General features: G+C 56.2%; 49 protein-coding genes and 1 pseudogene (1 of these 50 only partly in view). 19 read left to right on the top strand and 31 right to left on the bottom strand.

Annotated elements, in window-relative coordinates; translation table 11 throughout:
- Window positions 1-64: 64 nt before the first annotated feature.
- Together JK621_RS25585 and JK621_RS11960 are read right to left on the bottom strand one after the other, a co-directional pair.
- Window positions 65-209 (bottom strand): annotated as a pseudogene (locus JK621_RS25585) (site-specific integrase); the annotation flags it as partial.
- Between the two features lie 16 nt (window positions 210-225).
- Window positions 226-939 (bottom strand): B3/B4 domain-containing protein, encoded by a 714-nt coding sequence (locus tag JK621_RS11960; RefSeq protein WP_212559990.1) that lies wholly within the window; start codon window positions 937-939, stop codon window positions 226-228.
- Between the two features lie 43 nt (window positions 940-982).
- Between JK621_RS11960 and JK621_RS11955 the strand changes: the two genes are divergently transcribed.
- On the top strand, window positions 983-1,585 hold the full coding sequence (locus JK621_RS11955) for a helix-turn-helix domain-containing protein (protein ID WP_212559989.1): 603 nt from the start codon (window positions 983-985) through the stop codon (window positions 1,583-1,585).
- A 126-nt stretch (window positions 1,586-1,711) separates the two neighbouring features.
- On the opposite strand, the gene chrA is transcribed toward JK621_RS11955, so the two are convergent.
- Window positions 1,712-2,917 carry a chromate efflux transporter gene (gene chrA, locus JK621_RS11950; RefSeq protein ID WP_212559988.1) on the bottom strand — a complete coding sequence of 402 codons (1,206 nt, stop codon included), beginning with the start codon at window positions 2,915-2,917 and terminating at the stop codon, window positions 1,712-1,714.
- A gap of 242 nt (window positions 2,918-3,159) precedes the next feature.
- On the opposite strand from chrA, the gene JK621_RS11945 reads away from it, so the two are divergent.
- Window positions 3,160-4,401 (top strand): alginate lyase family protein, encoded by a 1,242-nt coding sequence (locus JK621_RS11945; protein WP_212559987.1) that lies wholly within the window; start codon window positions 3,160-3,162, stop codon window positions 4,399-4,401.
- Between the two features lie 8 nt (window positions 4,402-4,409).
- Here JK621_RS11945 and nifJ read toward each other — a convergent pair whose 3' ends face one another.
- The gene (gene nifJ / locus JK621_RS11940) at window positions 4,410-7,943 is read right to left on the bottom strand and encodes a pyruvate:ferredoxin (flavodoxin) oxidoreductase (RefSeq protein WP_212559986.1); all 3,534 of its coding nucleotides are present in this window, start codon (window positions 7,941-7,943) and stop codon (window positions 4,410-4,412) included.
- 248 nt (window positions 7,944-8,191) lie between these two features.
- Here nifJ and JK621_RS11935 point away from each other — a divergent pair, with 248 nt between their 5' ends.
- A complete protein-coding gene (locus JK621_RS11935) occupies window positions 8,192-8,524 on the top strand; it encodes an SMR family transporter (protein ID WP_212559985.1) in 333 nt (110 codons plus the stop codon).
- Between the two features lie 549 nt (window positions 8,525-9,073).
- Window positions 9,074-9,334: a DUF333 domain-containing protein gene (locus JK621_RS11930; protein WP_126482975.1), complete on the top strand. Its 261-nt coding sequence runs from the start codon at window positions 9,074-9,076 to the stop codon at window positions 9,332-9,334.
- Between the two features lie 44 nt (window positions 9,335-9,378).
- On the opposite strand, the gene hslJ is transcribed toward JK621_RS11930, so the two are convergent.
- The gene (hslJ, locus tag JK621_RS11925; RefSeq protein WP_212559984.1) at window positions 9,379-9,807 is read right to left on the bottom strand and encodes a heat shock protein HslJ; all 429 of its coding nucleotides are present in this window, start codon (window positions 9,805-9,807) and stop codon (window positions 9,379-9,381) included.
- Between the two features lie 20 nt (window positions 9,808-9,827).
- Window positions 9,828-10,820, bottom strand: a complete 993-nt coding sequence (locus JK621_RS11920; RefSeq protein ID WP_212559983.1) for a 2-hydroxyacid dehydrogenase — start codon at window positions 10,818-10,820, stop codon at window positions 9,828-9,830.
- A gap of 474 nt (window positions 10,821-11,294) precedes the next feature.
- Between JK621_RS11920 and JK621_RS11915 the strand changes: the two genes are divergently transcribed.
- Genes JK621_RS11915 through JK621_RS11905 form a run of 3 tightly spaced genes read left to right on the top strand, consistent with a single transcriptional unit; the run spans window position 11,295 to window position 14,438 of the window.
- Window positions 11,295-13,907 (top strand): YdbH family protein, encoded by a 2,613-nt coding sequence (locus JK621_RS11915; protein ID WP_212559982.1) that lies wholly within the window; start codon window positions 11,295-11,297, stop codon window positions 13,905-13,907.
- Window positions 13,904-14,101 (top strand): YnbE family lipoprotein, encoded by a 198-nt coding sequence (locus JK621_RS11910; RefSeq protein WP_004945033.1) that lies wholly within the window; start codon window positions 13,904-13,906, stop codon window positions 14,099-14,101. Before JK621_RS11915 ends, JK621_RS11910 begins: the two co-directional genes overlap by 4 nt.
- Window positions 14,102-14,114: 13 nt before the next feature.
- Window positions 14,115-14,438, top strand: a complete 324-nt coding sequence (locus JK621_RS11905; protein WP_212559981.1) for a YdbL family protein — start codon at window positions 14,115-14,117, stop codon at window positions 14,436-14,438.
- 119 nt (window positions 14,439-14,557) lie between these two features.
- Here JK621_RS11905 and azoR read toward each other — a convergent pair whose 3' ends face one another.
- Window positions 14,558-15,163, bottom strand: coding sequence for an FMN-dependent NADH-azoreductase (azoR, locus tag JK621_RS11900; protein WP_004945026.1), 606 nt, complete (start codon window positions 15,161-15,163; stop codon window positions 14,558-14,560).
- 269 nt (window positions 15,164-15,432) lie between these two features.
- Between azoR and hrpA the strand changes: the two genes are divergently transcribed.
- Window positions 15,433-19,320, top strand: coding sequence for an ATP-dependent RNA helicase HrpA (gene hrpA, locus JK621_RS11895; protein WP_212559980.1), 3,888 nt, complete (start codon window positions 15,433-15,435; stop codon window positions 19,318-19,320).
- 32 nt (window positions 19,321-19,352) lie between these two features.
- Here the strand turns inward: hrpA and JK621_RS11890 are convergent, their stop codons facing one another.
- Both JK621_RS11890 and asr read right to left on the bottom strand, forming a co-directional pair.
- Window positions 19,353-20,174, bottom strand: coding sequence for a trypsin-like serine peptidase (locus JK621_RS11890; protein ID WP_212559979.1), 822 nt, complete (start codon window positions 20,172-20,174; stop codon window positions 19,353-19,355).
- Between the two features lie 303 nt (window positions 20,175-20,477).
- A complete protein-coding gene (gene asr, locus JK621_RS11885) occupies window positions 20,478-20,768 on the bottom strand; it encodes an acid resistance repetitive basic protein Asr (protein ID WP_212559978.1) in 291 nt (96 codons plus the stop codon).
- A gap of 174 nt (window positions 20,769-20,942) precedes the next feature.
- Between asr and JK621_RS11880 the strand changes: the two genes are divergently transcribed.
- Window positions 20,943-21,848: an alpha/beta fold hydrolase gene (locus JK621_RS11880; RefSeq protein ID WP_212559977.1), complete on the top strand. Its 906-nt coding sequence runs from the start codon at window positions 20,943-20,945 to the stop codon at window positions 21,846-21,848.
- A 175-nt stretch (window positions 21,849-22,023) separates the two neighbouring features.
- On the opposite strand, the gene JK621_RS11875 is transcribed toward JK621_RS11880, so the two are convergent.
- The 4 genes from JK621_RS11875 to folM all read right to left on the bottom strand — a co-directional run bounded on the left by JK621_RS11875 (window position 22,024) and on the right by folM (window position 26,410).
- Window positions 22,024-23,523, bottom strand: a complete 1,500-nt coding sequence (locus tag JK621_RS11875; RefSeq protein WP_212559976.1) for a carboxypeptidase M32 — start codon at window positions 23,521-23,523, stop codon at window positions 22,024-22,026.
- A 64-nt stretch (window positions 23,524-23,587) separates the two neighbouring features.
- Window positions 23,588-24,892: a two-component system sensor histidine kinase RstB gene (gene rstB, locus JK621_RS11870; RefSeq protein ID WP_126528177.1), complete on the bottom strand. Its 1,305-nt coding sequence runs from the start codon at window positions 24,890-24,892 to the stop codon at window positions 23,588-23,590.
- On the bottom strand, window positions 24,889-25,614 hold the full coding sequence (gene rstA / locus JK621_RS11865; RefSeq protein ID WP_212559975.1) for a two-component system response regulator RstA: 726 nt from the start codon (window positions 25,612-25,614) through the stop codon (window positions 24,889-24,891). Before rstA ends, rstB begins: the two co-directional genes overlap by 4 nt.
- A 73-nt stretch (window positions 25,615-25,687) precedes the next feature.
- Window positions 25,688-26,410: a dihydromonapterin reductase gene (gene folM / locus JK621_RS11860; RefSeq protein ID WP_212559974.1), complete on the bottom strand. Its 723-nt coding sequence runs from the start codon at window positions 26,408-26,410 to the stop codon at window positions 25,688-25,690.
- 130 nt (window positions 26,411-26,540) lie between these two features.
- On the opposite strand from folM, the gene JK621_RS11855 reads away from it, so the two are divergent.
- Window positions 26,541-26,948 (top strand): hypothetical protein, encoded by a 408-nt coding sequence (locus tag JK621_RS11855; protein WP_212559973.1) that lies wholly within the window; start codon window positions 26,541-26,543, stop codon window positions 26,946-26,948.
- A gap of 37 nt (window positions 26,949-26,985) precedes the next feature.
- Here the strand turns inward: JK621_RS11855 and JK621_RS11850 are convergent, their stop codons facing one another.
- Window positions 26,986-28,377 carry an amino acid permease gene (locus tag JK621_RS11850; RefSeq protein WP_212559972.1) on the bottom strand — a complete coding sequence of 464 codons (1,392 nt, stop codon included), beginning with the start codon at window positions 28,375-28,377 and terminating at the stop codon, window positions 26,986-26,988.
- A gap of 244 nt (window positions 28,378-28,621) precedes the next feature.
- Window positions 28,622-29,572 carry a DUF1471 family protein YdgH gene (ydgH, locus tag JK621_RS11845; protein ID WP_212559971.1) on the bottom strand — a complete coding sequence of 317 codons (951 nt, stop codon included), beginning with the start codon at window positions 29,570-29,572 and terminating at the stop codon, window positions 28,622-28,624.
- A 587-nt stretch (window positions 29,573-30,159) separates the two neighbouring features.
- Here ydgH and pntA point away from each other — a divergent pair.
- On the top strand, window positions 30,160-31,689 hold the full coding sequence (pntA, locus tag JK621_RS11840; RefSeq protein ID WP_212559970.1) for a Re/Si-specific NAD(P)(+) transhydrogenase subunit alpha: 1,530 nt from the start codon (window positions 30,160-30,162) through the stop codon (window positions 31,687-31,689).
- Between the two features lie 10 nt (window positions 31,690-31,699).
- Window positions 31,700-33,094: a Re/Si-specific NAD(P)(+) transhydrogenase subunit beta gene (gene pntB / locus JK621_RS11835; protein WP_212559969.1), complete on the top strand. Its 1,395-nt coding sequence runs from the start codon at window positions 31,700-31,702 to the stop codon at window positions 33,092-33,094.
- Between the two features lie 56 nt (window positions 33,095-33,150).
- On the opposite strand, the gene uspE is transcribed toward pntB, so the two are convergent.
- The 3 genes from uspE to ogt form a co-directional block, all read right to left on the bottom strand.
- Window positions 33,151-34,113: a universal stress protein UspE gene (uspE, locus tag JK621_RS11830; protein ID WP_212559968.1), complete on the bottom strand. Its 963-nt coding sequence runs from the start codon at window positions 34,111-34,113 to the stop codon at window positions 33,151-33,153.
- A gap of 126 nt (window positions 34,114-34,239) precedes the next feature.
- Window positions 34,240-35,004 carry an FNR family transcription factor gene (locus tag JK621_RS11825; protein WP_006319629.1) on the bottom strand — a complete coding sequence of 255 codons (765 nt, stop codon included), beginning with the start codon at window positions 35,002-35,004 and terminating at the stop codon, window positions 34,240-34,242.
- Window positions 35,005-35,358: 354 nt separating this feature from the next.
- The gene (gene ogt / locus JK621_RS11820; protein WP_212559967.1) at window positions 35,359-35,883 is read right to left on the bottom strand and encodes a methylated-DNA--[protein]-cysteine S-methyltransferase; all 525 of its coding nucleotides are present in this window, start codon (window positions 35,881-35,883) and stop codon (window positions 35,359-35,361) included.
- Window positions 35,884-36,884: 1,001 nt separating this feature from the next.
- Here ogt and JK621_RS11815 point away from each other — a divergent pair.
- The 4 genes from JK621_RS11815 (at window position 36,885) to JK621_RS11800 (ending at window position 42,252) form a co-directional block, all read left to right on the top strand.
- Window positions 36,885-38,606, top strand: a complete 1,722-nt coding sequence (locus tag JK621_RS11815; protein WP_212559966.1) for a lysophospholipid acyltransferase family protein — start codon at window positions 36,885-36,887, stop codon at window positions 38,604-38,606.
- Between the two features lie 257 nt (window positions 38,607-38,863).
- A complete protein-coding gene (olsF, locus tag JK621_RS11810; RefSeq protein ID WP_212559965.1) occupies window positions 38,864-40,585 on the top strand; it encodes an ornithine lipid synthase OlsF in 1,722 nt (573 codons plus the stop codon).
- 97 nt (window positions 40,586-40,682) lie between these two features.
- Window positions 40,683-41,465 (top strand): N-formylglutamate amidohydrolase, encoded by a 783-nt coding sequence (locus JK621_RS11805; RefSeq protein WP_212559964.1) that lies wholly within the window; start codon window positions 40,683-40,685, stop codon window positions 41,463-41,465.
- A gap of 73 nt (window positions 41,466-41,538) precedes the next feature.
- Window positions 41,539-42,252, top strand: a complete 714-nt coding sequence (locus JK621_RS11800; protein ID WP_212560190.1) for a flagellar brake protein — start codon at window positions 41,539-41,541, stop codon at window positions 42,250-42,252.
- 44 nt (window positions 42,253-42,296) lie between these two features.
- Here JK621_RS11800 and pdxY read toward each other — a convergent pair whose 3' ends face one another.
- From pdxY to JK621_RS11785, 3 genes are read right to left on the bottom strand one after another with little or no spacing between them, the layout of a single operon-like run.
- Entirely contained in the window at window positions 42,297-43,136 is an 840-nt protein-coding gene (gene pdxY / locus JK621_RS11795) for a pyridoxal kinase (protein WP_212559963.1), read from the bottom strand.
- Complete coding sequence (locus tag JK621_RS11790; protein ID WP_212559962.1) at window positions 43,137-43,853, bottom strand: glutamine amidotransferase; 717 nt, start codon at window positions 43,851-43,853, stop codon at window positions 43,137-43,139.
- Window positions 43,850-44,104, bottom strand: a complete 255-nt coding sequence (locus JK621_RS11785; RefSeq protein WP_212559961.1) for a hypothetical protein — start codon at window positions 44,102-44,104, stop codon at window positions 43,850-43,852. Before JK621_RS11785 ends, JK621_RS11790 begins: the two co-directional genes overlap by 4 nt.
- Before the next feature lie 67 nt (window positions 44,105-44,171).
- Here JK621_RS11785 and JK621_RS11780 point away from each other — a divergent pair, with 67 nt between their 5' ends.
- Window positions 44,172-45,476 (top strand): aminotransferase class I/II-fold pyridoxal phosphate-dependent enzyme, encoded by a 1,305-nt coding sequence (locus tag JK621_RS11780; protein ID WP_212559960.1) that lies wholly within the window; start codon window positions 44,172-44,174, stop codon window positions 45,474-45,476.
- Window positions 45,477-45,600: 124 nt separating this feature from the next.
- On the opposite strand, the gene JK621_RS11775 is transcribed toward JK621_RS11780, so the two are convergent.
- Window positions 45,601-46,491 carry a LysR family transcriptional regulator gene (locus tag JK621_RS11775; protein WP_249337179.1) on the bottom strand — a complete coding sequence of 297 codons (891 nt, stop codon included), beginning with the start codon at window positions 46,489-46,491 and terminating at the stop codon, window positions 45,601-45,603.
- Between the two features lie 131 nt (window positions 46,492-46,622).
- On the opposite strand from JK621_RS11775, the gene JK621_RS11770 reads away from it, so the two are divergent.
- Window positions 46,623-47,864, top strand: a complete 1,242-nt coding sequence (locus tag JK621_RS11770) for an alpha/beta fold hydrolase (RefSeq protein WP_212559959.1) — start codon at window positions 46,623-46,625, stop codon at window positions 47,862-47,864.
- A gap of 81 nt (window positions 47,865-47,945) precedes the next feature.
- On the opposite strand, the gene JK621_RS11765 is transcribed toward JK621_RS11770, so the two are convergent.
- The 4 genes from JK621_RS11765 to JK621_RS11750 form a co-directional block, all read right to left on the bottom strand.
- Window positions 47,946-48,917 (bottom strand): LLM class flavin-dependent oxidoreductase, encoded by a 972-nt coding sequence (locus tag JK621_RS11765; RefSeq protein WP_212559958.1) that lies wholly within the window; start codon window positions 48,915-48,917, stop codon window positions 47,946-47,948.
- Between the two features lie 145 nt (window positions 48,918-49,062).
- Window positions 49,063-49,896 carry a D-alanyl-D-alanine endopeptidase gene (pbpG, locus tag JK621_RS11760; protein ID WP_212559957.1) on the bottom strand — a complete coding sequence of 278 codons (834 nt, stop codon included), beginning with the start codon at window positions 49,894-49,896 and terminating at the stop codon, window positions 49,063-49,065.
- Window positions 49,897-50,058: 162 nt separating this feature from the next.
- Entirely contained in the window at window positions 50,059-50,973 is a 915-nt protein-coding gene (gene ppk2, locus JK621_RS11755) for a polyphosphate kinase 2 (protein ID WP_212559956.1), read from the bottom strand.
- Between the two features lie 26 nt (window positions 50,974-50,999).
- Window positions 51,000-52,610, bottom strand: a complete 1,611-nt coding sequence (locus JK621_RS11750; RefSeq protein ID WP_212559955.1) for an inorganic phosphate transporter — start codon at window positions 52,608-52,610, stop codon at window positions 51,000-51,002.
- Window positions 52,611-52,814: 204 nt separating this feature from the next.
- Between JK621_RS11750 and JK621_RS11745 the strand changes: the two genes are divergently transcribed.
- On the top strand, window positions 52,815-53,843 hold the full coding sequence (locus JK621_RS11745) for a transporter (RefSeq protein WP_212559954.1): 1,029 nt from the start codon (window positions 52,815-52,817) through the stop codon (window positions 53,841-53,843).
- Here JK621_RS11745 and JK621_RS11740 read toward each other — a convergent pair whose 3' ends face one another.
- From JK621_RS11740 to JK621_RS11720, 5 genes are all read right to left on the bottom strand, one after another.
- Entirely contained in the window at window positions 53,844-54,377 is a 534-nt protein-coding gene (locus tag JK621_RS11740; RefSeq protein ID WP_212559953.1) for an SRPBCC family protein, read from the bottom strand.
- Between the two features lie 3 nt (window positions 54,378-54,380).
- Window positions 54,381-54,728: an ArsR/SmtB family transcription factor gene (locus JK621_RS11735; protein ID WP_006319643.1), complete on the bottom strand. Its 348-nt coding sequence runs from the start codon at window positions 54,726-54,728 to the stop codon at window positions 54,381-54,383.
- 92 nt (window positions 54,729-54,820) lie between these two features.
- Window positions 54,821-56,047 carry a Zn-dependent hydrolase gene (locus JK621_RS11730; RefSeq protein WP_212559952.1) on the bottom strand — a complete coding sequence of 409 codons (1,227 nt, stop codon included), beginning with the start codon at window positions 56,045-56,047 and terminating at the stop codon, window positions 54,821-54,823.
- The gene (locus tag JK621_RS11725) at window positions 56,044-56,535 is read right to left on the bottom strand and encodes an L-2-amino-thiazoline-4-carboxylic acid hydrolase (RefSeq protein WP_020439122.1); all 492 of its coding nucleotides are present in this window, start codon (window positions 56,533-56,535) and stop codon (window positions 56,044-56,046) included. The genes JK621_RS11730 and JK621_RS11725 overlap by 4 nt, the downstream gene beginning before the upstream one ends.
- A gap of 18 nt (window positions 56,536-56,553) precedes the next feature.
- Window positions 56,554-57,671, bottom strand: the 3' portion of a protein-coding gene (locus JK621_RS11720) for a branched-chain amino acid ABC transporter substrate-binding protein (protein WP_212559951.1). Its footprint extends 46 nt past the window's final position; only the last 1,118 of its 1,164 coding nucleotides appear in the window; the start codon falls outside the window, past its right edge; its stop codon occupies window positions 56,554-56,556.

The raw sequence follows: 57,671 nt of genomic DNA, 5'->3' as shown, positions 1-57,671 counted from the left end.
CTATTTGGGTCAGTATTCATTTCTCCCCGCTTCGCACCTCAGGCCTTGAAGACCCTATGCGCATATCATGCCCCATCTGGTTTGCGATAAAAATGGGTACGCGCCGGCTGAAACAACCAGCAGACAAAAGTATGTCGCGTATGGTACGGATTACGCCGCCGAATACCAGCGCGTTTTATGCATGAGCCCCAGACATGGCCCAATGAGGAGCGAAAGCCGTCTTTTTTACTTAATTTGATGCTCGTCAGCCAGATCGAAACCAATCAGCGTCTGTTCGGTTTTTACGCCCGGCATCATCTGATGCAGCCCCTTGATCAACTCTTCACCGGCATCATACAGCGCCTGTAACGGCATGGCCGGCAGGCTCTCCAGAATAAACCACATCTTGCCGGCATCTGCGTTCAGCCGGGTTCTTATCCCCTGGCGCCAGTTCCAGCGACGGCAAGTGACCCCCAGATCGTCGCGCCAGACGACTTCACCCGGCTCCGGCGATTCATGCGCCACCTCGCCGTCTTTCACCGTATCGAACACTTCGCTTCCATCGGCAACCACCAACCTGGGTTGCCCGACATAGGCTTCAATATTTTCCCCGCCAACGGGAATGGCATAGCGAATGCTGATGGCATTATAAAGATCAACAACGGGATCGATACTGGGTAGCGAGCCGTCTCGCAGGACCCGTTTGCGCAAGGCTTCCGCCGAACAAGGGGTGCGTTTGGGTTTGGCGCCGAATCGGGTAAATGCCTCTCCCCAGGCTGCAAGATGAGCCTCGGCCCAGGGCGCGTCACCCGCAGAAATCGAATGACAAGCCTGTTCCAATGCCTGGTCGGCAATCTTGGGGTGGGTAACAGGTGCGGCTTCAACCACAATGCTTAAGGCTCTGAAACCGGGCGCCACGGAGGAAATCTTGGGATCGATTGACGGAAGAACTGAAAACATCTGACAATCCTATAATGACTAATTTATTTCACAGTAACGACTAATGACCAATAAAGTCAATATATCGACCGAGCACGGCGCGGACATTCAAACCGTCAATGAAGCGGTGTCGAGCACCATCAAGCAGCACCGCAAAAACAAGAAATTGACGCTTGATGAGTTATCGCGCAGGGCGGGCGTCAGCAAAGGGATGCTGGTAGAAATCGAGAAGGGCGCGGCTAACCCGAGCATTGCCATCTTGTGCAAAATAGCGGCGGCGCTGGGCCTTTCCGTAGCCGATATCGTGAATGTCACCGATGCGCCCTCCGCTTACCTTATCGATAAAAAAGAAATACCTACATTATGGACGGGTGATGCGGGCGGAACGGCCCGTTTGCTGGCGGGGACGCGTGGGCCGAATATGATTGAGCTGTGGCGCTGGGAGATGTTTCCTGATGAGCTGTTTGCCTCCACGGGCCACCCTCAAGGCACCTTCGAGCTGCTGCATGTTGAGCAGGGCGTTCTCAACCTGAAGGTGGGGAGTACCGAGATGATTATTCCCGAAGGTTCTTCTGCCGTCGCCAACACCGATGTGCCGCATCATTATTCAAATCAGGGTGAGGGGAAATTGGTCTTCACCATGACCGTGGCCGAACTTCACGCCTGACCTATTGCCGAGAAGTTATCCTAAGGGTGAATGATGACGAACAATGGGTGGCAGGGCCCATTACAGGGAGTGATATGAAACACTCATCCTAAACATACCGCGCAGTTGTACCCGTTATTTCAGGTCTTACAACACTATGTTCAACAGCCAACCCGCCGTTCCGCAGCCAATGACCACCGACCACGGCGGGAGTTTCCAAAACATCAGGGCGACAAAAGCGAGCAGTGCCAGCCCAAAGTCTTGCGGTTTATGAATGGCGCTCGTCCATACCGGCTGATAAAGCGCAGCCAGCAGGAGTCCGACTACGGCGGCATTGACCCCGGCTAACGCCGCCTGCATACGCCTATTTTGCCGCAGCCGCTCCCAAAAGGGCAAAACGCCGAAGACCAACAAGAAAGACGGCGCAAAGATCGCCAGCAGGCAAATGACACCACCTAACCATCCGGAGGGCGCTGTATTCATGGATGCCCCGAGGAACGAGGAAAAAGTGAACAAAGGGCCGGGCACCGCTTGCGCGGCACCGTATCCGGCCAGGAAGGTTTCATTGCTGACCCAGCCGGGAGAGACCACCTCCGTTTGCAGCAGCGGCAACACAACGTGTCCCCCGCCGAAAACCAACGATCCGGCACGAAAGAAAGCGGCCACCATCGCCAGGGTTTGACTTTGCATCAGTTGAGTCAACACCGGCAAGACGATGAGCAGTGCAAAAAATGACGCAATCCAAATTATGCCGCCGCGATGACTCACGGTGACGGGCAGCGGATCATGTGTGCTGTCGTGGTGAGGCATGAGCAGCAATAGTCCGGCCAGGCCGGCAGCGGCAAGCATGGCAAGTTGTCCCCAGGCGGAGGGTATCAGCAGAGCGACGCAGGTCGCTATCAGCATCACCGTGATCCGCCGCACGTCAGTACAGAGGTTGCGTGCCATTCCCCACACCGCTTGAGCGACGACGGCGACCGCCACCACGTTCAGGCCGTGCAGCGTGCCTGGAAATTGTGCATCGCCATAGTGGGAAATGCCCAATGCGAACAGCATCAAGGCAAGGGCTGAAGGCAGAGTAAAACCGGCCCAGGCTGCTGCGGCTCCGGTGTAGCCTGACCGTAACATGCCTAACGCGATGCCGACCTGGCTGCTTGCGGGCCCGGGCAGAAATTGACAAAGCGCCACCAGGTCGGCATAGCTGCATTCAGAAAGCCAGCGGCGGCGTATAACGAACTCGCCCCGGAAATAGCTCAGGTGCGCTATGGGGCCGCCGAATGACGTCAATCCCAGACGTAGAAAAATAAGAAAGATCGACCAAGGACGGCTGTCATCTCTCGGTGGGGGGACCATACATTCGCCTTTTTGATTTGTATTGAGTCATCGTCATATCGACGTGCGTATATTCACTTACAGGTTAGCCGTTTTTACCGCGTTGGCGGCATGATTTCACCTGCAGGTGACAACTCTGAGGGCATCGCCCGCGACATGTCGAATGTTTGAGCGCTTCACGTCTGGAAACGCTTTTTTTCTGTCGAAAAAAACCAAAGCGGGCAGGATTGGCGATATCTGATCACATGGTGGCAGTTAGACCTATGCGTAAATTTTTGCAGACCGGGTTATTGATTTGTTTTACGTCGTTTGCGGGCCATGCCGCAGAGTGCTGCATTTTCTTGCAGCAATCTTCGTTGTCTCAGGTAAAAGCCCATCTCAGCGGTGACGCTAACTATAAGTGGCTGCTGCAGGACGCCGACAGCGCGATGCACAAACCCTTGCTCAGCGTGACCGAGAAAGGGCTGCTCCCAGCCAGCGGCGACAAGCACGATTACCTGAGTCTCGGTGCCTACTGGTGGCCGGATGCCGGCAAAGCGAACGGGTTGCCCTGGGTGCGTCGCGATGGACAGGTGAACCCGGCCAGTAAAAATGAACAGAGTGATGGCGTGCGGCTGGCGGAGTTCACTCAGCGGGTACAGATTCTGACGTTGGCGGGTTATTTCTCCGGGCAACAACGCTATAGCGACAGGGCGATCGCGTTGATCCGCGCCTGGTTTATCAACCCGCAAACGCGGATGAACCCGAACCTCAATTACGCACAGGGTATTCCAGGGCGCGACAGCGGACGTGGTAACGGCATTCTGGACGGGCGTTATTTCGCCACCCGCATTGTCGACAGCCTGCTGCTGTTGCGCCAGACGCCAGGCTGGACGGTGGCCGATGAAAGCCGGATGCGGCAATGGTTTGGCAGCTACCTCGATTGGCTGCTGCACAGCCCCGCCGGCAAGCAGGAAGCCGCCGCGAAGAATAACCACGGCAGTTGGTACGCCGCTCAGGTGGCGGGGATTGCCGCCTGGCTCGGGCGTGATGAAGTCGTGCGGGAGATGGCGGCGCTGACGCAGCATAAGCTTGATTTACAACTTGCCGTTAACGGCTCGCAGCCGCAAGAATTGTTGCGCACCCGTTCGTTCCATTACAGCTATTTTAATCTGCAGGCGTTGGTGCTGATGGCCGGAGTGGCGCAGCGGCAGGACATCGACTTGTGGCATTACCGCACGGCCCAGGGCAGTTCGTTGTTGGCGGCGTTGGACTTTATGGCACCTTACGTTGATGCAGGGCGGAAATGGCCCTATCAAAGCCTTGATCGGGTTGGTGTGCGCATCGTGCCGCTGTTGGTTCAGGCGGATAGCCTAATGAAAACGGATCGTTACCAGCCAATGATTGAGAGGGCGCAGTTTGACGTTGCGCAATGGCAGGGAAAGGAAAACTATGTGCGCGGTGCGGTAAAAGAGGCACAACGGCAAAGCTGGTTGGAAGCAGGGCGCGAACCGGTCGCGCCCTGAAGGGGGACTTACTCGGCGGACGATTGTTCCGTCTTGCCGGCCAACATACTGAGGAAATCGTACTTCTCTTTCAGCTCTTTCTCGGCGGCCTGGTAAAGCGCACTGGCGACCTCCGGCTGCTGCGAGTTCAGGCGGCGGAAGCGCTGTTCTTTCAGCAGGGTTTCGGTCAGCTCGCTGTTTGGCGGCCGAGAATCCAGCGCCAGAGCGGGTTTGCCCTGATCGGCGCGGCGCGGATCGAAACGGTACAGCGGCCAGAAACCGGTGGCGGTCAGCTGTTTCATTTGATCGTGGCTGAGCGCCAAATCGTAACCGTGCTCCTCGCAGGGGCTGTAGGCGATAATCAGTGACGGGCCAGGATAGGCCTCCGCTTCCTGAATGGCCTTCACCGTCTGGTTAAGCTGCGCGCCCAGGGAAATCTGCGCCACATACACATGGCCGTACATCATCATGCTGACGCCCAGATCCTTGCGTGCCTTGCGTTTGCCGTGCTCGCCGAACTTGGTTACCGCCCCGAGCGGCGTGGCTTTCGACTGTTGGCCGCCGGTGTTGGAGTAACACTGGGTATCCAGCACCAGCACGTTGACGTTCTCGGTCAGGCTGAGGACGTGGTCCAATCCGCCAAAACCGATATCGTAGGCCCAGCCGTCGCCGCCAATCAGCCAGATGGATTTATCCACCAGATAATCGGCGTCGGTCGCCAGTTGGCGGGCGTCGTTACCCTCGATTTTCGTCAGCAAGCCGCGCAATTCAGCGATCTGTCGGCGGCGCGGTTCCGGTGCGACCTCGACCATCTGCAACGCCTTGACCAAGGGCTCAGGCAGTTGCGGCGCCAGCGTATTCAGCAACCGCAGCACGCGGCTACGGTGCTGATCGACCGTCAACCTGAAGCCCAGACCAAATTCGGCGTTATCTTCGAACAGCGAGTTGGCCCACGCCGGGCCGCGGCCTTCGGCGTTGGTGGTGTAAGGCGTGGTCGGCAGATTGCCGCCGTAAATGGATGAACAGCCGGTGGCGTTGGCAATCAGCAGCCGATCGCCATAGAGCTGGGTCAGTAGCTTGATGTAGGGTGTTTCGCCACAGCCGGAACAGGCGCCGGAGTATTCGAACAGCGGCGAGATCAACTGCGAAGTGCGGATGTCGATGCGTTCTAGCTGCGCGGGGTCAATCTCCGGCAACTGCAGGAAGAAATCGTAATGCTGCTTTTCCACCTCAAGATTCTCGAGGCGCGAAGCCATGTTGATCGCCTTGATGTCCGGGTTCTGGCGATCTTTGGCCGGACACACCTCTACGCACAGGTTACAGCCGGTGCAATCTTCCGGTGCGACTTGCAGCACATACTTCTGCCCGCGCATATCACGCGCTTTGACATCCAGCGACTGCAAGCTGGCGGGGGCGTGCTCCATTGCCTGCGGTTGCACCACCTTGGCGCGGATGGCCGAGTGCGGGCAGGCGGCGACGCAGTGATTGCACTGGGTGCAGAGATCCGGCTGCCAGAGCGGGATCGTCTCGGCGATATTGCGTTTTTCCCATTGGGTGGTGCCCACCGGCCAGGTGCCGTCCGGCGGGAAGGCCGAGACCGGCAGCGCATCGCCCAGCCCGGCCAGCATCGCGGCGGTAACGGTTTTGACGAAATCGGGGGCGGCATCCGAGACTACCGGCGGGCGCAGCGGGCTGCTGCCGTCGATCGCTTGCAGCGGGATCTCAATCAGCGCATCCAGCGTGGCATCCAGCGCCTGCCAGTTGCGTTCGACGATCTCCTGGCCTTTGCTGCTGTAGCTGCGGGCGATAGCATCCCGCAGTTGCTGTAGAGCCACCTCGCCCGGCAGAATTTGCGTCAGTTGGAAAAACGCCATCTGCATAACGGTATTGATGCGCGCTCCGAGTTGGCACTCGCGCGCCAGCTTTGCCGCGTTGATAATATAGAAACGCGCCTGGCGCTGTTGCAGCACCGCCTGAACCTCTTGCGGCAGCCGTGACCACGCCTCTTCGGCGCCGTATGGCGTATTAAGCAGGAAGATGCCGCCGGGCTTCAGACGCTCCGCCATTTGGTAGGTATCGATAAACTGCAGTTGATGGCAACCGACAAAGTCGGCGCGGCTGATCAGATAGGCCGAATTGATCGGCCGTTCGCTGACGCGCAGGTGAGAAACCGTCAGGCCGCCGGCCTTTTTCGAGTCGTAGACAAAATACCCTTGCGCGTACATCGGCGTGCTGTTGCCGATGATTTTGATGTTGTTCTTGGTGGCGGAGACGGAGCCGTCGCTGCCCAGGCCGTAGAACAACGCCTCCAGCGATGCGCGCGACGGCAGGCTTTCTTCGCTGAGCGGCAGGGAAAGGCCGGTCACATCGTCGTAAATGCCGACGGTAAAGCGCGGGCGCGGTCTGGCAAGTTGCAGTTCGTTGAATACCGCCAACGCGCAGTCCGGCCCGAACTCCTTCGAAGACAAACCGTAACGACCGCCGATCACCACCGGCATGTCCGCGCGTTCGCCACGGCTGAAAGCCTCGGCCAGCGCGGTCATCACATCCAGGTACAGCGGCTCAGCCAGCGCGCCCGGCTCTTTGGTGCGGTCCAGTACGGCAATTTTCCTGGCGCTTTCCGGCAACACGCTAAGCAGGTGCCTGGCGGAGAAGGGCCTGAACAACCGTACTTTTAATACGCCGACCTTTTCGCCACGCGTTAACAGGGCGTCAATCGCCTCTTCACAGGTGCCGATAGCGGAACCCATCAGGATCGCTACACGCTCGGCCTGCGGGTGGCCGTAATATTCAAAGGGTTGATATGCCCGTCCGGTGATCTGCGCAAATTTATCCATCGCATCAATCACATGCCGGCAGGCGCTGTCGTACCAGGGATTCGTGGCTTCACGCGACTGGAAATAGGTATCCGGATTGGCGGAAGTACCGCGCACCACCGGGTGGTCCGGTGACAAAGCGCGGCTGCGGTGGGCGTCAATCGCCTCCTGCGGCAGCATCTGACGCAGGGTATCGTCGCTTAACGGCACGATTTTGTTGATTTCGTGCGAGGTGCGGAAACCATCGAAAAAATGAATAAACGGCAGGCGACTGTTGAGGGACGCCGTTTGGGAAATCAGCGCGAAATCCTGCGCTTCCTGGACGCTACTGGCGCACAGCATAGCGCAACCGGTCTGGCGTACGGCCATAACGTCGGAATGGTCGCCGAAGATCGACAAGGCATGGGTCGCTACGGTGCGCGCGGCGACGTGCAACACAAACGGCGTCAATTCACCGGCCAGTTTGTACAGCGTCGGGATCATCAGCAGCAGGCCCTGCGATGAGGTGAACGAGGTCGACAGCGCGCCGGTTTGCAGCGCCCCGTGCACCGTGGCGATGGCTCCGCCTTCCGACTGCATTTCCATCACGCGCGGCACGTCTCCCCAGATGTTTGGGCGGCCGTCGCCGGACCAGGCATCCGCCTGTTCCGCCATGGTTGAACTGGGGGTGATCGGGTAGATGGCAATCACTTCGCTGGCGCGATAAGCGACGGAAGCGACTGCATTATTACCATCTGTAGTAATCATCGGCTTTACCTTTCATTGCTCAAAAAGCTGCAAAAGTGGCTTCTCGCAGTAATTAACAAAGTCTAGCAGAGGGATATATTGGCTCTTTATCGCGTTTGTGTGGCGGGTGAAAAATCAGCAGGAAGCGCGCGCAAGTAATATTTTCGATAAAAATTGTTTTTAAACGGAGAATTAACCGGGTTGTTTAACGACAATTTATTCGCGACGCGCCATACTGGTGAAGATGTTCACTTACAGAAGAAAAGACGATGAACGGATTTATCTATTTGACCATGGCGATTGTTGCTGAAGTGCTGGCTACCACTATGCTGAAAGCCTCGGAAGGTTTTACCCGATTGTGGCCGTCGCTGGTGGTTGTCGTGGGCTATGCCGTGGCTTTCTGGGGGCTGTCGATGGTGGTGAAAACCATGCCGCTGGGGATTGTCTATGCTATCTGGTCGGGTATGGGCATTGTTCTGGTGTCGATAGCCGCGGTATTTGTCTATCAGCAAAAGCTGGATCTACCGGCGGTGATCGGCATGGGGTTAATTATTGTCGGCGTACTGGTGATTAATTTATTGTCGAAAGCGGCGGTGCATTGATTGTTATTTTAATGTGAAAATAGCCGGCGTGACATTCAGTGACGCTGGCTGAATATGTAATAAGTCATTAACGGAAAATAAAAGATTGCTCCGCCCCGATCATTTCAGTTGAGGCTAATGAAGCGGCAACCTGAATGTCACAAATGTATTAACCCGCAACAGCAAAGTTCGCAATATCTCCCGCGCCGGAAGCCAATAATTGCGCAGCCGCCCAAGACCCCCGACACGACTTCACGTGCCGGCAACATGTCGAATCTGCCGGTCGCCGCCCTTCGCGAGTGAGACTCCTTTGCCGGCAATCCAGGCTACGTCGCCGACCTGTGACGCCCGACAGGTATCAGAGGAAAAGAAATCCTGTAACGATAATAATGTCGATTCTGTTCAAATAAACGCCAAATAATCGCAGGAATATATTTCCATAATTAATTTATCAGGCTAAATTAAACAGGTTTGCATCAAAGATAACTGAACGTGTCCGCATTAAAGTGACGCGAGTTATCAGCAATGGCGATTTTACACAGCGCAGTTCCGGGTTCAGGAGTGAGAATAATGCAAAAATCAACGTGGCTGCTTGCCGGCGCCGTACTGCTTTTGGCCGCATGCAGCAGCAAGAATGAAGAACCAATTCAGCAGGGCAACAGCGCAAGAATCAATACGTTACAGACCAGCGCCAACTGCGCCAGCGTTGGCGGCGTCACTACCGTGGCTCATAATTTAAACGGCGAAGCGGTAAGAATGTGCCAGATGCCGAACGGTAAACAGTGTGAGGAGTGGACCCTGGGTAAAGGGGCTTGCTCAACCGCCGGTTAAGGCGAAAGAAAACCAGGCCGCTTGAGCAGCCTGGTAAACAGGGATCACTGCACCCAGTCTCGCAGAGTATATACCAGGACATGGTCGCCGCCGCTCAGCGTTAACTGCTGAGCGTTGAGGCTGACTTTTGCGCCTTTTTCCAGCACGGCGCTGAGGGTCTGATCCCACTGATTGCGTTGCGCATCGGCGCACAGCATCCGCGTTGAGGCCAGGTTTTTCACCGTCAGCACGCCGTTTTGCAACTGACCGCTGCCGAAGAAACGGTTGCACATCGCGCCGGAAACATGCATTTTCTCACCGAACTCAATGCCTGGGGCGTTACCGGGCTGCGGCTTCACCGCAACGCCGTCCACGCTTTGCAGCACGAAATTGTGATGTAACAGGTCGCCTTCCGTGATCGCTTTATCGCTCTGATTCATTCCACACCCCGTTAATAACAGCGCTGCTAACGCCATCGGCAGGCACTTTTTCATGCGTTTCCCTCACTGAAAAATCAGGCGTTAAGCTGATTAGGGCAATTTTCCCCGCGATCCAACTGGTTGACGTTTTTCAGCGTGGTTTCCGAGATGCTGGTCAGCGCCTCTTCAGTCAGGAAAGCCTGGTGACCGGTGAACAACACGTTGTGGCAGGCTGACAGACGGCGGAATACGTCATCCTGAATCACGTCATTGGATTTGTCTTCGAAGAACAGATCGCGCTCATTCTCATACACGTCCATCCCCAGCGCGCCGATTTTTTGTTGTTTCAGCGCCTCAATCGCCGCCGAGGAGTCAATCAGGCCACCGCGGCTGGTGTTGATGATCATGACACCGTCCTTCATCATCGCAAAAGCATCGGTATTCAGCAGGTGATGGTTTTCCGGCGTCAGCGGGCAGTGCAGGGTGATCACGTCTGATTGCGCGTACAGCGTTTTCAGATCAACATATTCTGCGCCCAACTCCAGCGCTTGCTCGCTTGGGTAGGGATCGTAAGCCAACAGTTTCATGCCGAACCCTTTCAGGATACGCATGGCTGCCACGCCAATCTTACCGGTGCCAATCACCCCGGCGGTGCGATTATGCATGTTGAAACCGATCAGCCCCTCGAGCGAGAAGTTGGCGTCGCGGGTGCGTTGGTAGGCGCGGTGGATGCGGCGGTTAAGGCACATCATCATCCCTACGGCGTGTTCCGCCACGGCCTCCGGCGAATAAGCCGGCACGCGTACCACTTTGATGCCCAACTCTTTGGCGGCGTCCAGGTCCACATTGTTGAAACCGGCGCAGCGCAGGGCCAGGATTTCAACCCCCAGCGCCGCCAGTTCTTCAAGCACTTCACGGCTGCCGTCGTCATTGACGAAAATGCATACCGCTTTGCAACCGGCGGCAGTTTTGGCGGTTTTCTTGCTGAGCAGAAAGTCGAAGAACTCCAGCTCATAGCCAAACTGTTGATTCACCAGTTCGAGATATTTACGGTCATACTGTTTGGTGCTGTATATCGCCAATTTCATCGTGGTTTCTCCCGCGTGATTTTGTGACGAATTTAACAGATTTTAGTAAATTCTACAATTGGTTAGCTTATCTTCGGCATGGGTAAAACGCTTTGTAGAGGGCAGGTTCAAGAGTAGCCTAAGGGCGCGGGGAGTGTGGAAAAAAATCCCCACGGGGGGTGGGGAATGGCTTCTCTAGTACAGTAAGCTCGTGGCTGACTTTTGTTAGAATGCTTGCAAGACTATTAATGAACAAACGCAATCACAATAACAAAAGTCTGAAACACATATTATTCACATTGTGAATATGTAACTAAAACCTACAGGGCCAGCATCGATGACTGGAAAGCCGTCTGAACAGGCGTTGCTTGCGCTATCGACTTCACCCTATGTCAAATTCGTGCCATCATTATTGCCAATTCAGGCATAGACTTACGCTACACGGCGTTCGGTTCGTGCAATTAATGCCTAACTCAGGAATGAAGCAATCATTTAATGACTAAGCGATTGAAAGTATTCATAGGGATTGTGGTAGGTATTGTGATCCTGCTGTTGGCGCTGTGGCAAACTCTGCCGCGCTGGCTGCCGCGCGTGCTCGCCCATTGGCTGCCGCAGGGCAGTCAGTTGGTTTTACAGGGCAAACTGCGGTGGCAGCAGGGTGCCTTGCAACTGGATGGCGCCCGATTTACCGCGCAGGATTGTTTGCTGGCCGCCGTGGGGCCGACCCGGTTGGCTTATCGGCAGGGGCGCTGGCAACTGAGCAGCGACAAACTCAGCATTGATAGCGCCTGTTTATCAAAATTGCCCGCCGGCGATGCCAACAGCGCTCCTCTGGCGCTCGATAAAGTGCAAAAACAATTGCCGCTGCTGGATGTCACCATCAATGATTTCACGGTGATCCCGTGGCAACACTACGCCGGCAAACTGCAATTGCACGCCTCTGCTGAGGGCCAACGCCTGCAGTATCAGGGGAAAAACCTCAGCGCCGAAGCCGTGTTGGACGAGCACCAGCAACTGACGCTGAACAGCCTGACGCTTACTCCGCCCAACAGCCCGCAACCGCTGCATTTGACCGGCAAGATTGCCATTCCGCTGGATTTGGACAGCATGCCTGCGCAGGGGGCGTTGCAGGGCGAGATGCAAACCGGCTATCTGGAAAAACCGCTGCTGCTCGATATGCGCTGGCAACAGCAGCAAGGCGTGTTGACGCTGACGGAAAAGGGCGACGAAAAACCGCTGGTGACGTTACCCTGGGAAATCACCCCGCAGCAGGTCAGCATCAATCAAGGCGAGTGGCGTTGGCCCTACAGCCGGCAGCCGCTTAACGGCGGGCTGAGCGTAGCGCTGCACGACTGGAGCAAGGGGTTGGATGAAACCCAAATCAGCGCGCGTTTGAATGTGATTACCGCCGGCCACAATGGTAAAGGCAATGCGGTGTTGACGCTGGGGCCGGGCAAGGTCGGATTGATCGACAGCGATCTGCGCTTCCAACTGACCGGCCAGGCGAATCTGGCCGATTTTTCCATGACCGCCTCTATTCCCGGCATTCTCAGTGGCACTATCCTTAATCCGACGCTGGTCTTGCAGCCTGGATCCTTGCTGCGTTTGTGGGGCAACGCCACGCCGGAAATGAAGCTGGAAGAGGCGCGCCTGCCGCTGGCCGGCGTCAGGGTTACCGCCGCCGGCATTACCGGCCGCCTGCAAGCCATCATCAACGCCAGCGACAGCTACTGGGGCCGTTTTAAGCTGCATCTGGACGGTAAAGCACAGGATTTTTGGCCGGATCACGGCAACTGGCAATGGCGCTATTGGGGTAATGGTCGGTTACCGCCGTTGCAGGCGGCCTGGGACGTTGCCGGCAGCGGCAGTTGGCAGGATACGACGATTGTTCTCGACCGTCTTTCCACCGGCTTCGACAAGCTGAAATACGGCCTGGTGACGGTGGATGCGCCGCGTCTCAGCCTTGGCCAGCCACTGCACTGGCAGCGTGGTGAGCAGAACCCGGCGTTCAATGCCGATGTTCAACTGGTTGCCGGCAAGGTCAGTTTCACGGACGGTGGCCATTTACCCGCGCCGGTGTTGGCGCTACAGCTTAAAGGCACTACGCCGGACAGCTTCCAGTGGCAGGGCAAATTGCAGGCGGAACAGATTGGGCCAATCGCGTTGCATGGCCGCTGGGACGGCGAACGGCTGCGGGGTGAAGGCTGGTGGCCGAAACAATCGCTGAAAGTATTCCAACCGCTGATCTCGCCGGATCTCAATATCACGCTGCGCGATGGTACGTTCTACGCTCAATCGGCCTTTTCGGCCGCCCGCGTGCAGGGCTTTGAAGCCGGTGGTCACTGGGTCGTGAACAATGGCGGCATGTGGCTGAAGGACGGGGAGATGAGCGGTCTGGATTTTGTCATGTCCTACCGATTCAAAAATCACTCGTGGCAATTGGGTGCCAAACGGCCGGTAACGTTACGGATCAAATCATTCAGCAACCTGTTCGAAATGCAGAATATCACCGCCGATCTTCAGGGCTTTTATCCCTACAGCGAACCGGCGCCGTTAACGCTGAGCAATGTCGGCATGGATGCGCTGAATGGGCATGTCAGCCTGTCGGCGTTGCGAATGCCGCAACATGATGCTGCGGTGCTGAAGCTGGACAAGGTGGATCTCAGCGCGCTGTTTACCGCGTTGAAGCCAAAACAATTTGCCATGTCCGGCAAGGTCGATGGCGAGCTGCCTTTGTATCTCAATCACCCCAAATGGCTGGTGCGCAATGGATGGATCGCCAATGCCGGCACGCTGACGCTGCGGCTGGACAAAGACATGGCGGACGCTATCGGCAGCAATAATCTGGCGACCGGCGCGGCGATAGACTGGCTGCGCTACATGGAGATCAACCGTTCGCAGGCCAGTGTCGATCTCGATAATCTGGGCGAGCTGACGCTAAAAGCGCGCATTGACGGGGTAAATCCGCAGAAAAGCGCCAAACGTGAGGTTATCCTGAATTACACCCATCAGGAGAACGTGTTTCAGCTATGGCGCAGTTTGCGCTTTGGCGACAATTTACAGGAGTGGCTTGAGCAGGCCCTCTCAAAACCTGGGGAACAACCATGAAAATCATCAGCGGACCCTTGCTGGTAGCCGTGTTGGGCACTTCTTTACTGAGCGGCTGCGTGCCGCGCATTGAGGTCGCGACGCCCAAAGACCCGATTACCATCAATATGAACGTGAAGATCGAACATGAAATTCATATCAAGGTGGATAAGGACGTCGATAATCTGCTGAAAACCCAAAGCGGTCTGTTCTAGGAGCCAAACAAAAATGAAAAAACGTTATTTAGCCTTGCTGGGGGCAGCCTGGTTATTCAGCGATATGGCGATGGCACTGACGCTTGATGAAGCCAAACAGCAGGGCCGCGTGGGCGAGACGCTTAGCGGCTATATTGCGCCGGTCAAACAGGACACCGAAACCCTGACGCTGGTGAAAAACATTAACGCCGGGCGTACCGTAAAATATCAGGAAGTGGCGGACGGCAACCATATCGCCATCGATGAAGTGGCGCGCATGGCCGGGCAGAAGCTGGTGACGCGTGCGCCCGCGGGGGAGTATGTGCGCGGCATTAACGGTCAGTGGTTGAAGAAATAAAAAAGCGCGCCGTTTGGCGCGCAATCGCGATAAAGCTTTGGAATTATTTTGAGGGCAGTGCAATAGGCATTAACGAAGATCGGTATGATTCGGCAGGGGCATATTGCCCCTGCGACGCATCAGGCGGCGACAACCTGCGCCAGCACGGCTTTGGCATCGGCCTGCGCTTTGGTTGCAACGTCCGGGCCGTAGGCGATGCCTTCGGCGAACACGAACTCAACGTCGGTGATGCCGATGAAGCCCAGGAACAGACGCAGGTAAGGTTCAACCAGATCGGTTGGCGTGCCTTTATGAATGCCGCCGCGGCTGGTCAGAATGATGGCGCGTTTGCCCTTCACCAGGCCTTCCGGACCGTTTTCGGTGTAACGGAAGGTCACGCCGGCGCGGGCAATCAGGTCGAAATAGTTTTTCAGCTGGGTCGGGATGTTGAAGTTATACATCGGCGCCGCCATAACGATGGTGTCATTGGCTTGCAGCTCGGCAATCAGTTCGTCTGACAGCGCCAGCGCTTCTTGCTGACGTGGGGTCAGTGGCGTATCGGAAGGGCGCAGCGCGCCAACCAGTTCGCCGTCGAGCACCGGGATTGGCTGTGCGGCCAGATCGCGGACGGTAATGGTGTCGTTGCCGTGGGTGTTGGCCCACTGCTCCACGAAGAAATCCGCCAGTTGATTAGACTGAGAATAGCCCGCCAGGATGCTTGATTTGAGAACCAATACTTTGCTCATCGGTAATTCCTTACGTTATGACAGTGACATCAGGACAAAGCGTCCCTTGCATGGGGTACACTTTATTCACATTCTTCCAGCAGTGATAGCGCAATATTTCGAGTTCTTTGTTCGATTTTATTGAATGACCCGATGCCTCTTGAACAGCGGCATTATGGGGAAAAAGCGGCTTGTGCTACTCTGAGCGGCTAAAGATGAAAAAGTGCCAATACATCATTAAACCGTTGCTAAAGCTTGATACGGCAGCGATGAGACAAGGAATACCGAACGTGAAATCTCCGCTCGCGGCATCCTCTGCCCAACTGGGCGAACTGATGCTCCGTGATCAACAACGCCTGCAACGTCGGTTGCAGGGCGCACGAAAAATCAAAAATCCCGATGCTCAGTTGGCGGTCGCCGCTGAAGTAGAAAGTGACATTGCGGCGGCGTTGCAGAAAGTGCAGGCGCGCGCTGCCTCTTGCCCGAAAATCACCTATCCGGAAAACCTGCCGGTCAGCCAGAAAAAGCAGGATATCCTGAATGCGATCCGTGACCATCAGGTGGTGATCGTCGCCGGTGAAACCGGTTCGGGGAAAACCACCCAGTTGCCGAAGATCTGCCTGGAACTCGGGCGTGGGGTGAAGGGGCTGATCGGCCATACCCAGCCACGGCGCCTGGCGGCACGCACCGTAGCAAACCGCATTGCCGATGAACTGGAAACGCCGCTCGGCGGCAGCGTCGGTTATAAGGTGCGCTTTAACGATCAGGTCGGTGAAAATACGCTGGTCAAGCTGATGACCGACGGTATTCTGCTGGCGGAAATCCAGCAGGATCGGCTGTTGATGCAATACGACACGCTGATTATCGATGAGGCGCACGAACGCAGCCTGAACATCGACTTTATCCTCGGTTATCTGCGTGAACTGTTGCCGAAGCGCCCCGATCTGAAAGTCATCATCACATCGGCGACCATCGATCCTCAGCGGTTTTCGCGCCATTTCAATAACGCGCCGATTATCGAAGTTTCCGGTCGTACTTATCCGGTCGAGGTACGCTATCGCCCGGTGGTGGACGACGCCGACGATACCGATCGCGATCAACTGCAGGCGATTTTCGACGCGGTGGATGAACTCGGCCGCGAAGGGCCTGGGGATATCCTGATCTTTATGAGCGGCGAGCGTGAGATTCGCGATACCGCCGACGCGTTGAACCGTCTTGATTTGCCGCATACCGAAGTATTGCCGCTTTATGCGCGGCTATCGAACAGCGAACAAAACCGGGTGTTCCAGTCGCATCACGGCCGCCGCATTGTGCTGGCGACCAACGTGGCGGAAACCTCGCTGACGGTGCCGGGCATCAAGTACGTCATCGATCCGGGTACCGCGCGCATCAGCCGCTACAGTTTCCGCACCAAGGTCCAGCGCCTGCCGATCGAGCCGGTGTCCCAGGCTTCCGCCAACCAGCGTAAAGGCCGTTGTGGCCGCGTGTCGGACGGTATCTGTATCCGTTTGTACTCCGAACAGGATTTCCTGTCGCGGCCGGCGTTTACCGATCCGGAGATCCTGCGCACCAACCTGGCGTCGGTTATCTTGCAGATGACGTCGCTCGGGCTCGGCGATATCGCCGCATTCCCGTTTGTCGAAGCGCCGGACAAGCGCAATATTCTGGACGGCGTGCGCCTGTTGGAAGAACTCGGTGCGATTAAAACGGCTGAAAACGGCCATTATCAGCTCACCCCGCAGGGCCGCCAACTGGCGCAGTTGCCTATCGATCCGCGCCTGGCGCGCATGGTGCTGGAAGCGCAAAAGAGCGGCAGCGTACGTGAGGTGATGATCATCACTGCCGCGTTGTCGATCCAGGATCCGCGAGAGCGGCCGATGGACAAACAGCAGGCGTCGGACGAGAAACACCGCCGTTTCGCCGACAAAGACTCGGACTTCCTGGCCTACGTCAATCTGTGGGACTACCTGAAAGAGCAGCAGAAAGAGCACTCCTCCAGCCAGTTCCGTCGGCTGTGCCGCAATGATTTCCTTAACTATCTGCGGGTGCGCGAATGGCAGGATATCTACACCCAATTGCGCCAGGTGGTGAAAGAGCTGGGGCTGCCGGTCAACAGAGAGCCTTCCGATTACCGCAGCGTGCATACCGCGTTGCTCACCGGGCTGTTGTCGCATATCGGCCAGAAGGATGCCGACAAGCAGGAATTCACCGGCGCCCGCAACGCCCGGTTCTCGATCTTCCCCGGCTCCGGCCTGTTCAAGAAGCCGCCGAAGTGGACGATGGTGGCCGAACTGGTGGAAACCAGCCGCCTGTGGGGCCGCATCGCCGCACGCATCGAACCTGAGTGGATTGAGCCGCTGGCCCAGCACCTGGTGAAACGCAGTTACAGCGAGCCGCACTGGTCGAAATCCCAGGGCGCGGTGATGGCCAATGAAAAAGTGACGCTGTTTGGGTTGCCGATTGTCGCTGCACGGCCAGTCAATTACAGCACTATTGATCCGCTGCTGTGCCGTGAGCTGTTTATCCGCCATGCGTTGGTGGAAGGCGACTGGCAGACGCGGCATGCCTTCTTCAGCGCCAACCTGAAGCTATGCGCCGAAGTGGAAGAGCTGGAACATAAATCGCGTCGCCGCGACATTTTGGTGGATGACGAAACCCTGTTCAGTTTCTACGACCAGCGGATACCGAGCGATGTGGTGTCCGGGCGTCATTTTGATAACTGGTGGAAAACCGCCGGTAAACAAAAGCCGGATCTGCTCAGCTTTGAAAAAGAGATGCTGATCAAGGACGGCGCCAACAAAATCAGCGCGCTGGACTACCCGAATGCCTGGCACCAGGGCAATCTCAAGCTGCGCTTGACTTACCAGTTTGAGCCGGGCACCGACGCCGATGGCGTGACGGTGCACATTCCTCTGCCTATTCTCAACCAGATTGAAGATCAGGGCTTTGAATGGCAAATCCCGGGCATTCGCCGTGAGCTGGTGATTGCGCTGATCAAGTCGCTGCCGAAGCCGGTTCGCCGTAACTTTGTCCCGGCGCCGAACTACGCCGAGGCTTTCCTCGGGCGGGTCACCGCGCTGGAGCTGCCGCTGTTGGATTCGCTGGAGCGGGAGTTGCGGCGCATGACTGGCGTGACGGTGTCACGAGATGACTGGCACTGGGATCAGGTGCCCGATCATCTTAAAATGACGTTCCGGGTGGTGGGTGAAAATCATAAAACCTTGCTCGAAGGCAAAGATCTGACGGCGCTCAAGCTGCAACTGAAGGATAAAGTGCAGGAGACGCTGTCGGCGGTGGCGGATGATGGGTTGGAACAAAGCAATCTGCATATCTGGAGCTTCGGCAAACTGCCGGAGTTTTATGAGCAGAAACGCGGCGGCTACTCGATGAAAGCCTACCCGGCGCTGGTGGATGAAAAAGACAGCGTGGCGATCCGTCTGTTCGACAGCGAGCAAGAGCAGCAACAGGCGATGTGGCAGGGCACGCGCCGCCTGCTGTTGCTGAACATTCCTTCACCGATCAAGTATCTGCATGAAAAACTGCCCAACAAAGCCAAGCTGGGGCTGTATTTTAACCCTTATGGCAAGGTGTTGGATTTGATCGACGACTGCATCTCGTGCGGTATCGACAAGCTGATTGCCGAACATGGCGGGCCGGTATGGCAGGAAGATAACTTCGCGCGCCTGCAGGAGTTGGTGCGCGGCGAGTTGAATGAAACGGTGGTGGGGGTGGCCAGGCAGGTCGAGCAGATCCTGACCACGGTATTCAATATCAACAAGCGGCTGAAGGGCCGGGTGGACATGTCGCTGGCGCTGGCGTTGTCGGATATCAAAACCCAGCTCGGTGGCCTGATTTATCGCGGGTTCGTCACCAACAACGGCTGGAAGCGCCTGCCGGATACGCTGCGTTATTTGCAGGCGATTGAACGCCGGCTGGAGAAGCTGGCGATCGATCCGCACCGCGACCGCGCGCAGATGCTGCGGGTGGATCAGGTGCAGCAGGCGTGGCAACAGTGGCTGAACAAGCTGCCGCCGAAACGCCGGCAGGATGACGAAGTGAAAGAAGTACGCTGGATGATAGAAGAACTGCGCGTCAGCCTGTTCGCTCAGCAACTCGGTACGCCTTATCCGATTTCGGACAAACGCATCATGCAAACTATCGAGCAGCTTTCAGCGTAAACGAACAGGGGTCAGCATGCTGACCCCTGTCGTTATTTACCCGCAGCCAGCGCGTCCAGCGCATCGCGAATGCCGGTCACTGCCAACGCGCGGTTATCGGCACGGTAGCGGTCTTGGGCCGTCGGCGCGGAGCTTTGAATGGCGATCAACGACCAGCCGTCGGTGGTTTTCAGCAGTAACGGCGAACCGCTGTCTCCGGGCAGGGTATCGCACTGGTGCGACAACACGCCCTGCTGCGCCCAACCCGTCACTTTACAGTTCTGGTGGCTGTAGAGATCGTCCAGGTGGTCTTCCGGGTAACCGGCTTGGGTAATCAGCCGTTTGGCCTGTTTCATCGCCAGCGTTAGCGCTTTGCCGTCGCCTTGCCACAGCGGCAGAGGTTTAATCGGCAGCGGTTTTTTATCCTTCAGGCGGATCAGCGCAAAGTCATAGGCTGCGGCAGCCGGTGGTACAATCCAGCCTTCGCCGTCAGGCTTGAGTTTTTTCCCCAACTTGCGGTCGACCAGCGTTTCGATATTGTCGATCTGGTATTTCCAGCTCTTATTGCCGGCAACAAAGCGCAGGGCGATGGCCTTATCCAATTGGCCTGGCGGCGCCAGTACACAATGGCCGGCGGTAAGCGCCAGATGAGGGGAAATCAGTGTGGCGGTGCACAAGTTGCCGCTGGCGGTTTCCACCTGGCCAATCGCCTGCCAGGGCCACTCCTCGGTTTGTGTGACCTTTATCCGTTCATCCTTACCAAAAAATAAGCGGGTTTGCTCAGCCGTCGACGCGTCGGATGGGCTGTCGGCCCGCGCTGAGAGGGAGAGTGCGAGCGGGAATGAGCACAGCAACAGCAAAACGGTTATGCGCATAGATCTCTTGCCTGGCAAATACGAATCATCCATAAACACACGGAATGCTAACTATAGACTGATTTAGCTATTGTGTGGATGGGCAGTGATTGATTTTTCGATAATTTATAACCCGAGGGGGATCAGCGGCTACAAATAAAAGAAGGTGGCGATCAACCCGCACAGGATCAGGGCGATCAGAATGATTTCAAATAAGTAGCGGCGCAGCATTGATGAGAACCCCCGATGAAAAAACACCCGGCGAACCGGGTGTTGGACAGATCAATTCTGGTCTGGTGAGGGGAACCTCACATCAGATTGCTGTTACGCAGCTTTTTTATGGCTGGTTTTTTTGTGGTGTTTTTTTGCTGCCTGGGCTTTCTGAGCCGGGGCTTTTTTAGCGGTGGCTTTGTGATGCTTTTTAGCCGCCTGCGCTTTCTGAACTGCCGCTTTCTTCGCGTGATGTTTTTTCACGTGAGTGGTTTTAGCCGGGGCAGCAGCAGTAGTGGTGGTAGCCGTCGCCGCAGGTGCGGTAGTGGTGGCAGCGTCAGCAGCGAAGGCAACAGAAGACAGACCCATTGCAGCGGCAACAACCAGAGCTAATACTTTTTTCATCAAAGAATCCTCAAATTACTCGTCATGTATCAAGCCCACTGCGGGGCCGGTGTTAAGATAGTAGGCAAATGGCGGAACGCTTTCCGTGAGTGATTGGTTTCGGCGTGTAACCTAATGTACAAGCTGCGGGGGGTAGCCTGCCGCGGCGCGCCATAACGCAAAAAGGAACGGTAAATGAATGATATCGCGATCCGTCGCGGGCTCACCGAACAGGGTGAGGTTCCGATAGCTTATGAAGACTGGGGCAATATCGCTCATCCACCGCTGCTGTTGATTATGGGCATTGGCGCGCAGATGCTGCTGTGGCCGGACGATTTTTGCAGCGCGTTGGTGGACAAAGGCTTTCGGGTGATTCGCTTCGATAATCGCGATGTCGGCCTGTCCGGCAAGACGCAGGGCACAAGGTCGCAGCCCTTGTGGCTATTGATATTGCGCGCTCAGCTGGGCTGGCAAACCCGGGTGCCGTATTCGTTCGAAGACATGGCGAACGACGCGGTGCATTTGCTGGATCACCTGCAAATAGCTCAGGCTCACGTGCTGGGGGCCTCAATGGGTGGCATGATTGCCCAGGTGCTGGCGGCGGAATACCCGCAGCGGGTAAAGTCGCTGACCATTTTGTTTTCCAGCACCAACCAACCGTTATTGCCGCCGCCGGCACCTTCATTGCTGAAACTGCTGCTGCGCCGCCCGCCGGCAAATGCGACGCCGCAACAGCAATGCCAGTCTTTGAAAGAGGGGTTGCGCGCACTGGGCAGCCCGGCTTATCCGGTAGAGGAAGCGGAGCTTGATACGCTGGTAAGGCGGTTATTAAAGCGGGGGATGGATGCCGAAGGACTGCAACGTCAATTATCCGCGTTACTCGGCAGTGGCGATTTGCGGCGTTACAGCCGCCGGATCACGGCACCGACGTTGGTGATCCACGGCAATGCCGATCGCTTGGTGCGTAAAGCCGGTGGCGTTGCCGTCGCCAGAGCGATCGCCCATTCGCAACTGCAGGTCATCCCGAAGATGGGCCACGATTTGCCACCTCAGTTGCGCCCGCAATTGGTCGCGATGATCAGTGCGCACGCGGCGCAGTAGCCCGGTCACCGTAGCGCTACGCTGGTCTCTCGGCTAGTTTTAGTTACAACATACATAGAGGGAGTAACCAACCGGTACTCTGCGACAAAGGTGTCGTCAGTGAAGGAAGTGCTTTATGGAGGAGCCTCGGCCTGGCAGGAGAGAAAGGCACGGGCATACCCGTGCCTGGGGGACGTTACAGGTAGCGATTTTCCAGATGCTGACGGAAATAACGCGGGTTTAACGCTTCGCCGGTCGCGTTGGCGATCAGCGCATCGGTAGAGAAGCGGCTGCCGTGATGCCAGATATTCTGTTTCAGCCAGTGGAACAGCGGGTTCAGGTTACCTTCGGCGATGTCGCTGCTCAGCGAGGGCAGAGCTTCACGTACGCTGTGGAACAGTTGCGCGGCATACATCGCGCCGAGCGTGTAAGTCGGGAAATAGCCGAAAGCGCCGTCGGTCCAATGAATATCCTGCATACAGCCGTTGCGGTAGTTACCGACGGTGTCCAGGCCGAGATAATCGCGCATTTTTTCGTTCCACAGCGCAGGGATGTCTTCCACTTCGATATTGCCTTCGACCAGGGCTTTCTCTATTTCATAGCGCAGAATCACATGCGCCGGGTAACTCACTTCGTCCGCATCCACGCGGATCAGACCTGGTTTGACGCGTTGATTCAGGCGGATGAAGTTGCTTTCTTCCAGTGCCGGCTGTTCACCGAACTGCTTGATAATCAACGGGCGCAGAATTTTCAGGAAATCGCTGCCACGCGCCAACTGCATTTCAAACAGCAGGCTTTGCGATTCGTGGATCGCGGTAGAACGCGCCTGCGCCACAGGTTGGCCCAGCCAGTCGCGCGGCAGGTTCTGCTCGTAACGCGCATGGCCGGTTTCGTGGATAATGCCGAGCAATGCGGTATGAAATTCTTTCTCGTTGTAGCGGGTGGTGATACGCACATCTTCCGGCACGCCGCCGCAGAATGGGTGAGCGCTGACGTCGACACGGCCGCCATCGAAGTTGAAACCGAGCAGTTTCATCACGCTCAAACCCAGTTGGCGCTGGGCATCGACCTTGAACGGGCCCTCGGGAACGAGGCAAGGCTCCTGAGCCTGTTTGGCTACCACTTTTTGCAGCAGGTCGGGCAGCCAGGTTTTCAGGTCGCCAAAAATACGGTCGATATCGCTGCCGCGCATGCCTGGTTCATACAGGTTGAGCAGGGCGTCGTACCGGTTGGAACCTGCCGCTTCAGCACGGATCTGTGCTTCCTGACGGGTCAGTTTGACCACTTCACGCAGGTTTTCCGAAAATCCTTCCCAGTCGTTGGCGGGACGTTGGGAGCGCCACGCGTGTTCGCAACGCGCACCGGCCAGCGATTTGGCTTCAACCAGCGATTCCGGCACCAGTACGGCGTTGTCGTATTGGCGGCGCATTTCCAGCAAATTGGCCTGATCAAAGCCATCGAGCGTTTCCTGCTGCGCACGTTCAAACAGATGGCCGGTTTTTTCCGCCGTTAAAATCTGGTGTTGCAGCACGCTCAGTTCGGCCAAGGCTTCCGAGCGCGCTTTGTTTCCGCCCGGCGGCATCATGGTCTGCATATCCCAGCCGGCAATGGCGGAAAGGTGGCCGAAGCGCGACAGCCGGGTGAAAATGGCGCGCAGTTCGTGGTAGGCGGATGAAGGCGAATGTGCAGATGTCATGGTTTGTCTTCCTGTTATTGTGAGCCGGATAACCAGATCGTTTCGTCACTTGAGCTGATGGAGGTTACACCGGGTCTGCTTTTAAATTGAAAGTGGGTTTCACTGGCCAGCAGAAACGGAAGCTGGCTCCGCCGAGTGAGCTGGCGTCTACATAAACCTGGCCCTGATAAGCGACGGCGATAGAATGAACAATCGCCAGACCCAGCCCACAGCCGCCGGTGGCGCGATCGCGGCTGGGATCGAGACGCACGAAAGGTTCGAACACGCGTTCGCGCTCTTCCGGCGGAATGCCGGGGCCGTCGTCTTCTACCTGCAGGCAGGCTCCGTCGCCGTCAAACCACAGGCCAACACGCAGCCGCTGTTCGCTGTAGCGCAAGGCATTGTTCACCAGATTATCCAGCACCCGCTCCATCAGCCGTAAATCGACGCCGCCAAAATCCCCGACATGCGGAATGTCCAACTGGATTTCGCGTTCGGGGTGGATCAGGCGCATATCCTCTACTTTATCTTCCAGCCACTTGGGCAGATCGAGCGGCTCTATGTTCAGCGCCACCTGCGGACGATCCAGCCGCGCGTAAGTCAGCAGTTCGTCTATCAGCGATTCCAACTGACCGATATCGCGGTTTAGCGCCTGTTGTTCGCTATCGGAAAGGTTATCGCTCATTGCCAGCCGGTAGCGCAGCCGCACCAGAGGAGTACGCAATTCATGGGCGATACCGTCTATCAGCTGCTTTTTACTGGCAATCAGGGTATTGACGTTGTCCGCCATTTGGTTGAATGCCACCCCCAGACGGTTCAGGCTGGAGGTCGGATCGAAATGGGTGCGCTCATCCAGATGCCCGGCACCAAGGCGCTGAGCGGCATTCTCCAGCTTGAGCAAATCCTGCCAGTGCGGGCGCATCCATAAAAATACCGGCAACGCCAGCGACATGCCGATAAACACCAGCAGCGCCAGATCCAGCAGCCGCATCTGATGCAAATAGAACAGATAAGGAATGGGGCCGACCACCAACACATAATGACTGCGTGGAATGCGCTGCATAAAGGTGTATTGATCGTCGAGAGCGATAATTTCACCGAGGCGCAGCCGTCTTTTCAGATCTTCACTCAGATCCTGTTTGCCGAGCGGCTCGATGTGCAGCTTAAACGACAGGTTCAAGTCCAGCGTTGCGATGGTCTTGTTCCAGTCCTTCAATGGAATTTCCCGCAGCTCGCTGCGCATCAGGTACAGCGAGCTTTTCATCAGGTCGTCCATTGACTGGCGGCCGGCGCGTTCGGCCGTCACCTTGTACACCAGGCCCACCAACATCGCCATCACCAGAAAACAGACGAACAGCAGCAGGAAGAACTGCACAAAAAGCTTTCTCATTGCTGCACGAACTCCCAGGCATTTGGGGCGAACAGATAACCTTTATTGCGCACGGTTTTGACGCGGAAGGGCTCCAGCGCATTGTCGTACAGTTTGCGGCGCAGGCGGGAAATCGCCACGTCGATGCTTCGATCAAGGCCGTCGTAGCTCACGCCGCGCAAGTTTTGCAGCAGCGCCTCGCGGTCCATAATCTGCCCGGCGTGGGTAGCCAACTCCCACAGCAGATCGAAATCCGAGGTGGAAAGGGTGATCATCTCTTCGCCCAGCGTCACCTGGCGGTTGACCGGATCGATGCATAACAACCCGAAGTGCAGCGCGTTGTGCTGGGTGATCGGTTGCGTTGACTCTTCCTTGGGGTGATTGCCATGCTGGCGCAGGTGTAAACGCAGGCGCGCCAGTAAAACCGCCGGCGGCGTGGTTTTCAGAATGTAATCGTTGGCACCCATTTCCAATGAAAGGATATGGTTCATATCGCTGTCGAGTGAGGTGAGCAATACGATCGGCCCAGGAAAGGTTGGGCGCAAATCGCGGCACAGCGTCATGCCGTCTTTTCCGGGCAGCATAATGTCGAGCAGCACCAGGTCCGGCAATTCTTGCTCAATGCGAGCTTGCGCGCTGTCGCCACGCGGCTCAATCAGCACTTCTATATCGTGTTTGCCCAAATAGGCGGCAATCAGCTTGCCGACTTCCGGATCGTCTTCCACAAAAACAATTTTATGCATATTCAGCGGTTTTATAAGAATAACGGAGTTCAGCATAACGCGGGGCTCAGCGATACGCCATGCACATCTTTTTCTAGCGCAGGGGCCGCCCACCGTCTACACCATGGGTGCGGCCGGTGACATAACGGCTGTCCAGCAAATAATTGACCAGGTTGACCACTTCGCTTTCACCCGGAGCGATTTTCATCAACGACTTTGCCAACGCTTGTTGACGATAAGGCTCATCATCGCCCGGATTGAAAATAATCAACGCCGGCGCGATGGCGTTGACCTTGACCTCCGGCGCCAGTTTACGGGCGAAAGAGCGGGTCATGTTGTCGAGCGCGGCCTTGCTGGCAGCGTAAGCGATATGCTTGTCGCTGCCTTTTTCCACCACATAATCGGTCAGGTGGATAATATCGGCGCCTGCCTGTCCCTGGCCAAGCAGGCAGGGTTCCAGTAACTGATTCAACAGATAGGGGGTGTAAACGTGGATTTGCAGCATCGCCGCCATAACCTGCTCCGGCGGCACCTCCGCAGACTCAGCCTGCCAGGCGCTGGCGTTGTGGATCACTGCACGCAGTTTCGGCGCGGCCTGGCGAACACGTTCGGCAAAGCGGTAAATGCCTTCATGAGTCGAAAAATCGCCCTGAATGCAAGTTGCCCCCAGTCTTTTCAGCTCTTTCAGCGCCGGGTAGTCGCTACGGTAGGCAATGATAACGGGGATGTCGCGTTGCAAGAAAGACCTGGCCAGCGCCAGCCCAATCCGGCGTGCGCCGCCCGTGATCAGCACTGGCGCTGAGTTGTGATGTTCCATTGATTAAAGCTCCTGGACAGACTGGCAAACAATAGGGGAATTATGCCATTATACGTCGGAAATTCGTTAAAGCTTCGCATCGATTATCCATTTCAGGATGTAATACACTGGCAATGAGAGGAAGGAAGGGATGAACAGCAGTCACCTTGCATCCGTCGCGCGCAGTGAGAAAATCTGCTTTGATTACATGGATTTTCTGTCCGCATCGTGCAAGAAGCACTGGCGCTTTGTTGATGCAATTTATGGTGTGATGCCATTTTTTGGCATGGTATTGAAATCTCAGGCTTGCGCTTCGCAAACGCGGAAAGAGCAGTTGAAGGAACTGGCGCTGCAGGTGGTATCCACCCAGGTCAGCGATGAAACCAATATCGTGCGCCTGATCGATCTGGCGCAGCAGCAGGGGCTGGCAGTGTTCGACATTAAACTGCCGTATGCGCTGGACCAACAACAGTTGGCGGCCATTCAGCAAGAGTGCGTCGAGGGGGTTATCATCTCTCAGGTAGAGGAACGCATGACCATTACCCTGCGCGCATCCTAAGGGAATTGACCGGGTGATCCCACCCGGCCGCTCTTCACTACTGCAACATAAACCAGCCGGCCGGTACCGTAGCCACCAGTAACAGCAAAATGCTACTTTTCTCCAGCTGATTCAGCAGTTTGACATCTTCATGTCCGCGTCTGGCATAGATAAACACCAGCAACCCCGGTGCATACAGCAGCACCGACATCAACAGATGCATCAACCCTGAAGCGTACAGCAGCCAAATGCCATACAGACAAGCGCCGGTGGCGGCGAACATCAACCGTTTGTCCTGGCGGCGCAGCGCAACCTTGAACAAGAAGGCGCCAACCAGGAAGTAAGGCACCAAAATCATTTCCGAGGCGATGGTCAGCAGCGAATTATAGTTGCTGCCGGTCAGCCAGATCACCACCAGCGCGAACTGCACTGCAATATTGGTCAGCCATAGCGAAGCCGAAGGCGCGTGATTCTTGTTCTGCTTGCGGAATATTTTGGGAAAAGCACCGTGCTGGGCAGCCAGCAGCGGCACTTCAGCGGCCATTATCGTCCAGCTCAGATAAGCGCCGCATACCGAAACGATCAGGCCGGCGGCGATAATCACATCCCCCCAGGGGCCAATCAGATCGACCATCAGCACTGCCATCGAAGGGTTACGCATTCCGGCCAGTTCACTGCGCGGCACTACCCCCAACGACAACAGCGTCACCAGCAGATAAACCGCCAGCGCGGAGAGCACCGCCAGCATGGTTGCACGGCCCACATCTTTTTTATGGCGTGCCCGCGCGGAGACCACCACTGCGCCTTCCACGCCGATAAACACCCACAGGGTAATCAGCATGGTGTTTTTTACCTGTTCCCACACCGGTTTGCCGAGCGCGACGCCGTGAAAGTCCAGGGTGAATACGTCCATTTTGAATGCGATAGCCGCCAGTACGGCAAACAGCCCAAGCGGCAAAAGCTTGGCCAAGGTTGCCGCCAGGTTGATGCTGGCGGCGGTTTGCACCCCGCGCAGCACCAGCGCATGCACGACCCACAGCAGCAACGATTCCGCCAACAGCGCCTGCCAGGTATTGCCGTCACCCAAAATGACATCGCCGCCGCGATCGGTAAACAAGCTCAGCGCGGCAAACACGATCACCAGATAAGAGACGTTGGCGATCACCGCACATAGCCAATATCCCCAGGCGGAACAGAAGCCCACCAGCTCGCCAAAACCTTCTTTTGCATAGGTGAAGATCCCGCCGTCCAGATCGGGCCGCAGGCGGGTGAGCAACAGCATGGCGAAAGCGAGAAACAAGATGCCGACACCGGTGATAGCCCAACCCAGCAGCAGTGCGGCCGGGCTGGCCACCTGCGCCATGTTTTGCGGCAGGCTGAAAACCCCGGCGCCCAGCATGGAGCTGAGCACCAATGCGGTTAACGCGGTAAGACCTAGTTTTTTTTCCAATGACGGATCCTGAGCGCAGAATAAACAACTGTGTGGGAACTGCTTGGCAGTAACAACGTAATGACAATTACTGAACAAATAGGCAATTGCCCTAAAAACAGGCGCAAATTCTACGGATGGATCGTTACGGATGCAATGATTGAATATGCGGAATTTACAAAAAATTATTCAACCGGTGGGGGCTGTAAGCGGCAAAAAAACGGGCAGCTCAATGGCTGCCCGAGAGTAAACCGCGAAGTGAAACTTATTTGAACAGATCGGCGCTGACGGTCAGGTTGCCGCCACTCTTGTTCTGCCACTGACGAGTCACGTGGTAGAACTTGGCACCTTTCGCAGCGGCGCGCTTCGCCACTTCGGTGGAAACGTCCGTCATGCTGTTGAAATGGCCGGTGAAGGTCACGGAATCAAACGGCACCATCTGCGCGGCGGTAACGTTGCTCACTTCCTGGATTTTGGTGCCGTCCGGCAGCGTGACGGTGTAGCGTTGGCCGGTAGAAGACTGGGTTTCGAAGAAACGGCCTACGTCACGGCTTGGTGAGCCTGAGGAAGCGACGCCCGGGATTTCGACATTGGCGGCGGCTGCGCCACCGGCAGCCAGTGCGGCTTTGCCGGCTTCAGAATCGGCAGGAATGGCATCCGGGCTCTGAACTACGCGTTTGGGCGCATCGGCTTTGTAAATGTAGGCAGTGACGAACTGGTTGCCGCCCTGGTTGGCATCAATCTGACGCACAATAAAGAACGAGGCTGCGCCTTTCTTTTTCGCTTCTTTGGCGATGGCTTCGTTGATATCCGGCTGGCTGCGGTAGAAACCGCTGACGCTGACCGTATCGTAAGGCTCAAGCAGGAAGGCTTGTTCCTTCGGCAGCTCGGTAACCCCGTTAATCACGCGGTATTTCGGCTCTTTGCTCACTTCAGGCGCATCTTTATGATAAAGATCCGCGGTGACGCGCCAGTTGCCGCCGTTGTTGCTGTTGTTGCTGTCCTGGATGTAGAAGGAGTCTGCGCCCAGTTTGTCTGCACGGCGGGATACGGCATCAACGGCTTCATTGATGGCATTAAAGCGGCCGGTAATAGTGATGCGATCAAACGGCTTCAACGCCGCTGCTTTTTCAGGAGTTAACTCAAGCGCAGCATGAGCAGACAGCGCAGTGAGTGATAACAAGGCTGATGCGATGATCGTGTTCTTCAGCTTCATAAAAAATCCTTTCGCCAAGCGCATTAACGTTTATAACGTGCTGAACTGTTTATGGGTAATTCAGCCGCCGATTATTACATGTAATCTCGACAAGTGTCTCAGCATTTTATGTCATCGCATGAGACAAATCCCATGAAGGATTGTTTACGTCATTTGCCGTGTAATCGCCATAAGTTTCAATAATAAAGTCTTTGATGGCATAAGTGTTAATTATTCACAATTTTATAACTTTCATTCATTCTGGCCACGCGGGGCCGGATATCCCCAGGCAAGTGTCCGTCACAATTCTGCAGCAAAAATGGCGTTGTACGCGGCTTTTTAACTTAAAATTGCGATTTGTCATGTCGTTGTCTGAGTTTTTATGTAAAAACGGGCATGAATGCGTAAGCAATTATGGATCATCGATCATATTTTCAGTAGGTTATAGACGGTGCCTTAATTCGATGCCGACAACTATGCCTCCTGCTTTCAGATTGCGGCCACCAATGCGCAGTTCTGAAAGACGACGGGCCCAGATGTCAGCCGGCGCTACTGCTATGGGTAGGAAGATAATAAACATCATCAAAGACAGGTGAGAAGGGAACATTATGCGTATTGGTGTACCAAGAGAACGGTTGGCCAATGAAGCCCGTGTTGCAGCAACGCCGAAAACGGTGGAACAACTGCTGAAGCTGGGCTTTACCGTCGCTGTCGAAAGCGACGCGGGTAAACTGGCAAGTTTTGACAATGCGGCGTATGAAACCGCAGGAGCAACGATCACCGACACTGCCGACGTCTGGCAATCGGATCTGATTTTGAAAGTTAACGCGCCGCAAGAGGACGAGATTGCGTTAATGCGCGAGGGCAGTACGTTGGTCAGTTTTATCTGGCCGGCGCAAAACCCGGAGCTTATCGAAAAACTGGCTGCGCGCAACGTCACCGCGATGGCGATGGATTCGGTGCCGCGTATCTCCCGCGCGCAGTCGATGGATGCGCTGAGCTCGATGGCCAATATCGCCGGCTACCGCGCGATTGTTGAAGCGGCGCACGAGTTTGGCCGTTTCTTCACCGGCCAGATCACCGCCGCCGGCAAGGTTCCACCGGCGAAAGTGATGATCATCGGCGCAGGCGTAGCGGGGTTGGCGGCGATTGGTGCCGCAGGGAGTCTGGGAGCTATTGTGCGCGCCTTCGATACCCGCCCGGAAGTTAAAGAACAAGTGCAGAGTATGGGCGCGGAATTCCTCGAGCTGGACTTTGAGGAAGAAGCGGGCAGCGGCGACGGCTATGCCAAAGTGATGTCCGAAGCCTTTATCAAGGCCGAGATGGCGCTGTTTGCCGCCCAGGCGGCAGAGGTCGACATTATTGTCACCACTGCGCTGATCCCGGGCAAGCCGGCACCCAAGCTTATCACTAAAGAGATGGTGGCTTCGATGAAGCCGGGCAGCGTGATCGTCGATCTGGCCGCGCAAAATGGCGGCAACTGTGAGCTGACGGTGGCCGACCGCGTGACCGTCACCGATAATGGCGTAAAAATCATTGGCTATACCGATCTGCCAAGCCGTTTGCCGACCCAGTCTTCGCAGCTGTACGGCACCAACCTGGTTAACCTGCTGAAATTGCTGTCGAAAGAGAAAAACGGCGAAATCGATATCGATTTCGAAGACACCGTGATCCGCGGCGTCACCGTGGTGCGCAGCGGCGAGGTGACCTGGCCGGCTCCGCCAATCCAGGTTTCTGCCCAACCGAAACAGGCGCCGGCAGCGGCTCCGGCCGCCAAACCGGCGGCAAAACCGGTTTCACCTTGGCTGAAATACGGGCTGATCGCGCTGGCGATCGTTCTGTTCGGCTGGCTGGCCAATGCGGCGCCAAAAGAGTTCCTGTCTCACTTTACCGTGTTTGCGCTGGCCTGCGTGGTGGGTTACTACGTGGTCTGGAACGTCAGCCATGCATTGCATACCCCATTGATGTCGGTCACCAATGCGATCTCAGGGATTATCGTGGTCGGTGCGTTATTGCAAATTGGCCACGGCGGCTGGGTGAGTTTCCTCTCCTTCATCGCCGTGCTGATTGCCAGCATCAATATTTTTGGTGGATTCACCGTCACTCAGCGCATGCTGAAGATGTTCCGCAAGAACTAAGGGGTAACACATGTCTGGAGGATTAGTTACAGCTGCATACATTGTTGCCGCTATTTTGTTTATTTGCAGCCTGGCCGGTTTGTCGCGCCATGAAACCTCGAAGCAGGGCAACCTGTTTGGCGTCGCCGGGATGGCGATTGCGTTGATTGCCACTATCCTCGGGCCGGATTCCGGCAACGTGGGTTGGATCATCATTGCGATGATTATCGGTGGCTCCATCGGCGTCTATCTGGCGAAAAAAGTCGAAATGACCGAAATGCCGGAGTTGGTGGCGGTGCTGCACAGTTTCGTTGGCCTGACGGCGGTATTGGTGGGCTTGAACAGCTATCTGGATCACGGCGCGCCGATGGAGCCGGTGATGGAGAATATCCATCTGACCGAGGTGTTCCTTGGCATCTTTATCGGTGCGGTCACCTTCACCGGTTCGATTGTCGCTTTCGGTAAACTGCGCGGCATCATCTCATCCAAACCGCTGGCCTTGCCGAATCGCCACAAGATGAACCTGGCGGCGTTGGTGATCTCCTTCCTGCTGCTGGTGGTGTTCGTTCGCGCCGACAGCGTGGGCTGGCAGGCGGTGGCGTTGGTGCTGATGACTGCGATCGCGCTGGCGTTTGGTTGGCATTTGGTTGCTTCTATCGGTGGCGCGGATATGCCGGTAGTCGTGTCGATGCTCAACTCCTATTCGGGCTGGGCGGCCGCAGCGGCGGGCTTTATGCTGAGCAACGATTTGTTGATCGTCACCGGCGCGTTGGTGGGGTCCTCGGGTGCTATCCTGTCTTACATTATGTGTAAGGCGATGAACCGTTCGTTTATCAGCGTGATCGCCGGCGGTTTCGGTACCGATGGTTCCTCGACCGGCAATGCGGAAGAAATGGGCGAGTATCGTGAAACCACGGCGGAAGAGGTTGCCGAGCAGCTGAAGAATTCCACTTCGGTGATCATCACTCCAGGTTATGGCATGGCGGTCGCGCAGGCGCAGTATCCGGTGGCGGAAATCACCGAAAAATTGCGCGCGCGCGGTATCAAAGTGCGTTTCGGCATTCATCCGGTTGCCGGGCGTTTACCGGGCCACATGAACGTGCTGTTGGCGGAAGCCAGGGTGCCGTACGACGTGGTGTTGGAGATGGACGAAATCAACGAAGATTTCCCGGATACCGATACCGTGCTGGTGATCGGCGCCAACGACACGGTGAACCCGGCCGCGCTGGAGGATCCGCGTAGCCCGATCGCCGGTATGCCGGTGCTGGAAGTGTGGAAAGCGCAAAACGTGATTGCTTTTAAACGTTCGATGAACACCGGTTACGCCGGCGTGCAGAACCCGCTGTTCTTCAAAGAGAACACTCAGATGCTGTTCGGGGATGCCAAAGAGAGCGTGGAAGCGATACTGAGAGCGTTGCAGGATTAATCGCAACCAATAAAAACACGGGCCTGAATTGGCCCGTGTTTTTTTATACCCGAAGTTCAGTCCTCGTCGTCGTGCTCATCGTCTTCATCGACTTCGATGGGGCAGTTGAAGTTTTCCGGCTTAATCACCAGCAGGTCACATTTCAGATGGTCGATCACATGTTCTGCCGTGTTGCCGATAAACGCCGCGGAGATACCGGTGCGGCCTAATGTCCCCAACACCACCACGCCCGCTTGCAAGTGTTCGGCCAGGTCCGGGATCACCTCTTCCGGCAGGCCTTTTTCAACGTGGGTGAACTCTTCGGCAATACAGAACTTCTGCCTTAATGCCTTCATGGCGATCAGATGCTGTCCGCGAATGGCGTCGTTATAGACGCTGGGATCAAAATCAGGCAGTTCAATGGCGATATTGATAGGAGTAACGGGGTAGGCTCCGACCAGATGCACTTCCGTCTGGTTTACGTTTTGCGCCAGTTCGACGGTTTCCTGCACCAGCTTGATGTTCAGCGGATCGTGATAGGGTTCTTCGCTGGCCAGATTGACGGCGACCACCGCTTTGCCGCCTTCCGGCCAAGGTTGATCTTTGACCATCCACACCGGGCACGGACATTTGCGTAACAGGTGCCAGTCGGTCGGCGTGAAAATGACTGATTCCAGCCGGTCGTGCTGATGCGCCATTTTCAGCAGTAAATCATGCTTGGCGGCGATCACTTCCTGAATAATTGCCTCGAAAGGGCGGTTATGCCAGACCACTTTGATTTCAATAGGAACGCCTTCGTCGAGGTAAAAACGGCATTGCTCGTTAATCCACGCGGCGCGTTGGCTGATAACGCCTTGCCGCATCGCCGTCCGTTCGTCGGGGGAGAGCAGGGTCGTCATCTCGTAAGAGAAGTCATAGATAGGAAGGAAGGCTTTGATACGCCCGCCATTCCGTTTGACCAGGTAAACCGCCCGGCGCAGCGCCGGCTGATCGTCCTGATTGGGGTCAATAGCCACCAGAAGATTCTGATACTTCGCCATAGGGCCTCCTTACAGCTGAAAATCAACAGTCTGTTAATTTACAGAGTAACCCAACATTGAAAAACAGAACAGCGGTGGAGATGTGCCAGGTCAATAATTCTGAGGAATTATTGACCTGGCATGGGATCAGGCGCTTACGGCTACGTTGATGCGGGGTGTGCCGGCCAACACCGACAGGGCGTCGACGTTTTCGATGGTGATGTATTTGCCCTTCACGCTGAGGATTTCGCTTTTCTGGAAGCGGCCCAGCAGGCGGCTGATGGTCTCAACCGTCAGGCCGAGATAGTTGCCGATGTCGCCACGGGTCATGGTCAGGCGGAACTCACGCGGCGAGAAGCCCCGTTCCGCAAAGCGGCGCGACAGATTGTAAACGAACGCCGCCAGGCGCTCTTCGGCATTTTTCTTCGACAGCAGCAGGATCATATCCTGGTCGCCCTTAATCTCGCCGCTCATCAAACGCATGATTTGCTGGCGCAGGTTAGGCATTTTACCGGAAAGGTCGTCCAGCGTTTCAAACGGGATCTCGCAGACCATTGCGGTTTCCAGCGCCTGAGCGAAACTTGGGTGCTTCAGGCCGCCGATGGCGTCAAAACCGACCAAATCGCCTGCCAGATGGAAGCCGGTGATTTGTTCATCACCCTGTTCGGTAATGGTGTAGCTCTTGATGGTCCCGGAGCGGATAGCGTACAACGATTTCAGTTCATCGCCGGCCTTAAACAGGGTTTGCCCCTTTTGGATAGGCTTTTTCCTTTCGATAATGTTGTCGAGCTGGTCCAGCTCATGAGCATTAAGAGTAAAAGGAATGCACAGCTGGCTGATGCTGCAGTCCTGACAATGGATCGCACAACCACCAGACTGGATACGACGAATCACGCGTTTTTCCGGGATCATAGATTACGCTCATTCAATAATTGATATGCGTCAATTTTAACATCTTTTGCCGCAGGTGATAAGAGTAGCATTAATATGAACAGGGGCATTGTGTGCGATTTTTGTTCTGTTGTGCCGCTGATTGTCCTGTAGCTGACTGAATACTTTTGATTTTCTCATAACTTATGCAAATGCTTTACCCGCCAGACAGCCGTCGGTAACTTCGGGTCCGGCAGGGTTTTTAGGCTAAGCATTATTCCACTCTCGGTGTTTGCCATCCTGAGGTGCGCATTTATGGCCGGAATCGGGTGATATTGCCTGATGCGTTCCGGCCGAACGCTTTTCCCCAGCGGCGCAAAAGCGCGTCGAGATGCATTAAAGCAGATCGTTCTGCAAATAGCCTTCGTGTTTCAACAGCCACTGTTTGCGTTGCACGCCCCCGGCATAACCGGTCAACGCCCCCTGCGAGCCAATCACCCGGTGGCATGGCACCACGATGCTGATCGGGTTGGAACCATTGGCCATACCGACCGCGCGGGAAGCGGTCGGGCGCCCGATGCGTTTCGCCAATTCGCCATAGGTGATGATCTCGCCGCAGGGTATCCGGCGCAGTTGCTGCCAGACGGTGCGCTGGAACTCAGTGCCTGCGGTCATCACCGGCAGGTTGTCTATCACCGTCAGCTCACCGGCAAAATAGCGCTGCATGATGTCGGTCAGGCCGCCGGGGTTGGCTTTTTCCTGCAATTGGAAACGGTCGGCACGGTAATGGGTATTCAGCAGCTTCATCAGTCGCACTTCGTGCTCGGTCCAGTCGATGGCGCGTAAACGGTCCTGTTCGTCGGCAATCAGCACCAGTTCACCAACCGGCGTTGCCATACGATCAATAAAAAAGGTCTGCATTTTGATTACTCCTCTCGGTTGATGGGGAGATTATTGCACGAAATGCGGCGGGGCGATGGCGGATTTCGGACATGAAGATGGAGGGGGATGAAGCTTTGCTGTTCGCCAGATATCGACGGTGTTCGATGGAGATAAACCATTAATGAACACATATAATCATAAGTTAATTTTATGTTTAATTCCGGTGTTTTTAATGATTTTTCATTGATGGCACACCGTCTTTACGGGATTGGCTATAGTCGATGATTACTCTTCGTATCCTGCTGTTATTATTTTTGCCATCAATGGTTATGACTAAAATTAATTCATATGATATTTTATTTATCGAAATGGTGATGTGGGGGAAATAAATTTAAGTGATTTTTAGATATCCGGCGGAAACGACGTCGCCGTTATCCATGCGTATTTGACAAGTAGGTGTAATAGTTCTTTTTTCGAAGTGTGCTTTATTCTTCCATTTGATTTTATTGGTTTTATTTTTTATCGACAGATGATGGATAACGCCAGTGTTGTGTGGGGGTTGGATATCGCCAATCCCTCTTTTAATTGATTTGAAACTCATTTAATTAACAAGAATTAAATAAAGTACATTGATTTAAAATAAAGAAATAAATTGCAAGTTACTTCGTGTGTAAAATTATTTTAAGAAATGTCGAAATTCTCTTCGTTGATGGATTTGATCATGGTGAGGATGAATGAAGTAACGCGATAAAATGAGTGATAGTGAAATTATATTAATGTTTTTTGTGGTGGGCAGTCAGGGTTACGAGTATAGTGCGCAGTGTGCGACGGCATGTTTACCGCAGTTGGTACCTATGAGCGATCGTTTCAGGCGCATAACAATGCGGCGGCGGAGATGATGGAAAAACCATTGCCGCCCTATCTTCAATAAGCTGATGTGCCTGACAGGTCGAGGGATTTTATTGTTTTGTCATGTAACTGACATGTTAGGGTTATGGCGCTGTCGGAGGTTTGCAGCGGCAAAGCCGGGAGATAACGCGATGTTCAGCTTGGATTCTCTGTTGCAAGATGCATTTCCACACCGCAATACCCCTGCCTGGCAGCGTAGCCTGCTGAGAACCTTACTCTTCGAAAAAGAATTCAAACAGTTTGCCGCCGATTATCCGCACCTGAAAGGGCTGGATTTGATTGAACAAGTGGTGGACTACTTCAACCTCAGCTGTGAACTGGTAGACGGTGACCTGGAAAACATTCCCAGCCAGGGGCCGGTGGTGCTGGTGGCAAATCACCCGATCGGCTCGCTGGAAGGGCTGATGCTGCTGCGTGCAGTCGCGGCGGTGCGGCCGGATGTAAAAGTAGTTGCCAGCCAGCTGCTGACCTATATAAAACCGCTGCGCAGCCTGTTTGTGCCGGTGGGTAACCTGGGCGACAAAACCAACCGCGAGCAAATCGAAGGCTTGCAGGCGCAACTCGATCAACAGGGCGCACTGATCCTGTTCCCCGCCGGTGAAGTGTCGCGCATCAGCCCGAAAGGCATTCGCGACCGCCACTGGCATACCGGTTTTTTACGCCTGGCGGCCAAGGCACGGGCGCCGATTGTGCCGATCCACATTAGTGCGCGTAACAGCAATCTGTTTTATTTCACTTCATTGATTTATCGCCCGTTATCCACCCTGTTGCTGGTGCGTGAAATGTTCCAGCAGCAGGGCGGCCGTATCAAAATCCGCGTTGGCGGCCGCATTCCGTTCGCCAACTGGCACGATGGCCACACCAGCGACAAAGATTTGGCCGACCGTTTTCGGCGCCACGTCTATCGTCTGGGCAAAGGCAAGGAAGGGCTGTTCGCCAGCGAATCGGCCATCGCCCTGCCTGAGGATCGGCTTGAGCTGAAGAAGGCGCTGGCTAACTGCGAACAACTTGGCGTAACGCCGGACGGTAAAATCATTTATCTGTATCGCCGCCAGGATGAGGTGCGTACGCCCATCCTGCGTGAATTAGGTCGCCTGCGCGAAATCGCTTTCCGCGCGGTGGGCGAAGGCTCCGGCCGTCGTCGCGATCTGGACAGCTATGACGATGACTATTATCACCTGGTGTTATGGGATGTGAACGAGATGGAAATCGTCGGCGCTTACCGTTTTATTTCCACCGCCGAGCAGTTGGAGCGCAAGGGGCCGGAAAGTATCTACAGCAGCAGCCTGTTTCATTTTGGTCGCGAGATGGCGCCGATCCTGGCGCAGGCCCTCGAGCTGGACCGCAGCTTTATCCAACCGGCCTACTGGGGCAAGCGTGGGCTGGATTACCTGTGGTTGGGCATTGGCGCCTATCTGGCCAAATATCCGCAGCACCGCTATCTGTTTGGGCCGGTCTCCATCTCCGGCAAGATGCCGGGGGTGGCGCATGATTTGTTGATTGCCTTCTACCGGTTGTATTTCTCACGGGGGAGCGCGCGGGCGCAGTCGCGTCAACCTTACCCGGCTTCGTCGCCGCAGGTCCTGGCGCAGTTTGCCGGCGATAATTATCAAGAAGATCTGGTGCGGTTGAAAAGCCTGCTGAGCAACATCGGTTGCTCGATCCCCACCTTATATAAACAGTATACCGAGCTGTGCGAGCCGGGCGGGGTGCAGTTTATTGATTTCGGCACAGATCCGGCGTTCAGCAACTGCATCGACGGGCTGGTGTTGGTTGATCTCACCCGGATTAAACCGTCGCGCTACCAACGCTATATTGCGGTTCATCAACCGAAGGAAGCTTGCGTAGAGTGATCGGCCCCGCGTTCATGCGTTTTTGTTCTGGGGGGATAGGCAGCAGTAACGGCATGCCGACAGTCAATCCCTCTGGGCAGCGGCGTCGGTAGCTTAAAATGCGATATCGGCAGTGATGGAAAAACCATCGCCACCCTACCTTCAATAATTTGCTATACCTGATAGGTCGAGGGATTTCATTTTTTTGTCATGTAACTGACATGTTAGGGTCATAGCGCTGGCTTAAGTTTGCAGCGACTAAGCCAGGAGATAACGCGATGTTCAGCTTGGATTCTCTGTTGCAAGATGCATTTCCACACCGCAATACCCCTGCCTGGCAGCGTAGCCTGCTGAGAACCTTACTCTTCGAAAAAGAATTCAAACAGTTTGCCGCCGATTATCCGCACCTGAAAGGGCTGGATTTGATCGAACAAGTGGTGGACTACTTCAACCTCAGTTGTGAACTGGTAGACGGTGACCTGGAAAACATTCCCAGCCAGGGGCCGGTGGTGCTGGTGGCAAATCACCCGATCGGCTCGTTGGACGGACTGGTGCTGCTGCGTGCAGTCGCGGCGGTGCGGCCGGATGTAAAGGTGGTTGCCAGCCAGCTGCTGACCTATATAGAACCGCTGCGCAGCCTGTTCGTGCCGGTGGACAACGTAGGCTATAAAACCAGCCGCAAGCAAATCGAAGGTATGCAGGCGCAACTCGATAAACAGGGCGCGCTGATCCTGTTCCCCGCCGGTGAAGTGTCGCGCATGAGCCCGAAAGGCATCCGCGACGGCCACTGGCATACCGGCTTTCTACGCCTGGCGGCCAAGGCGCGGGCGCCGATTGTGCCGATCCACATCAGCGCGCGTAACAGCAATCTGTTTTATTTCACTTCATTGATTTATCGCCCGTTATCTACCCTGTTGCTGGTGCGTGAAATGTTCCAGCAGCAGGGCGGCCGTATCAAAATCCGCGTTGGCGGCCGTATTCCGTTCGCCAACTGGCACGATGGCCACACCAGCGCCAAAGATTTGGCCGAGCGCTTCCGTCGTCACGTTTATCGTTTGGGCCAGGGCAAGGAAGGGCTGTTCGCCAGCGAATCGGCCATCGCCCTGCCTGAGGATCGGCTTGAGCTGAAGAAAGCGCTGGCCAACTGCGAGCGGCTCGGCGTAACGCCGGACGGTAAAATCATTTACCTGTATCGCCGCCAGGATGAGGCGCGTACACCCATCCTGCGTGAATTAGGTCGCCTGCGCGAGATTGCTTTCCGCGCGGTGGGCGAAGGCTCCGGCCGTCGGCGCGATCTGGACAGCTATGACGACGACTATTATCACCTGGTGTTATGGGATGCGGACGAACTGGAAATCGTCGGCGCTTACCGCTTTATTCCCACCGCCGAGCAGCTGGAGCGCAAGGGGCTGGAAAGTATCTACAGCAACAGCCTGTTCCATTATGACCGCGATATGGCGCCGATCCTGGCGCAGGGCATAGAACTGGGTCGCAGCTTTATCCAACCGGCTTACTGGGGCAAGCGTGGGCTGGATTACCTGTGGTTGGGCATCGGCGCCTATCTGGCCAAATATCCGCAGTATCGCTATCTGTTTGGGCCGGTCTCCATCTCCGGCGGCATGCCGGTGGCGGCGCGTGATCTGTTGATTGCCTTCTACCGGCTGTATTTCTCACCGGGGAGCGCGCTGGCGCAGTCGCGTCAACCTTACCCGGCTTCGTTGCCGCAGGTCCTGGCGCAGTTTGCCGGCGATAATTATCAAGAAGATCTGGTGCGGCTGAAAAGCCTGCTGAGCAATATCGGCTGCTCGATCCCTACCTTGTATAAACAGTATACCGAGCTGTGCGAGCCGGGCGGGGTGCAGTTTATTGATTTCGGTACAGATCCGGCGTTCAACAACTGCATCGACGGCTTGGTGTTGGTTGATCTCACCCGGCTTAAACCGTCGCGCTTCCAGCGCTATATTGCGGTTCATCAACCGCAGGACGCTTGCATAGAGTGATCGGCCCCGCGTTCATGCGTTTTTGATCTAAGCCCCGGCTTGGGGCCAGTGGTGGGATAGCGCTAGGATAAAGGTTTATCCCACCCAGGAGTTTTGCATGTCACAGTCCTTTATCCCGCAGTTGCTATCCGCCGATGAGCCACCCGCCGTTGCGGTTGAAACGCCCAACGGTGCCGCGCCTTTTTTATTACTGTGCGATCATGCCGGCCAGGCGATACCGCAACGTTTGGGTGATCTGGGCCTGCCGCCCGGTGAAATCGACCGTCATATCGGTTGGGATATCGGCGCCTTGGCGGTTTCACGTCATCTTAGTCGCCATCTGGACGCCACGTTGATTCATCAGCGTTACTCGCGTTTAGTGATTGACTGCAATCGGGCCCCCGGCATCGCCAGTTCGATCCCGTCGCTGTCGGAACTGACGCCTGTTCCCGGCAATATCGGCATTGATGCCGAGCATGCGTTGGCCCGCGAGCGTGAGATTTTCCTGCCGTATCATCACAGCATTGACCATACGCTGGGCGAACGACAGCTGCGCGGAAAGCCGACCGCCATTATCGCAATGCACAGTTTTACGCCGGTGTTCAAAGGTAACTCCCGTCCCTGGCAAGTTGGGTTGTTGTTTAATCGCCAACCGGAGTTTGCCCACCTGCTGGCTGAGTTGTTGCGGGAGGAAGGGGATTTGCAGGTGGGGGTCAACGAACCTTACGCGATGACCGATGCGACGGATTACACCTTGCCGGTGCATGCGGAGCGGCGTCGGTTACCTTACGTTGGCATCGAGATCCGCCAGGACCTGATCGCCGATGAACCTGGTCAGCGGGCTTGGGCAAAACGCTTCGCAAGACTGTTCCCACAGGCCTGGCATCGCTGGCAAATTTGACTTTAGGAATATTCCCAGTGATGATAACTATAAGGAATTTGTAATCGCCATTGGGAAGAGTCAGGAGAGACGTGTGGAGCACAATGATAACGGATTGTTTATCAAACGGGAGCGTTTTGAAGTTCTGGCGATTTTGCGTGAAATTTGTAAGCAACGAACACCCCTGAGGGTCGTTAACCAGCAGCGGCAGTTTCAGAGTCTGTTATTGAGCGTCGGGCCGGACAATATCGTCTTCAGCGGCGACGAGGCGGATAACATGGCGGACGGCGAATTTACCGTCGTGATTGAAAGCCACGACGCGAAGATCGAGTTCACCGTCGGCCAACCCAAATTTACCGACCACCTGGGCGTTCAAGTCTGTTCTAGCGGCCTGCCAAAAGAGCTGTTTTACATTCAGCGCCGCCGCCAGTTCCGCGTCACCACGCCACACTGGCGTCAGTTTCTCTGCAGCGGCGAATATGCCGACGGCACCGCGTATCAGTTAAGGATCCACGATCTCTCTGCAGGCGGTGTGGGCTTGCGCTTCGATGGCCCGTTGCCTGACAAGCTTCAACCGGGCCTCCTGTTCAAAAAGGCGCTGTTGGATCTGGGCAGTTATGGCAGCTTCAAGGTTAATATGGAGCTGATGGTGATCAATGGAGATCAGGAGCTTGACGACGAGGACAAACCGGTGCATTTCTCGCGTTTGTCGTGCCGCTTTATCAATCTGGGCCTGGCCATGGAAAGAAAAATCCAGAGTGCGGTGTTTGCGTTCGAATTGGATTTCAATAAAAAGAAGAAACGCTGAAGCCGGCGAACAGGGGCAGCGGGCTGCCCCTCGATGATTCTGTTCTATCTCAAGGCACGCAGGCTGCCAATCTCCTCCCACCCGAAATGCTCCGCTTCCGCCAACACGTCGCACACTTCGCCGCCGGCGGTCACTATGGCATCGTTGAGGCTTTTGCCGTGCAGCAAATGGCTGACCAGCAGCGCGGTAAACATGTCGCCGGTGCCTTTCACCTTGGATTTGATTTTGGGGTGGGTGTAACTTTGCACCTGATTGCGGCTGACCAGCAATAACCCTAGCTCATCGTCGCTTTCCGCTATGCCAGGCGCGCTGGTCACCAACACCCACTCGGTAGTGTCATTCAACAGCGCCTGCGCGGCGTGCAGCGTCTGTTCACGCGTAACCAGGCTGTGCCCGCAAAGCTGTTCCAGTTCAAACCCATTGGGCGTCAGGCCGTTGGCGAGGCGCAGGAATGGCGAACGATAGTAATTGACGATGCGCGGGTCCACGTACACGCCTTCACCGTAATCGCCCATCACCGGATCGATATAGATTTTTATCTGCGGATTGATAGCGCGAACGCGCTGCAACCAGGTGTCCAGAACATGACATTGGGCGACATCACCCAGATAGCCGACGATCACAGCTCGGGTGCGTTTCATCACGCCGCGAACGATCAAATCGTCCAGAAAGCCGCTGAACCATTCGGTTGAGATCACGCCGCCGCTGGGGGCGCCGTAATAGGGCGGGCAGCCGAACAGCACGCTGGGCACCTGCAGCGCTTCCAGCCCTTTTTTCAGCAGGGTGCGATAGGCGATACCGTTGCCGACGCTGCCATACACCACCTGCGATTGAATGCTGATGACATCGATTTGCGGCGGTTGCAATTGAAAAGTCTGTTGCATCTAACACGTCCTTTGTTCGTTTTTATCCAGCCACCGTGCAAACACCCGCCGGGCGCGCTGTTCCAACTCAGCGCCATGGCGTGCGGCCTGACCGCGCAATTGTTGCGGGGCAATGCCGGCCAACTCCAGCTCACAGGCGTGGCCAACCAGCCAGCGTTCAATATCCCGATGATCGGCCTCCAGGTGGAACTGTAGACCAAGCGCGAAATCCTGATATTCGAACGCCTGATAACGGCAAGCCTCGGTGCCGGCCAACCAGGTTGCGCCCTCAGGCACAGTAAACATATCGCCGTGCCAGTGCAGCACCGGCGTTGCCGCCAGCGGCGCCAGCACGGAGTCTTCATTTTCCGCCAGCGTCAGCGGCGCGTAACCAATCTCTTTCACGCCCAGCGAGACGACGTCGGCCCCCAGAGCCTGAGCCATCACCTGCGCTCCCAGGCAAATGCCGATCGTGGGGCGACGTTGCTGTAACCGTTGGGTGACCAGCGCCAGCTCGTCGTTAAGAAACGGATACTGTTGCTGCCCGGCAAAATGCTGCGCGGCGCTGATCGGCCCACCGAGCACCACCAGCAAATCGGTGTCTTCATTGTTGATGGCGCGAATATCGTCACGGCCGGCATCGTAATAATCAATCTGATAGCCACGCAGTGAAAGCAGCGATCCCAGAATACCGAGGTTTTCAAAATTTACATGCCTGATAGCGACAACTTTTTTCATTGCTCTACTTCCCTGGCGTCGTGATAAGGCTCCAATTCCAGCGCATCGCCGAGCACGGTAATGCCGCCGGTACCGCTTTGATAAACAATCCGGCGCTCTTTGACCTGACTGATGTGTAATTGATAGCCCTGCGCGGCGGGGAATAGCGCGCGGGCTTGTTGCAGTTGGTCGGCAGCCCAGGGCGTGAACATCTGCAAGCGAGCGAAGGCTTTGCCGGCATGCTGAATGTCGAGTACGTAATGTTTTTCCATTTTGACCCCTTAACTTTTGCGTTATAAACGGGTAATCTATTTTGAACTAATACAAAAGGTTTTATGTATGAGATCATTGTATGCAAAAGGCGGCAGCGCTGTCCAGATTGCTGAACAGATCGGCGCGCAGATAAAACGGGGCGATTTGCAACCGGGTGAGCTGTTGCCGCCGGTGCGTCAGTTGGCCGGGGAGCTGGGGGTGAACCCTAATACCGTGGCCAGCGCGTACGCCAAGCTGCGGGATGCCGGTTTGGTGGCCACCCGCGGCCGCGCCGGTACTCAGGTGCTTGACCAGCCGTTAAGGGCGGTGCGCAGCGTACGACGGGTGCCTGAAGGCCTGTGCGATTTGGCCAGTGGCAATCTGGATGCGGCGCTGTTACCGACGCTGTCGCTGGGCAAGGATGACGTATTCCCGCAGCAGAATGGCTATGACGTCAGCGGTGATTTACCGGCATTGTGCGCGCTGGGCAGCGAATGGCTCAGCGAACAAGGTGCAGAGTTGGGTGAGACAGCGGTGTTTTCCGGCGCGCTGGATGCCATTGAAAAGGCGCTGCGCTGCCACGCGGCACCAGGGGCGGCGGTATGGGTGGAAGATCCTTGTTGGCCACCGCTGTTGACGTTGCTGCGGCATCTTCGTTTAAAACCGCTGCCGCTGGCGATAGACGAACAAGGGTGCCGGCTGCCGGATAAGGAGGCCGCAACGCTGGGTTGCGCGGTGATCCTCACGCCACGCGCACAGAACCCGACCGGGATGTCGCTCAGTGCTGCCCGCGCCAAGTGTTGGCGTGAGTTCCTGGCGCAACAGCCCGGCTGCCTGGCGATCGTCGATGATTTCTGGGGGCCGCTGTCGCAACAGCCGCTGCATTTACCCTGCGGTGCCGACAACGGTCTTTATGTGTTGTCACTGAGTAAGTTCCTCAGCCCGGACTTGCGCATTGCGTTGGCCTGTGGCGCACCGCCGTTATTGCAAGCGATGCGTGCCGATCAATACATCCGTGAGCGCTGGGTCAGCCATATCTTGCAGCAGATTGCCGTCAAATTATGGACGCAGGTGCAGGGCGATGGCTTGCTGTTACGGGCGCAGGAAAGCTATCAGGCACGGCGCGATGCGCTGGCGGCGCGAGTGGGCGCTCTGGCCGGCACGCCGTTGCCAGCGGGGGAAGGCGTGCATATCTGGTTGCCGGTGCGTTCGGAAGCCGCCGCCAGCCAAATTATGGCGCAGCGCGGCTGGCTGGTGCAAAGCGGTGAGCCGTTCCGGCTGAAAAGTGGCCCGGCTGTCCGTATCAGCCTGGCCAACCTGCCAGAGGAAGCGCGGGAGCGGCTGGCGCAGGATTTGGCGGTGGCGATGGTCGCCGGCACCTCGGTTAACTGACTGTGAGGCATCACAGCCAAAGTGGGCAGTTAATCATGGGGCGGGTATGAAACTCTGCCTCTGCTGCCCGAGCGCCTTCCTCGACCCTGTTAAATACGCCACCACGCCGCTTTCCAAGACAAACTCATGCCAGCCGAGCTTCAGTGATAATTTCCGCCAAAAAATCGGTAACGGCCCTGACGCGTGTCGATGCGATCATATCGGCATGGCTGACCAGCCAAAGGTCTTCGGCAAACACGTTTTCTGTCGGGATGACTTCGGCCATTTCAGGATGTTGCGATGCGATATAACAAGGCAATACCGCCAGACCAAGATTGGCTTTCACCGCCGCTATCTGCGAGACGACGCTGGTTGTTACCAGCGCGGAAGGAATATTCGGATAGGTTTCATTAAGCCATGTTGACGATGGCAGGTGGCTATAAGAACTGTCCCACGTGATAAAACGCCTTCCGGCGAGAGGGGCAGTCTCGGGCGCAATATGTTGACGGAGATAGGTTTTAGAACCATAGACGGCTGATGGCATCCGGCCCACTTTCCGTATTTTCAACGTATGTTGTTTAGGCCGAACCAGCCGGAGCGCAAGATCGGCATCGTGACGCGATATTGAAATGGTATTCACACCAGTAATGATTTGGAGTGTGATATCAGGATAACGGCTATAGAAACGGGGCAGTGCCGGAATAATCAAGTGGCTTGCCAGCGTTACCGGCGTTGCCAGGCGTACGGTTCCCGCCGGTCGGAGGTCCGAGCCAGATATATTGCTTTCAAGCAAGAGTACTTTCTCTTCCACCTCTTCAGCGTATTTAACAACGTCTTGCCCTGCATCTGTCAAAAAATACCCGGTCTGATGGCGAACGAACAGGTGAGTTCGGAGGCTGGCTTCTATCGCTTCAATTCTTCTTGATACCGTCGACTGGCTGACGTTGAGCTCAGAGGCTGTTTTGGTCAGGCTATGCGTTCTGGCCACACTCAAAAAAAAACGTAAATCGTTCCAGTCCATGTTGTTTACAGCCATGCTTATTTTCTATTTATGGAAAACAATTATTCAATTCTATTCGTTTTTTTCTGAATTTGAAATAAATATACTTTGAGCCACTTTAATATCAACGGGTGATTTCACCGACCCTTTATTTACAGGTATTGCCAATGGAACTGTTTGATAGCCGTACAGCATCGAATCTGAGCCCTACAAAAGTCGTAGAGGCCTATTTTTCGGCTTTTGCGCAAGGAAATATTCATGATGTTATCACTTTGCTGGATGACAACGTTGTCTGGCACATAGATGGTAATTTGAATGTTTCTACCGTGGGAATATTGCAAGGCCCGATGCAGGTGAAGCAATGGTTGGAAAGCTTCCCACGCAATTTTCAACCGAGGGAGTTTAGGGTTGCTGAACTTATTGAACATAACGATAGCGTTTTGGCTTTGGGGCGTTTTCGGCATACCGTTTTGAGTACGGGGAATACCCTGGGCAGTGATATGGTGATCCATTTTAAAGTATCGCAATCAAAAATCACTCGTTATCAGATATTTGAAGATTCGGCGCTGCTTAGCCGCGCTTTTGATCCCGCCGATGAGTGGCCGCGCCAACAAATTAAGGTCAATGGCACTCTTTATCGCTATTGGGATCGCGGCGAAGGTCCGACGCTGGTTTTTGCCCACGGCCTGTTTGTCAATCATGACGCTTTCGCTGCGCAAGTTGAGGTCCTGAGTGAATCATATCGCTGTATTGTTTTGGACATGCCGGGACACGGTCAGAGCGGATATAACCCAGACGGATGGACGCTAGACGATCTTTGCCGGGATTTGGCCTTGATGCTTCAAGAACTGTCTCTCGGAAAGATAACCTTTGTAGGCCAAAGCCAGGGCGGAATGATAGGTATAAGGCTGGCTGCGCGTTATTCGGAACTCTTGTCAGGATTGGTGCTTATCGGAACCAGTGCCAGGGCAGAGTTTCCTGAACGGTTAAATAGCTGGCAAAAACGGCGTGAAACTCTCTTAAATGGCACGGAGCAAGAACGTGAGGCCGAATTCGCCGCTATCCAACGCCATATCAATGGCGAGGCGTGGTGGTTAAAAAATCCGGCTGAAGTCATACGGGAAAGGGAGGTCATGCTGGCTCACGATCGAGCAGGGCTGGCGCTTGCCCTCGACGCCGCCGTGTTTACCCGGGGCGATGTCCTGGATTTGCTGCCCCATATCAGAGTTCCGACATTGGTCATCTGTGGTGACAATGATACGGCCACCCCCGTTGAACTCAGTCGTGAAATGGTTGCGGCTATCCCGGAAGCATCGCTGCTTACCTTGGCCAATGTGGGCCATCATCCGACGATTGAATCTCCTCTGGATGTGACCGACGCGATCGTCGAATTTCTGCGTTTGAAATAAAATTATCAGCACTTACCCTGCATGAGCCGCCGCAGTAGCACGGGGTATCTTTGCCCCGTGCCTGGGGAATGACTGACCCGATCACCCCTGCGCCAGCAGTTGCAAAGAGGCCAGGCGCGCGGTGGGTTGGCTGACCGGCGTATCAATAACGAACTCTTCCACGCCATATTGCTGGTGCAGTTGGTCCAACTGCCGGCGCACCTGCTGCGCAGTGCCGAGCAGAATATAGTTTTCGCGCGGCTCGATGCGGTAATCGGTCGCGCCGGCCTGCCGAACAAAACTCTCCGCCTGCTCCAGGCTGCCCACCGTCACGCTCTGCCCGCCGGCCACGTGTACGCGGTATTGCTGGATCCCGGCCGCCAACTCTTTGGCCTGCGCGGCCGTGTCTGCGACGATCGCCGCTACCGCCAGCAAGGCTTTGCGGCCGCCGCTTTGCGCGCAATAGTGCGCCAGCGCCCGCTGAATATCGTCTGGATTGCCATTGAGCTGGGCGGCAAAAACAAACGCCCAGCCGTGTTCGGCGGCCAGTTGAGCACTTTCGCTACTGGCGCCCAGCAAAAAGCGTTGAGCGGTTTGCTCAGGCTGCGGCGTGGCGCTCAGACCGGGTTGCGCATCGTCATTCAGATAAGCATTGAGCTGGGCCAACTGCTGCGGAAAATCCGGCTTGTTCTGTTGGTCGTGCGCGGCCTGCAACGCCTGGGTAGAGAGCGGCAGCCCGCCGGGGGCTTTCCCCACGCCCAGATCCACCCGGCCCGGTGCGAGCGTCGCCAGCAGGTTGAAGTTTTCCGCAACTTTATAGGCGCTGTAGTGTTGCAGCATGACGCCGCCGGAGCCGATACGAATGCGTGAGGTTTGCCCGAGCAAATAGGCGATCAACACTTCAGGCGAAGGGCAGGCGAGCTGCGGGGTGTTGTGATGCTCAGCCAGCCAGAAACGGCGATAGCCCCAGATTTCCGCCTGCTGCGCCAGATGCAGCGTACGCGTCAGCGCCTGGGCGGCGCTTTCTCCTTCGGCAATCGGACTTTTATCCAACACGCTCAAGGCATAAGCCATTTTCCTGCTCCTTTATCATCAATCATTTATGACAAATACCATGCGGGAGGAAAAGGGCTTAATACTGATTCGGGATAGGATATTCCATTGATAAAAAACGGATTTAGATATGCGCAGCGCGGTTTAAGCCAGGCTACGCAAGCGTTCAGGACTCCAGCCAGGTTTTCAGACGCAGCGCATCAGCATAGTGGCCGTAGCGCTGTTGGGAACCCAGCAGAATGATCACGACCGGCTGCCCTTTGATGAGGGTTCTCATCACCACGCAGTGACCGGCCTCGTTGGTGTAGCCTGTTTTTTGCAACTGGATTGCCCAGTTGCGGTTATTGATCAGGCCGTTGGAACTGCGGTACACCAGTTGACCGCGGCCGGGGTAAACAACGTGCTGTTTATCGGTGCTGAAACGGCGAATGCTTTGATAGCGATAAGCGTGATTGACCATTTTAAGCAGATCGTTGGCGCTGGCGACGTTGCGCGGCGTCAGCCCGGTGGGGTCATAGAAACGGGCGTGTTTCATGCCGATGCTGCGCGCCTTCTGATTCATTTTCGCCACAAACGCCTTGCGGCCGCCGGGGTAATGACGGCTTAGGGCGGCTGCCGCACGGTTCTCGGAGGACATCAGCGCGATGTGCAACATATCGCGGCGGCTGAGTGACGAACCCAGGGTCAACCGCGAGTGGGTTTTCTTCAATAAATCGCGATCGGCGGCGGTCACCCTTATTTTATTGCCCAGCGGCCGGCGGCTATCCAGCGCCACCATTGCGGTCATCAGCTTGGTCAGTGAAGCAATGGGTAACGCGCGATTGGCCTGTTTCTGGAACAGCGTTTTGCCGGTACGCTGATTGACGACCAGCACGGCTTTTGAATGCAATACCAACGGGGGAGCGGCCTGCGCCTGGGAGATAACCAACAGCAGGCTAAGGACGATAACGGCGCGAAAACGCCGAAGAGAAAAAGGGACAGCACAATTAAAGAAGGACATGACAAACGAGGCTCTTACCGTAAACGTCTAAAAAATATCGGCAAGAGTCTGCACAGCAAATGTGGAGAAAATAGGGTGAAGGCGGCGAATATGCCGGCAAAAGACCGGAGTATTCATCATGAGGTCAGGCAGGGGGATGGCAATCCATCCCCCGATGGAAAATCAATACACTTCAGGGACTACCATATCGTCAGGCACCGGATGGCGGTTATAGTCCGGGCTGCGTTTGCGCGGCGGCAGGGTGATCACGTTGCCTTCGGTCTCTTCGTAAGGCAGTTGCTGGAGCAGGTGGCTGATGCAGTTCAGCCGCGCCTTTTTCTTGTCGACGCCCTGAACCACCCACCAGGGGGCTTCCGGAATGTTAGTGCGCGCTAACATGACCTCTTTGGCCTCGGTGTAGTCTTCCCAGCGGCGGCGGCTCTCCAAATCCATCGGGCTGAGCTTCCACTGCTTCAGCGGATCGTGGATGCGGCTGAGGAAACGCAGTTCCTGCTCGTCATCGGTGATCGAGAACCAGTATTTGATGATTTTGATGCCGCTGCGCGTCAGCATTTTCTCAAATTCCGGCACGCTGCGGAAAAACTCTTCGTATTCCTCGTCGTTGCAAAAACCCATCACTTTTTCCACCCCGGCGCGGTTGTACCAGCTGCGGTCGAACAGCACGATTTCCCCCGCCGCCGGCAGATGGGCGATGTAGCGCTGGAAATACCATTGGGTGCGCTCGCGGTCGTTCGGTGCCGGCAGCGCGGCCACGCGGCAGGTGCGCGGGTTCAGGCGCTGGGTGATGCGCTTGATTACCCCGCCTTTGCCGGCGGCGTCGCGGCCTTCAAACAGGATCACCACGCGCTGGCCGGTGCGCATTACCCAGTCCTGCAGCTTCACCAGTTCACCCTGTAGCCGCAGCAGCTCGCGGAAATACTGTTTGCGCCAGGCCTTTTTCTGATCGCTGTCCACTTCGGTGTCGTCAAACCGCAGGTCATCCAGCTCCATTTCCAGCTCCTCGTCATAGCTGTCATAAAACTCCTGCAGCAGGCGCTGGTTGAAGGTGTCGTCGCGGTTAAATTCATGCATAGCCATAATTGATTCTCCGTGTTAACCCGGTTTTAAAAATGAGTGAAAACCCAGTACAGCCCGGCGGAAAGCAGTATTGAGGCCGGCAGCGTCAGAACCCAGGCCATCAGCAGGTTGCGCAGGGTCGACATTTGCAGGCCGGAGCGGTTGGCCGCCATGGTGCCGGCGATACCGGAAGACAGCACGTGAGTGGTCGAAACCGGCAGGCCGAAGGCATCCGCCGCACCTATGGTGGTCATCGCCACCAGCTCGGCGCTGGCGCCCTGGGCGTAGGTCAGGTGGCTTTTACCGATTTTTTCCCCAACGGTAACCACGATGCGCCGCCAGCCGACCATGGTGCCAAGGCCGAGAGCAATCGCCACCACCACCTTGACCCAGAACGGGATAAAGCGGGTGGCGCTGTCCAGATCGCCTTTCAACGCATCCAGATTGCGCTGTGAATCGGCGGAAAACTGAAGCTGCTTTTCCGCTTTCAGGTGCTTGATGGTTTCCGATGCCAGATACATATCGTTACGGGTGTTGGACACCGCCTGCGCCGGGATCTTGTCGACAGAACCGTACTGGCGGACCTGATCGCCAATGGCGCCGGTCAGTTGCGCCAGCGCGGGTACCACTTCCGGCGTCAATTCGTTGGTACGTACGTAACCGGTAAGCACCTCGCGCGGCGGTATCTGGCTGACCGCCGGGAATTGGCGCAACAGATCGTTTTTGGTGACCTCCGCCAACGCGGCCACGCGCGGGATTTGCTCCGGCGACATCGAGCGGTTCAGGGCATAGGCGATCGGCATGGTGCCGACCAGGATCAGCATGATCAGGCCCATGCCTTTTTGCCCGTCGTTGGAGCCGTGGGCGAAGGAGACACCGGTACAGGTAAGGATCAGCAAACCCCGGATCCACAGCGGCGGCGGCGCATCATTTTTGGGGGCGGTGTACAACTGACGGTTTTTAACGAACATCTTCAACGCCAGCAGCAGCAGGGCGGCAAACACAAAACCGATCACCGGTGAAAGCAGCAACGCATAGCCCACTTTAATCGCCTGTCCCCAGTCCACGCCGCTGGTGCCGGTGCGGCCGTGGATCAGGGCGTTAGCCACCCCCACGCCGATGATGGAACCAATCAGCGTATGTGACGAGGAGGCAGGCAGCCCAAGCCACCAGGTGCCCAGGTTCCAGATAATCGCCGAGAACAGCAGGGCATAAACCATGGCAAAACCGTTACCGGTACCGGCTTGCAGGATCAGTTCAACCGGCAGCAGTGAAATGATGCCGAACGCCACTACGCCGCTGGAGAGCAAGACGCCGAGGAAGTTGAAAAATCCCGACCAGACCACCGCTACCATCGGCGACAGTGAATGGGTGTAAATCACGGTGGCTACCGCATTGGCGGTATCGTGAAAACCATTAACGAATTCAAAGCCCAGCGCAATAAGCAGCGCTAACCCCAATAAAAGGAAAGGGAGATAGCTGGTATAAACCGCACCGGCGTCGGTCACGTCGTTAAATAGATTCACTCCGGCAAAAGCGATCCCCAGTACTAATAAAAAAACAAAAAAAAGAACAGTGAGTCGACTGTTCTTTTGGTAGATTTTTGGCAGGCTGGACGCAGTTGGAACACCTGCTTGAACGGCGCTGTTATCGCTCATAAAGGACCTTCCCGATAAACTTCATTAGAATACTGACGGTGATGAACGGCGTTGCCATGAAAGTATTGGGAAATAATGTGACTTTTTTATGACGGTAATATTAATCATCTGGAAAAGTGAAAATAATTAACGTTGATATTTAAAGATTGATATAAAGGCTGAGTCTGGTTTATTGATTAATGCGGTTATTCGGGATAAAGATTTATGGTTCAGACGGTTGCGGATAAAATGCACAAGCTCGATTTTGACGATGAAGTTACCGGGCTGATTTACGGCCACGTGTTCCGCACGGGAGAACCGCCGCTGCGCGTCTCTTCGCAGCAGGCCTGCCAGGCTTACCAGGCTCTGTCGCCGGGCGAAGGGTTTATCTGGCTGCACCTCAATCTGAACCATGCGGCGGCAGAAAAATGGCTGAAAAATCACTTCGCGATTTCCGATTTTTTCTTCGACGAAATCCGCCACGGCTCACACACCACGCGCATAGAACGGCAAGGGGATGACCTGTTTGCGGTGCTCAACGACGTGATTTTCCACCCCAAAGAAAATAACCCGGAGATCGCCACGCTGTGGTTGTATTGCCGCAGCGGGCTGGTGGTTACCGTGCGCCACAAGCCGCTGCGGTTGATCGAACGGCTGCTGAGTCGTCTGGGGCCGTTGCAACTGGCCTCGTCCACCGAGCTGTTGGCGCATTTGCTGGAAGAACAGGAAGATGTGCTGGAGCAGGTGGTGCGGCAGGCCAACCAGTATGTCGACACCATTGAAGATCGCCTGCTGAGTAACCATGTGAAACGCAACCGCACCGAACTGGGTCGCATGCGCCGCATGCTGTTGCGTTTTCAGCGCCTGCTGGCGCCGGAGCCGGCCGCGCTGTTCCGCCTGCTGAACCGGCCACCGGCCTGGCTAAGCCGGGACGTGGTGCAGGATCTGCGGCAGTTCACCGAAGAGTTCACCGTGGTGCTGAACGATCTGGCCAGCCTGACCGAGCGCATTCGCCTGCTGCAAGAGGAGATCGGCGCCAAGCAGATGGAGCAGAACAACCGTACGCTGTACACCCTGACGGTGATCACCGTGCTGGCGCTGCCGATTAACATCGTCGCCGGTTTCTTCGGCATGAACGTGGGGGGGATCCCGCTGGCCAGCAATCACCACGGATTTATTCTGCTGGTGTTGCTGGTCGGCGGTTTTACGTTGATCACCGGTTATCTGGCGTTCAGACGCCGGGATGAAAGCTGATTACAGTCTCGCCCGGTACTCTTCTTCCAGCCTGGCGTGAGTGCTCCAGAACGGGCGCGGCTGGCGATCGTGCAGGCGGTCCAGCAGGATATCGAGATGGGTGTGCCAGCCGCCGGCCACGCTCAGCATGTCGTCGCGGTTAGCCAGGCGTCGGTGGGTGACCGTCAGCAGCACGGCGTTGTCCTGTTCGGTCAGTTCAAACGTCACTTCGGAAGGGCGACCCTGCTCCTGTTCCGCCCAGGTAAAGCTCAACAGCCGCGGCGGGAAAAGGCAGGTGATATGACCGAGGTGTTTGCCGTTGCAGTCGCTTTGCTTGTATTTGGCGGGGGTCTGCTCGTGTTCGCCCGTCAGTTCCGAATTGCGAAATACCAGCTCCACCGCAGCGCCTTTTTCCAGCGTCATCACGCCGGCGGCCAGCCAGGTGGCGCGTTTGTCGGATTCCGTCAGGTAGGCCCAGACCCGCTCGATCGGGCCTGGCAGCAGCCGCTGAATGCGCAGCGTGCCGGTTTCAATAATCATACCGTAGTCGTTCATGGTTCACTCCTTGGGAGGATACTGTTCAGGCTGTCGCAGCGCGACTTCCAGCGCGTCCAGCCGTTCTGTCCAGAAATGCTCGTAGGTTTGCAGCCATTGCATGGCCTGCGCCATTGGCCCGGGTTCAAGCCGGCAGATATGGTTTCTTCCCTGCACGGTTCGCTGCACCAGACCGGCAAGCTCCAGTGCTTTGATATGCTTGGAGGCGCCGGCAAACGACATCTGCAACGGCGCGGCCAGTTCACCAATGCTGTGCTCGCCGTCAGCCAGCGCACGCAAAATAGCGCGGCGCGTTGGGTCGGAAAGCGCGTGGAAAATGGCGTCCAGCTGTGAGGAAGATAATTTAACCATATGGTTGAATATAGAACAGCGAGGTGAATATTCAACCGGTTTGTTGAATATTTTTTTGTTATTGCCCCGGCAGGTTAACCGGGGCGGGGAGATCAGCGCCCCGTTTGCGCCAGCAGCGCGTTGAGCAGCACATTGGCACCGGCGGTGGCCCAGGCGGGCGAAATATTTTCCAGCTCGTTGTGGCTGATGCCGTCCACGCAGGGAATAAAAATCATCGCCGTGGGGGCCACCCGGCTCAGGTAACAGGCATCGTGACCCGCGCCGGAAACCATCTCCCGGTGCGAATACCCCAGCGCCTGCGCGGCCTGGCGCACGCTGTCGATACAGTTTTCATCAAAGCGTATCGGCCGATACTGGAAGATGCGTTCGGCATGAGCGCTCAAGGTGCCGGCATCCACCTCTGCGACCGCCGCCAGCAATCGCTGCTCCATCTGTTCCAGCACCGCCTCCTGCGGATGACGGAACTCGACGCTGAAAAACACCTTGCCCGGCACCACATTGCGCGAGTTGGGGGTGATTTGCGCCATGCCTACCGTGGCACGCGCATCCGGCATGAAATCCAGGCCGATCTGATTGACCGCCGTGACCATGGCGGCAAAGCCGAGCAGGGCGTCGCGACGCCGTTCCATCGGCGTGGTGCCCGCATGGGCGCTGAAACCGATGATCTCCAACTCGTACCAGCGCTGGCCCTGCGCGCTGGTCACCACGCCAATCTCGATGTTTTCCGCCTCGAGGATCGGGCCTTGTTCGATATGCAGCTCAAAGGCGGCGTGGATAGGACTGCCGCCGACCGGATCTGCGCCGTCATAACCGATGTGCTTCAGCGCTTCGCCGATGCTGACGCCCTGCGCATCGCGGCGCGACAGGCCATATTCTTCATCGAACACGCCGGCAAACACGCCGGAGGCGATCATCGCCGGGGCGAAGCGGGCACCTTCCTCGTTGGTCCAGTTAACCACCTCCAGCGCGCGCTCGGTAGCAATCTGACGATCGTTCAGGGTGCGGATCACTTCCAATCCGGCCAGCACGCCATAGATGCCGTCAAAGCGCCCGCCGTTGGGCTGGGAGTCGACGTGGGAGCCGGTGACGACCGGCGCCAGTTCCGGGTGGGAGCCTTCGCGGCGCAAAAACATATTGCCCATGCGATCGACCCGCACGCTGCATCCCGCGTCCAGCGCCCAGGCACGCAATTGATCGCGCGCCTGACGATCTTCCTCGCTCAGCGCCAGCCGGGTGACACCGTCTTTCGGGATGGCGCCGAACTGCGCCATATCGAGCAGGCTTTGCCACAGACGTTCGCCGTTAACCTGAGGGATCATTTTTTCTCTCCCGACGGTTTTACGGCATAGCGGAAATCGCAGCAGGGCGCGCCGGACATAATGGTTTGGGTGCGTTGCAGCTCGACGTCCGGCGCATAACCGACGATAAACTGGCTGTCGCGGGCGCAGGACAGCAGATGGCCAATCTCCCCCAGCCCCATCTCGTGATACATCTCGGCATAGCGGCAGCGGGTGACGTTATAGTCGAACTGCTGCTCGTCTTGATGGATCACTTTAACCTGCAGCGCGTCGTCTTTTTCCCACAGATACTGCAAGGCGGCGAAACTCTGCAAATCGGCGCCATTCGGCTCCTGCGCGGCAAACTGCTTGCCCGCATCGATGGCGGCGTTTTCAATGGCTTCGCCAATCACCGCCTGCGCGCGCTCTTTGCCGATCTCGCGCACCAGAATCTGGTAGATCGGTTTGATGATCTCGGCCTCGATACGCCGACGGGCCAGAATGCCCAATTCGTTTTTTGCACAGCTCATCACCTTGCTCCCCTTGCTTTATTGTTGTGTTTTAGCGCCGCCCAACACGCTCTGCGGCTGCCATTTGCCGTCGACCACCTTGTAGAGGGTGAAGCTTGGCTGTTGCAGGTTGCCCTGCGGATCGAATGCGATGCTGCCGGTGACGCCCTGATAATGAATGGCGCGCAGTTTCGGCAGATAATCGGCCGGATTGGCGGATCCTGCCTGCTCGATGGCGGCAATCAATACCCGGGTGGCGTCATAGGCGAACGGCGCATGCAGTTCGATGTGGGTCTTGTAGCGGTCGCGGTAAGCCTGCTCAAAGGCTTTGCCGCCCGGCATCCGCTCCAGCGGCAGGCCCGGTTCCAGCGCCACCACGCCTTCGCCTTCTTTCTGCGCCAGCGTCAGGAAGGTTTGGCTGACGAAGCCGCCGGCGCCCATCAGTTGAGCGTTCATGCCCAGCTGTTTGATGCGGCGGGCCAGCGGTGCCGCCTGTGAATCCACGCCGCCGAAGAAGATCAGATCGGCATTCTTGCTGCGAACGGTGGTCAGCACCGCGCTGAAATCGACGGTTTTGTCATCGACGTATTCACGCGCTACCGGCTGTATGCCCTGCGCCGCCAGCGACTTGATAAACTCGTCCGCCAGCCCCTGGCCGAACGCGGTGCGATCGTCGATTACCGCAATGCGTTTGGCTTTCAGCACCTTGACGGCATATTCACCGGCGTAATTACCGCCGTCGTCATCATGGCCCATCACGCGGAAGCTGGTATCAAACCCCTGTTGAGTATAGGCATGGCCTGTGGCAACAGGGGCAACCTGGGCAATGCCGGCATCGTGATAAATGCGTGCCGCCGGGATGCTGGTACCGGTATTCCAGTGGCCGACCACGCCGGCGACGCCTTCGTCCACCAGGCGCTGCGCGACTGCAACGGCGGTGCGCGGGTCGGACTGGTCGTCTTCGGAAAGCAGTTTAAAGGTGACAGGTTTGCCGTTCAGCGTCGGCTTCTGGGCGTTGGCATCGGCGATCGCCAACTGAGCGCCGTTTTCCAGATCCTTGCCGATACGGGCGGAAGGGCCGGTCAGCGGGCCGGCCAGACCGATCAGAATGGTGTCGGCGGCCTGCGCAGGCGCGGCGGCGCCAAGGGTAGCCAGAA

The organism is Serratia plymuthica (assembly GCF_018336935.1).
In the GTDB taxonomy this organism is placed as follows: Bacteria; Pseudomonadota; Gammaproteobacteria; order Enterobacterales; family Enterobacteriaceae; genus Serratia; species Serratia plymuthica_B.
This window is presented reverse-complemented; position numbering and strand designations above follow the sequence as displayed.

Excerpts from the sequence above, each read along its gene's own strand:
- JK621_RS11960 (WP_212559990.1), bottom strand. The coding sequence starts at position 939 with ATGTTTTCAGTTCTTCCGTCAATCGATCCCAAGATTTCCTCCGTGGCG.
- JK621_RS11955 (WP_212559989.1), top strand. The coding sequence starts at position 983 with ATGACCAATAAAGTCAATATATCGACCGAGCACGGCGCGGACATTCAA.
- chrA (WP_212559988.1), bottom strand. The coding sequence starts at position 2,917 with ATGGTCCCCCCACCGAGAGATGACAGCCGTCCTTGGTCGATCTTTCTT.
- JK621_RS11945 (WP_212559987.1), top strand. The coding sequence starts at position 3,160 with ATGCGTAAATTTTTGCAGACCGGGTTATTGATTTGTTTTACGTCGTTT.
- nifJ (WP_212559986.1), bottom strand. The coding sequence starts at position 7,943 with ATGATTACTACAGATGGTAATAATGCAGTCGCTTCCGTCGCTTATCGC.
- JK621_RS11935 (WP_212559985.1), top strand. The coding sequence starts at position 8,192 with ATGAACGGATTTATCTATTTGACCATGGCGATTGTTGCTGAAGTGCTG.
- JK621_RS11930 (WP_126482975.1), top strand. The coding sequence starts at position 9,074 with ATGCAAAAATCAACGTGGCTGCTTGCCGGCGCCGTACTGCTTTTGGCC.
- hslJ (WP_212559984.1), bottom strand. The coding sequence starts at position 9,807 with ATGAAAAAGTGCCTGCCGATGGCGTTAGCAGCGCTGTTATTAACGGGG.
- JK621_RS11920 (WP_212559983.1), bottom strand. The coding sequence starts at position 10,820 with ATGAAATTGGCGATATACAGCACCAAACAGTATGACCGTAAATATCTC.
- JK621_RS11915 (WP_212559982.1), top strand. The coding sequence starts at position 11,295 with ATGACTAAGCGATTGAAAGTATTCATAGGGATTGTGGTAGGTATTGTG.
- JK621_RS11910 (WP_004945033.1), top strand. The coding sequence starts at position 13,904 with ATGAAAATCATCAGCGGACCCTTGCTGGTAGCCGTGTTGGGCACTTCT.
- JK621_RS11905 (WP_212559981.1), top strand. The coding sequence starts at position 14,115 with ATGAAAAAACGTTATTTAGCCTTGCTGGGGGCAGCCTGGTTATTCAGC.
- azoR (WP_004945026.1), bottom strand. The coding sequence starts at position 15,163 with ATGAGCAAAGTATTGGTTCTCAAATCAAGCATCCTGGCGGGCTATTCT.
- JK621_RS11890 (WP_212559979.1), bottom strand. The coding sequence starts at position 20,174 with ATGCGCATAACCGTTTTGCTGTTGCTGTGCTCATTCCCGCTCGCACTC.
- asr (WP_212559978.1), bottom strand. The coding sequence starts at position 20,768 with ATGAAAAAAGTATTAGCTCTGGTTGTTGCCGCTGCAATGGGTCTGTCT.
- JK621_RS11880 (WP_212559977.1), top strand. The coding sequence starts at position 20,943 with ATGAATGATATCGCGATCCGTCGCGGGCTCACCGAACAGGGTGAGGTT.
- JK621_RS11875 (WP_212559976.1), bottom strand. The coding sequence starts at position 23,523 with ATGACATCTGCACATTCGCCTTCATCCGCCTACCACGAACTGCGCGCC.
- rstB (WP_126528177.1), bottom strand. The coding sequence starts at position 24,892 with ATGAGAAAGCTTTTTGTGCAGTTCTTCCTGCTGCTGTTCGTCTGTTTT.
- rstA (WP_212559975.1), bottom strand. The coding sequence starts at position 25,614 with ATGCATAAAATTGTTTTTGTGGAAGACGATCCGGAAGTCGGCAAGCTG.
- folM (WP_212559974.1), bottom strand. The coding sequence starts at position 26,410 with ATGGAACATCACAACTCAGCGCCAGTGCTGATCACGGGCGGCGCACGC.
- JK621_RS11855 (WP_212559973.1), top strand. The coding sequence starts at position 26,541 with ATGAACAGCAGTCACCTTGCATCCGTCGCGCGCAGTGAGAAAATCTGC.
- ydgH (WP_212559971.1), bottom strand. The coding sequence starts at position 29,572 with ATGAAGCTGAAGAACACGATCATCGCATCAGCCTTGTTATCACTCACT.
- pntA (WP_212559970.1), top strand. The coding sequence starts at position 30,160 with ATGCGTATTGGTGTACCAAGAGAACGGTTGGCCAATGAAGCCCGTGTT.
- pntB (WP_212559969.1), top strand. The coding sequence starts at position 31,700 with ATGTCTGGAGGATTAGTTACAGCTGCATACATTGTTGCCGCTATTTTG.
- uspE (WP_212559968.1), bottom strand. The coding sequence starts at position 34,113 with ATGGCGAAGTATCAGAATCTTCTGGTGGCTATTGACCCCAATCAGGAC.
- JK621_RS11825 (WP_006319629.1), bottom strand. The coding sequence starts at position 35,004 with ATGATCCCGGAAAAACGCGTGATTCGTCGTATCCAGTCTGGTGGTTGT.
- ogt (WP_212559967.1), bottom strand. The coding sequence starts at position 35,883 with ATGCAGACCTTTTTTATTGATCGTATGGCAACGCCGGTTGGTGAACTG.
- JK621_RS11815 (WP_212559966.1), top strand. The coding sequence starts at position 36,885 with ATGTTCAGCTTGGATTCTCTGTTGCAAGATGCATTTCCACACCGCAAT.
- olsF (WP_212559965.1), top strand. The coding sequence starts at position 38,864 with ATGTTCAGCTTGGATTCTCTGTTGCAAGATGCATTTCCACACCGCAAT.
- JK621_RS11805 (WP_212559964.1), top strand. The coding sequence starts at position 40,683 with ATGTCACAGTCCTTTATCCCGCAGTTGCTATCCGCCGATGAGCCACCC.
- pdxY (WP_212559963.1), bottom strand. The coding sequence starts at position 43,136 with ATGCAACAGACTTTTCAATTGCAACCGCCGCAAATCGATGTCATCAGC.
- JK621_RS11790 (WP_212559962.1), bottom strand. The coding sequence starts at position 43,853 with ATGAAAAAAGTTGTCGCTATCAGGCATGTAAATTTTGAAAACCTCGGT.
- JK621_RS11785 (WP_212559961.1), bottom strand. The coding sequence starts at position 44,104 with ATGGAAAAACATTACGTACTCGACATTCAGCATGCCGGCAAAGCCTTC.
- JK621_RS11780 (WP_212559960.1), top strand. The coding sequence starts at position 44,172 with ATGAGATCATTGTATGCAAAAGGCGGCAGCGCTGTCCAGATTGCTGAA.
- JK621_RS11775 (WP_249337179.1), bottom strand. The coding sequence starts at position 46,491 with ATGGCTGTAAACAACATGGACTGGAACGATTTACGTTTTTTTTTGAGT.
- JK621_RS11770 (WP_212559959.1), top strand. The coding sequence starts at position 46,623 with ATGGAACTGTTTGATAGCCGTACAGCATCGAATCTGAGCCCTACAAAA.
- JK621_RS11765 (WP_212559958.1), bottom strand. The coding sequence starts at position 48,917 with ATGGCTTATGCCTTGAGCGTGTTGGATAAAAGTCCGATTGCCGAAGGA.
- pbpG (WP_212559957.1), bottom strand. The coding sequence starts at position 49,896 with ATGTCCTTCTTTAATTGTGCTGTCCCTTTTTCTCTTCGGCGTTTTCGC.
- ppk2 (WP_212559956.1), bottom strand. The coding sequence starts at position 50,973 with ATGGCTATGCATGAATTTAACCGCGACGACACCTTCAACCAGCGCCTG.
- JK621_RS11750 (WP_212559955.1), bottom strand. The coding sequence starts at position 52,610 with ATGAGCGATAACAGCGCCGTTCAAGCAGGTGTTCCAACTGCGTCCAGC.
- JK621_RS11745 (WP_212559954.1), top strand. The coding sequence starts at position 52,815 with ATGGTTCAGACGGTTGCGGATAAAATGCACAAGCTCGATTTTGACGAT.
- JK621_RS11740 (WP_212559953.1), bottom strand. The coding sequence starts at position 54,377 with ATGAACGACTACGGTATGATTATTGAAACCGGCACGCTGCGCATTCAG.
- JK621_RS11735 (WP_006319643.1), bottom strand. The coding sequence starts at position 54,728 with ATGGTTAAATTATCTTCCTCACAGCTGGACGCCATTTTCCACGCGCTT.
- JK621_RS11730 (WP_212559952.1), bottom strand. The coding sequence starts at position 56,047 with ATGATCCCTCAGGTTAACGGCGAACGTCTGTGGCAAAGCCTGCTCGAT.
- JK621_RS11725 (WP_020439122.1), bottom strand. The coding sequence starts at position 56,535 with ATGAGCTGTGCAAAAAACGAATTGGGCATTCTGGCCCGTCGGCGTATC.